Below are 56,852 nucleotides of genomic sequence, written 5' to 3'. Positions count from 1 at the left end.
CAACCAGTTGATGATTTTCACCGAACCCGCGAGCGCGGTGAGCCAGCCCAGACCGACGCCGGCCACGACGGAAATGACGCCGAATACCGCGACGCAGATCAAAAACGATGACAGTGCGGCGACTCCGAAGGCCTGGATGGGACGCCAACCACGGGCCTCGCGCAGGTGGCGCATCCATACCCAGATCAGGAACGGCAGCGCGAGCCCGGCGGTCGCCTTCACCGCGATCCCGATCGTCAGCAGCGTGACTCCGGCGACATGGCGGCGCTGCAGGGTCAACGCGGTTCCGGCAGCCATCAGGCCCACCATCAGCATTTCGTTGTGCACCCCACCCATCAGGTGGATGAGCACCAGTGGGTTGAGAACGCAGATCCACAGCGCCTTGGCCCCGTCGGCGCCGACATGATGAGCCAGCCGGGGAGCGGCCCAGATCAGCAGCGCCAACCCCGGCAGCATGCACAACCGCAGCAGGGCCGTTCCGGCCACGACGTTGTTGCCGACCAGGATCGTCACCAGCTTGGCGATCAGGATGAAGGCGGGACCGTAGGGCGCGGTGGTGATGGTCCAGATCGGGCTGACGTCGTCCAGCAACGAGTTCGCGTTGCCGACCGGGCCGACGGCGTAGGGGTCCAGACCGTCCCGCAACAGTGCGCCCTGGGCGAGATAGGAGTAGGTGTCTCTACTGAACACCGGCACTGACAGCAAAAGCGGGGCCAGCCAGAACGCGGTGGTGGCCCGCATGGTGAACTCGGTGGCCTGCCCGGCCATCACCTGTCGGCCCAGGCGTAGCCAGGCGATCAGCATCAGGCCGACGCCGAGCCACAGCAGAATTGACGACAACACCAGGCCGTGGCCGAACCGCAACCAGGACATGTGCACCGATTCCAACAGCGGATCGTGCTGGCGGGTGCTGCCAGCACCCAGGCCGCCGGTGGTGATCAGCGCCGCGGCCAGGAAGCCCAGCCGGGCCGGTCCGGCTTCCGGAGCGGTGGCGAACTCGCGGAAGCGCGAAAGGCGCTGGCGAACAGATTCTTTGGTCGCCGGTGGTTCCGGCGGGGCGGCGGTTGGGTTCGGCGTCGGCGCGGGCTCAGATTCAGTCATGGCTCAGGCGGACCGGTCGGTGGCGATCTGGGCCAGTTCGGACAGGCCGGCCTTGGCCGTCGCGTTGATCGGCGCGGCCGACAGTGTGGTCAAAGCGCGCTGAGTCAGGTGTGTGATCCGATCCTCCGCGGCCGCCAGCGCGCCGACACCTTCGATCACCGCGCGCAGCTCGCGCACCTGGCCATCGGTCACATCGGTGCCGACGGAGGTGCGCAGCAGGTCGGCCGCCCGCGGATCCGACTTCTCCGCCAACTGCGTGGCCTCTGCCAACAGCACGGTACGTTTCCCCGACCTCAAGTCATCCCCGGATGGCTTACCCGTCACCGACGGGTCACCGAACACGCCGAGGATATCGTCGCGCAGCTGGAACGCCACCCCGATGTCGGTACCGAAACTTCCGAACGCTTCAGCTACGTCGGGTCGGTCGGCGGCGGCCGCCACCCCTAGTTGCAGCGGTCGGGTCACCGTGTAGCAGGCGGTCTTATAGGTGGCGACGGTCATCGCCGACTCGACCGACTCGGCGCCGCGTACTTCGGCGATGATGTCGAGATACTGGCCCCCCAGCACCTCGGTGCGGATGTCGGACCAGACGCGCTCGACCCGTTGCCGGGCTTCGGGGGTCAGGCGGTCCTGGCAGACCGAGGAGACGATGTCGTTGGCCCAGGCGTGTGCGATGTCGCCGAGCAGGATCGCCGCCGATATGCCGAACTGGTTCGGCGCTCCCCGCCAGCTGTGCTCGCGGTGCAGAGCGGCGAAGTGTTCGTGGGCGGTCGGACTGCCGCGGCGGGTGGCGGAACCGTCGATGACATCGTCGTGGACGAGCGCGAAAGCATGAAGCAGCTCCAGCGCGGAAAACAGCAGCAGCACATCGGGATCGGGTTGCTGGGTGGTCACCGCGTCCCAGCCCCAGTAGGCGAAGACAGGTCGCAGTCGCTTGCCCCCGCTGAGCGTGAAATTCTCCAGCCAGGCGGTCAATGCGTCGTAGTCGGGGCCGAGGTAAGCGGACTGGCCGCGACGGCCGTTCAAATACCGTCGTAGCTGGTCGGTGACGGCGGTGGCCACCTCGGCGGTTGCCGATGCTGCCGATGCTTCTCTCGAGCTCAGCGAAATGCCCCTTCCATTCTGCTCGGCATACCTCTGGGCCGATAGTGTATGCCGCCCGGCCCAGTGCGTTCCTAACGCGGTAATCGCCGCACTTATGCTGTCGTGATGGCCCGCGACCGCCTGCCGGACGGGGCCGCTACCGGGAGTTGGCGCGACGCAGCGCAGTCGGAGGGAAACCCCGGGAGATTGATCTGTACAGGAAGAGGAACTGAGTGACGCTCAACACCATCGCGCTCGAGTTGGTGCCGCCGAATGTCGACGGGGGTCGGGACAAGGCGTTCGAAGACGCGCAAAAAGTGGTGCGGTACTCGGCGGAGTTCGGGCTGGACGGCAGGATCCGGCACGTGATGATCCCCGGCATGATCGACGAGGACGACGACCGGCCGATACCGATGAAGCCCAAGCTCGACGTGCTGGACTTCTGGTCGATCATCAAGCCGGAGCTGCCGGGGATCAACGGTTTGTGCACGCAGGTCACCGCGTTCATGGACGAACCGGCCCTGGAAAAGCGGTTGGACACGCTGACCGGCGCCGGGATGGAAGGTGTGGTCTTCGTCGGGGTGCCGCGCACCATGAAAGACGGCGAGGGCGCCGGCGTCGCACCCACCGACGCCCTGTCGATTTATCGGGATGCGGTGGCCAACCGCGGCGTGATTATGATCCCCACCCGAGAAGGCGAACCGGGCCGGTTCAACTTCAAGTGCAACCAGGGCGCCACGTACGGCATGACCCAGCTGTTGTATTCCGACGCCATCGTTGGCTTCCTGAGCGATTTCGCCAAGGAAACCGACCACCGACCGGAGATCCTGCTGTCGTTCGGCTTCGTCCCCAAGATGGAGACCCGCGTCGGCCTGATCACCTGGCTGATCCAGGACCCGGGCAATGCGGCGGTGGCTGATGAGCAGGAGTTCGTCAAGAAGTTGGCCGGCAGCGAGCCGGCGCACAAGCGCCAACTCCTGGTCGACCTGTACAAGCGGGTGGTGGACGGCGTTGCCGATCTCGGATTCCCGTTGAGCATTCACCTGGAAGCGACGTACGGCGTCTCCGCGCCGGCCTTCGAGACCTTCGCGGAGATGCTCGCCTACTGGGCGCCCGACCAGCAGTCGGTTTAGGCGTTAAGCGCGAATCAAACGCCGCGGAGCGACGATGCGGGCCGGTTCGGCCCGCTGAGGAGACCGCGAATCAAACGCCGCGGAGCGACGATGCGGGCCGGTTCGGCCCGCTGAGGAGACCGCGAATCAAACCGATGTCCGGTCGTTCGGCTCCGTGAAGCGGGGCGAACGATCCCGGCTGACCCAGGCCACCAGCGCCACCACACCCGCGGCGACGAATGACGCAACGCCCAGCCAGATGCCCGCCCCGGTGAACGAGCGGGTGTTGGGGTCGGTGTAGCGAGCCTGCGCCGTCATGGTGCTTACCACGCCCGGCTTCAGCTTCCACTGCACGACCTCGGACTCGATTCGGTCGCCGTTGGTGGATGTGACCGTCCCCGGAAACGCGACGGTCAATTCGACGTCGGCGTCGGCATCAGTCAGCGAGGTGAGGTCGGCTCGTCCTTCAAGAATCACCTGGTTGCCGTTGCGGCGGATTGAGAGATTCACTCCCGCGGCATCGGAGTTCATGTGCGCAAGCTGCGGTAATTCGGCGAAGGTCAGATCCGAGAAGACCGCCTGGGAACCCACGTATCCGTCGCTGTCGTAGTTGGAGACCGCGACCTTCTGACTGAACGGCAGGTTGGTGTCGAGCTGGGGACCGGTGTCCTTGTTGTTCTTCGGTTTGGCCGCGGCGATGATCTCGCCGGACACCGTGTCCTCGGGGGAGATGGTGAGCGACGCTCTGACCCGGAGGCATCCGGTGGCCAGCGGCACCACCATCAGCAGCATCAACATGGCCACGACGCGGCGCCCCCGGTATCTGCTGGCACCGCGGCCGTCAGATAATCGGGATCCTCGGCTTACGAGCGGGGGAAAGCTGGCGCGCACCAGGTCATCGTGCCAGACCCGGTCAGCCGCCTTGGCGAGCCATCCTCGTTACTACCAGGTGAGATTACAAAGTTGGTTGTTGCAGCGGCAGCCTGCGGCCCAGGATCGCGAACGCCCGCGGGTCGCCGGCGAAGTAATAGCTGCGGATGACGTCGGTGAATCCCATTCGCCGGTATAACCGCCACGCGCGGTTTGCGTCACCACTGGTTTCGGGGGTGGAGAGCAGGACGTTGTCCTCGCCTCGACCCGCGAGCAGCCGCCGGGCCAGTGCCTCGCCGAGGCCGCGGCCCTGCAGGCGGGGGAGTATGTGCAGCTCGGTCAGCTCGAAATAGCTGGTCATCAGCCGGTCGATCGCCTGCGGCGGGAAGCCGCTACGTTGCAGCCCCAGCACGACCTGCTGTTGCCACCACTGGCCGGGTGCTCCGGGGTAGCCGTAGGCGACGCCAACCACCGGTGCGTTGCTCAGCTCGTCCACCGAGGGCCTGGTGGCCTCGGCTGATTGGTCGGACGCGGCGATCTCGACGGCGGCAACCGCCTGCCAGCCGCGTCTGCGGGTGTGTTCCAGCCACATCGCTGCTCGCTGGCTTTCGGTGCCGCGCGGATAACCCATTGCGTCGACGTAGACCCGCAAGGCGTCGCCGAGGCGGCGTTCCATCTCTTTCGGTGGCAAATCGATGAGGAATGTCGCCAACTCGCGGTGTCCTCCTCATCCGTCGTGGTCCGTGATCCGGATCGTCGTCCATCGACCGGGTCTTACTCAACCTGATCCGAGCGTCAATCGTTCGGTCAGGTCCCCGGTTTTGTCCGTGATTCGAGTATCGGACGCGGCGTTTGCAGCCGGAAGGGCGACCAACACGATGGGTTGCACCGCATCATTTGCTCCGGCCCGTTCGTCGCTGCGGGGCGGTCGCGATAGAATCGCCTGCGAATCAGTGGTACCACGCAGATTGACCTCGTATCATTGGAGTTAATCGCCCAAGAATTGGGCATGCGTGTGTTACTGAAGCTACTTACAGTTGTTTCGGCAAGGAGGGACGGATGCCACTCTCCGATCATGAGCAGAGAATGCTCGATCAGATCGAGAGCGCTCTCTATGCCGAGGATCCCAAATTCGCGTCGAGTGTGCGGGGTGGCGGCTTCCGCGCGCCCACAGCGCGCCGTCGCCTCCAGGGCACGGCGTTGTTCGTCGTCGGACTGGGGATGCTGGTTTCCGGAGTCGCATTCAAGGCGACGATGATCGGCACCTTCCCGGTACTGAGCGTCATCGGATTTGTGGTGATGTTCGGTGGCGTGGTGTACGCCGTCACCGGTCGGCGATTGGCTGGCAAGACCGATCACGCGGGACCATCGAATGGAGCGTCGCGTCAGCGTCGTTCCAAAGGTGGCGGCGGCTCGTTCACCAGTCGTATGGAGGACCGGTTCCGCCGGCGGTTCGACGAGTAGGCCCGCACAGCGCGTAACGGGGTAGCCGATCAGGCTGCCCCGTTTTTTGTTGTCGAGGTTCCTGCCGATTTGTGGGCAGGCGCAGCGCCGCCGCAACCATTGCAGACTCGGCCGTCCCGAACAGGCCGCCGGGCCGTATGAAGCCGTCTCGTTCCCCACTTGTAGCGCAGTTGTGTCCATGGCGCCCCACTGCGCCCCACCGCCGCCCCACTCGCTGATTTTGGCCCTTTGACATGGATTTTTGTGCCTCGACGGCGACGCGTTCCAGCGGCTTAATCGGAGCTCCTGGTGGGTTTGGTGGGGGATGCGCCACGCCGACGCTCGCGTGGGGGGTCTTTCTGGGGTGAAGTGGGGAGTAGTGGGGTATGGTGGCCGAAGCGTTTGGGTGAGAAGCAAGTTGGAGGTGCCGAGTGTTTCTTGGCACCTACACGCCCAAGCTCGACGACAAGGGGCGGCTCACGCTGCCGGCCAAATTTCGCGACGCATTGGCAGGGGGGTTGATGGTCACCAAGAGCCAAGATCACAGCCTCGCGGTCTACCCGCGTGCCGAGTTCGAGCAGTTGGCACGCCGGGCGAGCAAGGCGCCACGAAGCAACCCCGAGGCGCGTGCGTTTCTGCGCAACCTCGCGGCCGGCACCGACGAGCAGCATCCCGACGCTCAAGGTCGGGTGACCCTGTCGGCCGACCACCGCCGCTATGCGGGCCTCTCCAAAGATTGCGTGGTGATCGGCGCGGTCGATTACCTCGAAATCTGGGATGCGCAGGCATGGCACAACTACCAGCAAATCCACGAAGAGAACTTCTCCGCGGCCAGCGATGAAGCACTCGGCGACATCTTCTGAGGTGCATGTCTGTGCACCGTGGTCTCTGCCCGAACCGACCCTGGCGTACTTCCCCAACGCCAGGTGCGTGCTTTCGGTCAGAGGCCTCGGTGCACGGCCACCACTTCAGATAGGGCGGTCTGGCCGCCGGTACAGCCACAGCCGGGGAGGTGTCGCAGTGGATCAAGAATCAACCTCCGGCTCAAGCGATTTCGGCCATGTGCCAGTAATGGCGCAACGCTGCTTCGAGTTGCTCGCCCCGGCGCTGACCCGCTATCACTCCGATGGCTCGGACGCGGTGCTGGTCGACGGCACACTCGGCGCGGGTGGGCACGCGGAGCGGTTCCTGACCGAGTTGCCTGGCCTGCGCTTGATCGGACTCGACCGTGACCCCAGCGCCCTGGACATCGCCCGGGACCGGCTGGCCCCGTTCGGCGATCGGGTCACCCTGGTCCACACCCGCTACGACGGCATCAGCGACGCGCTTGTCGAATCCGGTTACGGCACGGTGGAATCCGTTGACGGCGTGTTGTTCGATCTCGGTGTCTCGTCAATGCAACTCGACCGCGCCGAGCGAGGTTTTGCCTACGCCAAGGACGCGCCGCTGGACATGCGGATGGATCCATCGTCACCGCTGACGGCAGCCGACATCGTCAACACGTACGACGCCAGGGAACTGGCCAGCATTCTGCACCGCTACGGCGAGGAGAAGTTCGCGCGCCGCATCGCCGGGCACATCGTGCGTCGCCGCGCCCAGACCCCGTTCACCTCGACCGGTGAGCTCGTCGCCCTGCTCTATGAGGCGATTCCGGCTCCGGCGCGGCGCACCGGAGGACATCCGGCCAAGCGAACATTCCAGGCGTTGCGAATCGCGGTCAACGACGAGCTGGAGTCTCTGCGCGGCGCCGTTCCCGCGGCAATGGACGCACTCAACGTGGCCGGCCGAATCGTGGTGATGGCCTACCAGTCGCTGGAGGACCGGATCGTCAAGCGCCTGTTCGTTGAGGCGACCGCCTCGCGCACACCGCCGGGACTCCCGGTCGAACTGCCCGGTCATGGGCCACGCTTCCGGTCGTTGACGCATGGAGCAGAGCGAGCGGACGAGACCGAAATAGAGCGCAACCCGCGTAGCGCCCCCGTTCGAGTGCGGGCGTTGCAGCGGCTGGAACACGAGGTTGATCGGGCGAGCGGGAGAGGCCAGGCATGAGCACAAAGCGCGAGGCACCAGCACGCCGGGATGGTGATCGGCGCAGTCGTGGCACCGGCGCCCCCCGCAGCGGCGGGCGCGCCACGGCTGAGTCGTCGCGCCGCACCCGGCCGCGTGCGGGCAAGGCCACGGCGCCCAGTCGCGAGGCCCGGGTCCCACGGTCGGGACCGCAGACGTCGCCGATCACCCGGCCCGTCGACCGGCCGGCGCGGCCGAACAGCACCAGCCAGGCCAAAGCGCGCGCCAAGGCACGCAAAGCCAAAGCGCCCAAGGTCGTTCGGGCCAGGCTGTCGGAGCGGCTGGCCCTTCGGTTAGCCCAGATCGACCTGCGGCCGCGCACCCTGTTGAGCAAGGTGCCGTTCGTGGTGTTGATCATCGGTGCGCTCGGCCTAGGGCTGGGTTTGACGTTGTGGTTGTCCACTGACGCGGCCGAGCGTTCTTACAAGTTGAGCGACGCCCGCGAGCGGACCCGGATGCTGCAACAGCAGAAGGAAGCGCTCGAGCGCGACGTGCGCGAAGCCGCGTCGGCTCCGGCGCTGGCCGAGGCCGCGCGCAAGCAGGGCATGATCCCCACCCGGGATACCGCACATCTGGTCCAGGCTCCGGACGGGAACTGGGTGGTGGTTGGAAACCCCAAGCCGGCCGACGGCGTTCCGCCGCCGCCGCTCAATGCCATGCTGCCCGACGAGGGTCCCGCGGGCGCACCCAAGCCCGCGGTGACACCGCCGGAGGTGGCTGTCCGGGTGACGCCCGGCGCCCCGGGTGACCCGACGCTGCCCGCTCGGTCCGGCCCGCAGGTGTTGTTGCGGGGCCCGGACGGTACGACGACGGTGGGCGGTCCCCAGTTGCCAGGTCAACTACCGGGTCAACTGCCAGGTCAACTACCGGGTCAGCTGCCGACGGTTCCGGGTCAGACGCCCGGCTCGTTGTGGCCGGTTCCAGGCCAGCTGCCCGCAGTGCCGGGTCAGCTGCCCGCAGTGCCAGGCCAATTGACCCCGGTGCCGGGTCAGTTGCCAGGCAGCCCGGCGCAAGTTACTCCCATTCCGGGCCAACTGCCGGGGACGCCGCTGCCGCCGGGTCAGATGGCCGACATCCATGGTCCGGTGTCGGCGCTGGTGCCCGGCCAGTTGCCGGCTCAGGCGCCGCCAGCGCCGGTGGTACCGAACCCGATCCGCGACCAGTCGCCCGCCGCACCGGCACCGGCCAACCCCGAGCAAGTCGTCCCCGTGGCGCCCTTAGCGCCGACCGTGCCAGGACTGCCCCGATGAGTCGCGGCGACCCCCAGCGGGGAGGGGCGGAGCGTGGTTCCCGCAAGCCGCGCGAAGGCCAGGATGTCCGCAGCGCTGGAAGATCACGGCGGACCGAACGCGACGCCAGGGATATCCGCGAGCCCAAGCGGTTCCGGAAAGCCGCCACGACCAGGCCGGAGCCCAAGCCGCCAGGTCGCTCGGCCAAGGATCGACGCACCCGTCAGGCGGTCGAGGTCGCCAGTCGAGGTGCGTCATTCGTATTCCGGCATCGGGCCGGCAACGCAGTCATCGCCGTGTTGATGATCGTCGCCATATCGCAGCTGTTCTATCTGCAGGTGTCGAACGCCTCGAACCTGAACGCGCAGGCCGCCAGCCAGCTCAAAGTCACCGACGTCGAGCGAGCGATCCGTGGCGCCATCACCGACCGCCACAACGACCGGCTTGCGTTCACCATCGAGGCGCGCGCGTTGACCTTCCAACCCAAGCGTGTTCGCCAGCAGTTGGAAGACGCCCGGAAGAAGTCCCCACAGGCGCCCGATCCGCAGGAGCGACTCAAGGAACTCGCCAAGGATGTCGCGGGCAAGTTGAACAACAAGCCGGATGCGGCGACGCTGCTCAAGAAACTGCAGAGCAATGAGTCGTTCGTCTACCTGGCGCGTGCCGTCGATCCCGCGATCGCGCATGCCATCTCGGCCAAATTTCCCGAGGTCGGTTCAGAGCGCCAGGACCTGCGCCAGTACCCGGGTGGGTCGCTGGCGGCCAACATCGTCGGCGGTATCGACTGGGATGGGCACGGCTTGCTGGGCCTCGAGGACTCGCTGGACGCGATGCTGGCCGGCACCGACGGTTCGGTCACCTACGACCGCGGATCCGACGGTGTCGTCATTCCCGGTAGTTACCGCAACCGGCACAAGGCCGTCCACGGCTCCACCATCCAGCTCACCCTCGACGACGACATCCAGTTCTACGTCCAGCAGCAGGTGCAGCAGGCGAAGAACGTCTCCGGAGCGCACACCGTCTCGGCCGTCGTCCTCGACTCCAAGACGGGTGAGGTGCTGGCCATGGCCAACGACAACACCTTCGACCCGTCACAAGACATCGGACGGCAGGCCGAGCGGCAACTTGGCAACCTGCCGGTGACGTCGCCCTTCGAGCCGGGCTCGGTCAACAAGATCGTCACCGCGGCTTCGGTGATCGAGTACGGCCTGAGCAACCCGGATGAGGTGCTCCAGGTGCCCGGCACGATCCAAATGGGCGGTGTCTCCATTCACGACGCCTGGGACCACGGTGTGATGCCGTACACCACGACGGGAGTGTTCGGGAAGTCGTCCAACGTGGGCACGTTGATGCTGGCGCAGCGGGTCGGACCGGAGCGCTTCTACGACATGGTCCGCAAGTTCGGGTTGGGCCAGCGCACCGGTGTCGGGTTACCCGGTGAGAGCGCCGGCCTGGTGCCGCCCATCGACCAATGGTCGGGCAGTACCTTCTCCAACTTGCCCATCGGACAGGGTGTTTCGATGACACTGCTGCAGATGGCGGGCATGTACCAGGCAATCGCGAACGACGGAATACGGATTCCGCCACGGATTCTCAAGGCCACCGTCGGCGCCGACGGCTCGCGAACCGAAGAAGCTCGCCCCGAAGGCGTCCGGGTGGTCTCGGCGCAGACCGCTCAGACGGTTCGGCAGATGCTGCGCGCTGTCGTTCAGACCGACCCGATGGGTTACCAGCAGGGCACCGGGCCGGCGGCCGCGGTGCCGGGCTACCAGATGGCCGGCAAGACGGGTACCGCGCAGCAGATCAACCCGGGCTGTGGCTGCTATTTCGAGGACGTCTACTGGATCACCTTCGCCGGCATGGCCACGGTCGACAATCCCCGTTATGTCATCGGCATCATGATGGACAACCCGCAGCGCAACGCGGACGGCACACCGGGACACTCGGCGGCGCCACTATTCCACAACATCGCGGGTTGGTTGATGCAGCGCGAAAATGTGCCGCTCTCGCCGGATCCCGGACCGCCGCTCACCCTGCAGGCGATGTAGCCGAAGTCGTCGCAGATATCGTCGACACCGTCTTTCGTCTAGGTAGGGTGTCAGGCTGATCATGGCTACGGAGGTGGTGACTGGTGTCGGTGCCCACAGCGCTTCGGCCCAGCGCCGTCCCGGGTACGCCGCTACCGAAGCTGGCGGCAGAAGTCGGCGCGGTGCCGGCTGACCTATCCGGGGGTGTCCCGGATGTGCTTGTCACCGGCGTGACGCTGCGCGGCCAGGACGTGCGGCCCGGCGATCTGTTCGCTGCGCTGCCCGGCTTGACGACCCACGGTGCCCGTCATGCCGGTCAAGCTATCGAGCGCGGTGCCGTCGCGGTGCTCACCGACTCGGCGGGGGTCGCCGAAATGGGTCCGCACGCTGACGCCGTCCCGGTGCTGGTTCACCCCGAACCTCGCAATGTGCTCGGTGGTCTGGCGGCGACCGTCTACGGACGCCCTTCGGATCGGGTGACGGTGATCGGGATTACCGGTACATCCGGCAAGACCACCACGACGTACCTGGTCGAGGCAGGCCTTCGGGCCGCTGGCCGGGTCGCCGGCGTGGTGGGCACCATCGGAATCCGGATTGACGGTGTGGACATTCCCAGCGCGCTGACCACGCCTGAAGCGCCTGCACTGCAGGCGTTGTTCGCGGCGATGGCCGAACGCGGGGTGGACACCGTCGTGATGGAGGTGTCCAGTCACGCGCTGACCCTCGGCCGGGTGGACGGCACCGGATTCGCCGTCGGCGGCTTCACCAATCTGTCGCGCGATCATCTGGACTTCCATCCGACCATGGACGACTACTTCGAGGCCAAGGCATTGCTGTTCGACCCGGCTTCTGCGCTGCACGCAGCAAGAGCCGTGGTGTGCATCGACGACGACGCCGGTGTGGCGATGGCCGCGCGGGCGGACTCCGCGATCACCGTCAGCGTCACCGGTGCACCTGCGCACTGGCAGGCCATCGACATCGCACCCAGCGGCGCCGCCGGACAAGAATTCACCGCCATCGACCCGAGCGGGGTTCAGCACCGAGTCGGGATCAACTTACCCGGCCGCTACAACATTGCGAATTGTCTTGTCGCACTGGCGATTCTGGACGCAGTCGGAGTGTCGCCGGAGCAGGCGGCCCCCGGGTTGCGCGAGACCCGAGTGCCGGGTCGGCTCGAACAGATCGACCGGGGCCAGGATTTCGTCGCCCTGGTTGACTACGCGCACAAGCCGGAAGCGCTGCGAGCGGTGCTGACCACGCTGCGGCAGCCGGACCGCAGGCTGGCGGTGGTGTTCGGCGCGGGCGGCGATCGCGACGCCGGTAAGCGGGAACCCATGGGCTCCATTGCCGCCGAACTCGCCGATCTGGTGGTGGTCACCGACGACAATCCGCGCAGTGAAGAACCGGCGTCCATCCGTCGCCAGATCATGGCCGGTGCGACCGGCGGGAAAGCGGAGGTGGTCGAGATCGGCGATCGCCGGGCGGCGATTCGCCACGCGGTCGATTGGGCGACGCGGGGCGACGTGGTGGTAATCGCCGGCAAGGGCCATGAGAGCGGTCAGAGCGCGGGCGGCGAGGTCCGCCCGTTCGACGACCGGGTCGAGCTCGGCCTGGCGCTGGAGGCACGGGCGTGATCGACCTGACCATCGCCGAGATCGCCGAGATCGTCGGCGGCACCCTCACTGACATCTCGCCGGAGCAGGCCGCGAAGACCCGCGTGACCGGCACGGTCGAATTCGACTCGCGCGCCGTCGGCCACGGTGGATTGTTTCTGGCGTTGCCCGGTGCCCGCGCCGACGGGCACGACCACGCGGCGTCGGCGGTGGCTGCGGGCGCGGTCGTCGTGCTGGCGGCCCGCCCGGTCGGTGTGCCGGCGATCGTGGTTGCGCCGGCCGTACTGGCGGACGGTCGGGCCGGGGTACTCGAGCACGACCTCGACGGCTCCGGCGCTGCGGTGCTGGCGGCGCTCGCCAAGCTGGCCAAGGCGGTAGCCGCCGAACTGGTGGCGGGCGGGCTGACCATTATCGGGATCACCGGTTCGTCGGGGAAAACGTCGACCAAGGATCTGGTGGCGGCAGTGCTCAATCCGCTGGGTGCGGTGGTAGCCCCGCCCGGTTCGTTCAACAACGAGCTGGGTCATCCCTGGACGGTGTTGCGGGCGACCCGCGACACCGACTTCCTGATCCTGGAGATGTCCGCACGCCATCCCGGAAACATCGCGGCGCTGGCCGAAATCGCGCCGCCGTCGATCGGCGTGGTCCTCAACGTCGGCACCGCTCATCTCGGTGAGTTCGGCTCCCGGGAAATCATCGCCCAAACCAAATCTGAACTGCCGCAGTCTGTTCGGTCAACCGGTGTGGTCATTCTCAACGCGGATGACCCGGCCGTTGCGGCAATGGCTGAGGTGACGACCGCCAGGGTGGTCCGGGTCAGCCGCAATAGCGGCGGCGACATCTGGGCCGGCGCGGTGTCATTGGACGAGTTGGCCAGAGCGCAGTTCACCATGCACGCCGGTGACTCGTCCTGCGACGTCCGGCTCGGGGTGTTCGGCGATCATCAGGTCGGCAACGCGCTGAGTGCGGGCGCGGTGGCTCTGGAATGTGGCGCCAGCCTCGAGCAGGTAGCGACGGCACTCGGCTCGGCGGGACCGGTTTCTCGGCACCGGATGCATGTGAGTACTCGCGCCGATGGCGTGACCGTGATCGATGACGCCTACAACGCCAACCCCGATTCGATGCGGGCAGGCCTGCAGGCGCTGGCGTGGATCGCCCATAACGCGTCGAGCCCAACCGGCGAAACGCGGCGCAGTTGGGCGGTGTTGGGCGAGATGGCCGAACTCGGCGACGAGGCGATAACCGAGCATGACCGCATCGGCCGGCTCGCGGTGCGATTAGATGTGTCTCGACTTGTTGTCGTGGGATTTGGGAGGGCGATGAGCGCCATGCACCAGGGTGCGGTGATGGAGGGCTCGTGGGGATCAGAGGCCGTCCAGGTTCCGGATCGCGACGCTGCCCTGACGCTCCTGCGCGCCGAGGTGCAGCCGGGGGACGTGATCCTGGTCAAGGCGTCCAACTCGGCCGGCCTGGGGGCGCTGGCTGAAACCCTGATGGCAGACACCCTGGTCGCCGATGGTCCCGCTGACGGTGGAGACGGACGCCCGTGAGACAGATCCTTATCGCAGTCGCCATTGCGGTGACCGTGTCCATCTTGCTGACTCCGGCGCTGATCCGGCTGTTCACCAAACAGGGCTTCGGTCATCAGATCCGCGAGGACGGCCCGCCGAGTCATCACACCAAACGCGGAACGCCGTCGATGGGCGGCGTGGCGATCCTTGCCGGCATCTGGGTCGGTTACCTGGGCACGCACCTGGTGGGACTGGCCTTCGACGGCGAAGGCATCACCGCTTCCGGGCTGTTGGTGCTGGGTTTGGCGACCGCTTTGGGTGGCGTCGGCTTCATGGACGACCTGATCAAAATCCGCAGATCGCGCAACCTGGGGCTGAACAAGACCGCCAAGACGGTCGGCCAGATCACCGCCGCGGTGTTGTTCGGCGTGCTGGTGCTGCAGTTCCGCAATCCCGCGGGCCTGACACCGGGCAGCCCGGATCTGTCCTATGTGCGCGACATCGCCACCGTCACCCTGGTTCCGTGGCTCTTCATCTTGTTCAGCGTGGTCGTGGTCAGCGCCTGGTCCAACGCCGTCAACTTCACCGACGGTCTGGACGGGTTGGCAGCAGGCTGCATGGCGATGGTGACCGGCGCCTACGTGCTGATCACCTTCTGGCAGTACCGCAACGCATGCGTCACTTCGCCCGGCCTGGGCTGCTACAACGTGCGCGATCCGCTGGATCTGGCGCTGATAGCCGCTGCGACGGCCGGTGCCTGCATCGGATTTCTGTGGTGGAATGCCGCGCCGGCCAAGATCTTCATGGGAGACACCGGCTCCCTGGCGCTGGGCGGCATCATCGCCGGATTGTCGGTCACCAGCCGCACCGAGATCCTCGCGGTCGTGTTGGGGTCGTTGTTCGTCGCTGAAGTCACCTCCGTCGTGTTGCAGATCCTGGCCTTCCGAACTACCGGCCGACGAGTCTTCCGGATGGCGCCGTTCCACCATCACTTCGAGTTGGTCGGCTGGGCCGAAACGACGGTGATCATCCGGTTTTGGCTGCTCACCGCGATTACCTGCGGCCTGGGTGTAGCGCTGTTCTACGGTGAGTACCTGTCCACGATCGGTGCCTGACGTGCTCGACCCACTGGCGCCCGGCGCGCCGGTCCTGATTGCCGGTGCTCGCGTGACCGGCCGGGCGGTGCTGGCAGCCCTCACCCGGTTCGGCGCCGCGCCGACGCTGTGTGATGACGACCCCGCGATGCTGGCGCCGCACGCTGAAAATGGTGTGGCGACCGCGGATCCGTCGACGGCGATCGAGCAGATTGCCCGATACGCCCTGGTGGTCACCAGTCCCGGATTCCAGCCAACCACGCCGGTCCTGGCCGCCGCCGCGGCCGCGGGCGTGCCGATCTGGGGCGATGTCGAGCTGGCCTGGCGGCTGGATGCCGCGGGGCACTACGGCCCGCCGCGCCGGTGGCTGGTGGTCACCGGCACCAACGGCAAGACCACCACAACATCGATGCTGCACGACATGCTGGTCGCCGGCGGGTACCGAAGCCTGCTGTGCGGCAATATCGGCGACCCGGTGCTCGATGTGCTGGATCAGCCCGCCGACATGCTCGCTGTGGAGTTGTCCAGCTTCCAGCTGTTCTGGGCGCCGTCGTTGCGGCCCGAGGCGGGTGTGGTGCTCAATATCGCCGAAGACCATCTGGACTGGCACGGCACGATGGCCGACTACACCGCAGCCAAGGCCAGGGTGCTGACCGGCCGGGTCGCTGTCGTCGGGCTCGACGACAGCCGGGCGGCTGCCTTGCGCTACACCGCGCCGGCTCCGGTGCGCGCCGGTTTCCGGCTCGGTGCACCGGCGGCTGGCGAACTCGGCGTCCGTGACGGTCACCTGATCGACCGCGCTTTCGCCGACGACCTGCCGTTGCTCCCGGCGGCGTCGATACCGGTGCCGGGCCCCGTCGGGGTGCTCGACGCGCTGGCGGCAGCAGCGCTTGCGCGCTGCGTCGATGTTCCGGCGGCCGCGATCGCCGAAGCCCTCACGGCTTTTCAGCTTGGTCGGCACCGCTCAGAGGTGGTTGCCGTCGCGGACGGCATCACCTACGTCGACGACTCGAAGGCCACCAACCCGCATGCGGCGCAGGCGTCGGTGCTGGCCTATCCCCGGGTGGTGTGGTTGGCCGGTGGCCTGCTCAAAGGCGCATCAGTGGATGCCGAGGTGGCCCGCATCGCGTCTCACCTGGTCGGGGCGGTGCTGATCGGTCGAGATCGCGCCGAGGTTGCTGAGGCGTTATCGCGACACGCGCCCGATGTCCCCGTCGTACAGGTTGTGACAGGCGAGGATGTTGTGATGCGTGCGACTGATGTGACTCATGTTACTAATGTGACACAAATTGATAAACCCGGTGAGACCATCGGCACTCGCGTGATGACTGCGGCGGTGGCCGCCGCTCGGGACCTGGCCAAGCCCGGCGACACGGTGTTGCTGGCACCGGCCGGAGCCTCGTTTGACCAGTTCAGCGGGTACGCAGCACGCGGCGACGCGTTCGCGGCCGCCGTACGCGCCGCGGTTCGGTAGCTGGTGTGGGTAGGGGGCTGAACCGGCTGCTGCGCCGGGATAAGGCAGATCAAGACGCGGCGCCGGACGAGGCGCCCGATTCCGATGCGACCGCGGAGGCTGGGGAGGCCGAGCAGTCTGTTGAGGAGAAAGACAAGCAAAGTAAGCCGAAAGGCAGGCTGAGCCTTCCGGGCACCCGGTTCGGAACCTGGCTGGGTCGGCCGATGACCTCGTTTCACCTGATCATTGCGGTAGCTGCGCTGCTGACGTCGCTCGGTCTGATCATGGTGTTGTCGGCGTCGGGTGTGCAGTCCTACGGCAACGACGGGTCGGCCTGGTTGATCTTCGGCAAGCAGGTGCTGTGGACGATCGTCGGGCTGGTCGCTTTCTACGCGGGGTTGCGGCTGTCGACGCGGTTCATCCGGCGCATCGCGTTCAGTAGCTACGCATTCACCTGCATCTTGCTGGTACTCGTTCTGGTTCCCGGGATCGGCAACCTCGTCAATGGATCCCGCAAGTGGTTCGTGGTCGCGGGCTTCTCGATGCAGCCGTCTGAGCTGGCCAAGGTCGCGTTCGCCGTCTGGGGCGCCCACCTGCTGGCCGCTCGGCGCGCGGAACGGGCCGGGCTGCGCGAGATTCTGGTACCGCTGGTGCCGGGCGCGCTCATCTCACTGGGGCTCATCATGATTCAGCCTGACCTGGGGCAGACCGTGTCGCTCGGCATCATTCTGCTGGGCCTGCTGTGGTACGCCGGTCTAGATCTGAAGGTGTTCGTCTCCGGGGTGGCTTTGATTTTGGTGGCCGGCGTCTTCCTCGCGATGTCCGCCAGTTACCGCTCCGACCGGGTGAAGTCCTGGTTGGACCCGGAAAACGACCCGATGGACACCGGCTACCAGGCTCGGCAGGCGAAGTTCGCGCTGGCGCACGGCGGCATCTTCGGCGACGGACTCGGCCAGGGCGTGGCCAAGTGGAACTATCTGCCCAATGCGCACAACGACTTCATCTTCGCCATCATCGGCGAAGAGTTGGGCCTGATCGGTGCGGTCGGCCTGCTGGGGCTGTTCGGGTTGTTCGCCTACACGGGAATGCGCATCGCGCGCCGTTCGGCCGACCCGTTCCTGCGGCTGCTGACCGCCACGACCACGCTATGGGTGCTGGGGCAGGCGTTCATCAACATCGGCTACGTGATCGGCCTGCTGCCGGTCACCGGCATTCAGCTGCCGCTGATCTCGGCCGGTGGAACATCAACAGCCACTACGCTTTTCATGATCGGCATCATGGCCAACGCCGCTCGTAACGAACCCGAAGCGGTGGCCGCGCTGCGTGCCGGCAGCGATGACAAGGTGACCCGGCTGCTGCGACTGCCAGTACCCAAGCCATATGTGCCGACCCCGCTCGAGGCGTTCCGTGACCGCAAGCGTGCGAAGCCGGCCCAGCAACCGATCCGTAAGACACCCCGGGAGGCCGCGCGCCGGAGCGCCGGATCACCGCAACAGCCCATATCACGCCAGGCTGATCGGCCCGCGCGCCGATCTGGGGGTAACTCGCACTTGCAGAAGAGGCATCATGGATCTGGCCAGCAGTACGCCGGCCAGCGCCAATCACGGCGCGCACGCGCACTGGAAGGTCAGCGTTACGGGTGAACGACAAGGTCAGAGAGTCAGCCGGCGGGTCGGGGGCAGGTCCCCGGCCCGCCGGTAGCGCGTTGTCGGTCGTGCTGGCCGGCGGCGGCACCGCTGGACACGTGGAGCCCGCGATGGCCGTCGCCGACGCTTTGACCGCACTGGACCCGCAGATCAGAATCACGGCGCTGGGTACCGCGCGCGGGTTGGAAACCCGGTTGGTGCCCGACCGTGGCTACCACCTGGAACTGATCACACCGGTGCCGCTACCACGCAAACCCAGCGGCGACCTGGCCCGGCTGCCACCGCGGGTGTGGCGCGCCGTGCGGGAGACCCGGGCGATACTCGACGGCGTCGACGCCGATGTGGTCATCGGATTCGGCGGCTACGTGGCGCTGCCGGCCTACCTCGCCGCCCGCGGGCTCAACCGGCGGCGTCGTATCCCAGTGGTGATCCATGAAGCCAACGCCCGCGCCGGACTCGCCAATCGCGTCGGTGCGCGGTACGCCGACCGGATCCTTTCCGCAGTGCCGAATTCCGGCCTGCGGCGGGCCGAGGTGGTCGGGGTGCCGGTGCGGGCAACGATTACCTCGCTGAATCGCGCGGCGTTGCGTGCTGAGGCGCGGGCGCACTTCGGCTTCCCCGACGACGCCCGGGTGCTGCTGGTGTTCGGTGGTTCGCAAGGCGCCGTCTCACTCAACCGGGCCGTATCGGCGGCCGCCGCTGGACTGGCCGCCGCGGGTGTCTCGGTCCTGCATGCCCACGGCCCGAAGAACACGCTCGTGCTGCGCACGCCTGAGCCCGGTGATCCGCCGTACGTCGCGGTGTCCTATCTGGACCGGATGGACCTGGCCTACTCCGCCGCCGACGCGGTGATCTGCCGATCCGGTGCGATGACCGTGGCCGAGGTATCTGCCGTCGGGCTGCCCGCGATCTACGTGCCGCTGCCGATCGGCAACGGCGAGCAGCGACTCAACGCGCTACCCGTGGTCAATGCCGGCGGTGGCCTGATCGTTGCTGACGGCGACCTTAACCCAGACCTGGTGGTGTCGCAGGTAGGCGCACTGCTCAACGACCCGGACCGGTTGCGAACGATGACGGCGGCAGCCGCGCAGGTGGGCCACCCGAATGCGGCGCGCGACGTGGCCTTGGCCGCACTGGACATCGCCGCCGCTCGGAGGTCCCGGTGAGTACTGGGCAGCAGTTGCCGCCCGAACTGGCGCGGGTCCACATGGTCGGCATCGGCGGAGCGGGAATGTCGGGTATCGCCCGCATCCTGCTGGATCGCGGCGGACTGGTGTCGGGCTCCGACGCCAAGGAGTCACGGGGTCTGCACGCGCTGCGGGCCCGCGGTGCGCAGATCCGTATCGGGCACGACGCGTCGTCACTGGATCTGCTGCCCGGCGGCGTCACCGCCGTCATCACCACGCACGCCGCCATTCCGAAGACCAATCCCGAACTTGTGGAAGCCCGCCGCCGGGGGATTCCGGTGGTGTTGCGTCCGGTGGTCCTGGCCAAGCTGATGGCCGGCCGCACCACGCTGATGGTCACCGGCACCCACGGCAAGACCACGACGACATCGATGCTCATCGTCGCGCTGCAACACTGCGGCCTCGACCCGTCCTTCGCGGTCGGCGGTGAGTTGGGGGAGGCCGGGACCAACGCCCACCACGGCAGTGGCGGCTTTTTCGTCGCCGAAGCGGACGAGAGTGACGGCACGCTGCTGGAGTACACGCCGCACGTCGCGGTGGTCACCAACATCGAATCCGATCACCTGGACTTCTACGGCAGCACCGACGCCTACGTCGAGGTGTTCGACTCATTCGTGGAGCGGCTCGCCCCTGGGGGCGCGCTGGTGGTGTGCATCGATGACCCCGGCGCGGCAGCGCTGGCGCAGCGCAGCGCCGAACTCGGAATTCGCGTGCTGCGTTATGGGACGTCGGCGATCGCAAACGCCGCGGCAGAGCCGGGTGCAGCGGGTCGCCGCCATCCGGACCCTGTTGGTGACGATCTGGCCGCCCGGCTGCTGTCGTGGGAGCAACAGGGCACCGAGGCGGTCGCCAAGATCCAATTGGACGGCGAGCCGCAGTCGCGGGTAATGCGGCTTTCGGTGCCCGGGCACCACATGGCGCTCAACGCCCTGGGCGCGCTGCTGGCCGCGATCGAAGTCGGCGCGCCAATCGACGAGATCCTCGACGGCCTGGCCGGTTTCGAGGGGGTTCGTCGCCGCTTCGAATTGGTCGGCGCCCAGGGGGAAGGGGATGAGTCGATACGGGTGTTTGACGACTACGCCCACCATCCGACCGAGGTCGGCGCCACTCTGGCCGCGGTACGAGCGGTGGTGCAGCAAGCGGGGATCGGCCGTTCGCTCGTTGTATTTCAGCCCCATTTGTATTCGCGGACAAAGGCTTTCGCAAAAGAGTTCGGTAGCGCGCTGAGTGGGGCGGACGAGGTGTTCGTGCTCGACGTCTACGGCGCTCGTGAACAACCGCTCGCCGGGGTGAGTGGCGCGAGCGTCGCCGACAACGTCAGCGTGCCGGTCCGGTACCTGCCGGATTTCTCGGCGGTGGCCGAGGCCGTGGCGTCCGCGGCGGGTCCGGGCGACGTCATCGTCACCATGGGTGCAGGTGACGTGACGTTGTTGGGGCCGGAGATCGTTACTGCGCTGCGGCTTCGGGCCAGTCGGTATTTGCCCGATTGGCCGGGGACAGCGCAATGAGCGAGCCTGAAGTTGGTCGACCCGGGGGCCAATCCGAGGGCCAACCCATCGACCGGGGCGAACCCACCAACCTGGAACCGGCAGACGAGTCGGTGGCCGCCGAAGCGGCTACCGAACCGATATCCACTGCGAACAAAGAAGATCCGGACCCGGCCGAACAGGTCGAGGGCGCCCGCCGGCGCGAACGTCGGGAGCGGGCCGAACGACGCGCCGCCGAGGCCCGCGCCACCGCGATAGAGCAGGCCCGTCGGGAGGCCAAGCGCCGCTCCCGCGGACCGGTCGTAACCGAATCCAAACCCGCTGCACGCGGAGTGGTCCGGGGCTTGCGGATGCTGCTTGCGACGGTGGTGTTGATGGTGGTCGGAATCGGGTTGGGGCTGATCCTGTACTTCACGCCGGCAATGTCGGCCCGCAATATCGTTGTCACCGGCACCGGTGTCGTCACTCGCGAAGAAATTCTGGACGTGGCGCAGGTCTCGATCGGAACACCGCTGCTGCAGATCAACACCAATGCGGTCGCCGACCGGGTCGCGGCGATCCGGCGGGTGGCCAGCGCCCGGGTGCAACGGCAGTATCCGTCGGCACTGCGCATCACAGTCGTCGAACGGGTTCCGGTGGTGGTAAAGGACTTCGCGGATGGTCCGCACCTGTTCGACCGCGACGGCGTCGATTTCGCGACTGACCCGCCGCCACCGGCGATTCCCTACATAGACGTCGACACTCCCGGCCCGACCGACCCCGCCACGCTGGCCGCGCTCAAAGTGCTGACCGCCCTGCGCCCCGAGGTGGCCGGCGAGGTTGGCCGCATCGCTGCCCCGACGGTCTCGGCGATCACCCTCACGCTGTCTGACGGCCGAGTGGTGATCTGGGGGACCACAGATCGGGCAGATGAGAAGGCCGAGAAGTTGGCGGCGCTGCTGACGCAGCCCGGTCGCACCTACGACGTGTCCAGCCCAGACTTGCCCACGGTGAAATAGCGCAGCTATCAGCAATTCACGTGTTGGTGCACAAAAATTGCGCGACGCGTGTCGGCGCGCCTGCGCGGGTAGTGCCCGTCGTACCCATACGGTTCTGGTTACGCGGAACTACTTGACATAACTCTAACTCTATGGTTGAGGTTGAGACTTTTGCAAGTAGACACGCAGAGATTTTCAAGGAATTTGAAGCCCATCAGGGAGGAAGACGAATGATGACCCCCCCACATAACTATCTGGCTGTCATCAAGGTCGTGGGCATCGGCGGTGGCGGCGTGAACGCCGTCAACCGGATGATCGAGCAGGGCCTCAAAGGCGTGGAGTTCATCGCGATCAACACCGACGCGCAGGCGTTGTTGATGAGCGACGCGGACGTCAAGCTCGATGTCGGCCGCGAATCGACGCGCGGCCTCGGGGCCGGTGCTGACCCGGAGGTCGGCAAGAAGGCCGCCGAGGACGCCAAGGACGAGATCGAGGAGCTGCTGCGCGGCGCCGACATGGTGTTCGTCACCGCGGGTGAAGGTGGCGGCACCGGCACCGGCGGAGCGCCCGTCGTCGCCAGCATCGCCCGCAAACTTGGAGCGCTGACCGTTGGCGTCGTCACTCGGCCGTTCTCGTTCGAGGGCAAGCGACGCAGTAACCAGGCCGAGAACGGCATCGGGGCGTTGCGCGAGAGCTGCGACACCCTGATCGTGATTCCCAACGACCGCCTGCTGCAGATGGGCGACGCCGCAGTGTCGTTGATGGACGCGTTCCGCAGTGCTGACGAGGTGCTGCTCAACGGTGTGCAGGGCATTACCGACCTGATCACTACACCGGGTCTGATCAACGTCGACTTTGCCGACGTCAAGGGCATCATGTCCGGCGCGGGCACTGCCCTGATGGGCATCGGCTCCGCCCGCGGTGAGGGACGGTCGCTCAAAGCTGCCGAGATCGCCATCAACTCGCCGCTGCTGGAGGCCTCGATGGAGGGCGCGCAGGGTGTGCTGATGTCGATCGCCGGCGGAAGCGACCTGGGCCTGTTCGAGATCAACGAGGCGGCCTCGCTGGTGCAGGACGCCGCCCACCCCGAAGCGAACATCATCTTCGGCACCGTGATCGACGACTCGCTCGGCGACGAGGTGCGCGTCACCGTCATCGCCGCAGGCTTCGACGCCGGACCCGGCCGCAAGCCGGTCACCAACGGAACCGAATCCGCCGGCGCGCACCGGATCGAGTCGGCCAAGGCCGGCAAGCTCACCTCGACCTTGTTCGAGCCGGTCGACGCCGTGAGCGTGCCGATTCACACCAACGGGGCGACGCTGAGCATCGGTGGCGATGACGACGATGTCGACGTGCCGCCCTTCATGCGCCGCTGAGGTATCGGTTCGCTTGCCAGTGTGCGACAAACCGGCCACGAAACATGGTGGCCTGACATCGATGCGGTCTGGCGGGCAACAGATTCCGGATACTAGGACGGTGAACGTTCGTATCCGCCGGGTGTCCACCACCCGGGCGGGCGGGGTATCAAAACCGCCGTTCGACAGCTTCAATCTCGGCGACCACGTCGGCGACGATCCGGCCGCCGTGGCGGCCAACCGCGCCCGCCTGGCCAAGTCCATCGGTCTGCCCGATCGGCGTGTGCTGTGGATGAACCAGGTGCACAGTGACCGGGTCGAGTCGGTCAACGAGCCACGTGACTCGGTGGTCGACGCCACCGACGGCTTGGTGACCAGCACGCCGAGATTGGCGCTGGCCGTATTGACCGCCGACTGCGTGCCGGTCTTACTTGCCGACGCGCGGGCCGGCGTCATATCCGCGGTGCACGCTGGTCGCGTCGGTGCGCAGCACGGTGTGGTGGTCCACGCGGTCGAGGCGATGCTGGCGCAGGGCGCGCATGTCGGCGACATCTCGGCGCTGCTGGGCCCGGCGGTCAGCGGGCGCAATTACGAGGTGCCGGCCGCGATGGCCCAAGAAGTCGAGGCGGCGTTGCCGGGCAGTCGCACCACTACTGCCGCAGGGACTCCCGGGCTCGACTTGCGAGCCGGAATCGCTTCTCAATTAAGCAAATTGGGTGTGACGTCCATCGAAATCGATCCTCGTTGCACGGTTGCCGATCCGGCGCTGTTCAGCCATCGGCGCGGCGCGCCGACCGGCCGGCTGGCGTCGGTGGTGTGGATGGAATGACCGCGATGGCGGCTCAGAATTCAACACAAGTAGAACGCCAATCCGAATTGACGCGGGCACTGGCCGGGGTCCGATCGCGCCTCGCCGCGGCCGCGGCAGCGGCGCATCGAAATGTCGGCGAAATTGAACTTGTCCCTATTACGAAATTCTTTCCAGCAACCGATGTTGCGATTTTGTCCAGATTGGGTTGCCGGGCAGTTGGTGAATCACGAGACCAGGAAGCTTCGGCGAAGATCGCAGAGGTCGCCGCGCTGTCAGCGGCCTCACAACAGAGTGGGTCCAGGGATCTGCAGTGGCACATGGTGGGTCAGATCCAGCGCAAGAAGGCGCGGTCGCTGGCCCGCTGGGCGCACACCGCTCACTCGATCGACAGTCCGGAGCTGGTAACAGCACTGGATCGGGCAGTTTCAGGTGCGCTCGGCGAACATCGCCGCGACAAGCCGTTGCGGGTCTACATACAGGTGAGCCTTGACGGTGACGTGTCGCGCGGTGGCGTCGATGTCAACACACCCGGCGCGGTGGACCGGATCTGCGCGCAAGCAGAAGGCTCCGAGAGCCTGGATTTGGTCGGTTTGATGGGCATCCCGCCACTGGACTGGGAGCCCGAGCAGGCCTTTGACCGGCTGCAATCGGAGCACGACCGTGTGCAGTTGGAGTTCCCGGCTGCGGTCGGACTGTCGGCCGGCATGTCCAGCGACCTCGAAGTGGCTGTCAAACACGGTTCGACATGTGTGCGTGTCGGTACCGCGCTATTGGGTCAACGGCGGTTACGGTCACCGTGAATAGTCACTCGAGTCACACCTTCATCACAGACAACATATATCCCAGGCTAGAAGGGGTCGCACGATGAGCACACTTCACAAGGTCAAGGCCTACTTCGGTATGGCTCCGATGGAGGATTACGACGACGAGTATTACGACGACCGGACTCCCTCCCGCGGTTATTCACGGCCACGATTCGACGATGAATACGGCCGTTACGAAGGTCGCGAACGCGACCGCGAGCGCGAGTACGACGAGCCCCGCCCCCGCGATCCGCGTGGTGAGATGCGCGGCGAGGCTGCGGACTACCCGCCGCCCAGCAGTTACCGGGCCGCCTACCCTGACGAGTCTCGCTTCCCGGCGCGCGAGTTCGAGCATCCCGACATGGCCCGGCCTCGACTGGGATCTTGGTTGGGTGGTCGCGGCGCAACGCGCGGCGCGTTGGCGATGGACCCACGCCGGATGGCGATGATGTTCGAGGAGGGTCACCCCTTGTCGAAGATCACCACATTGCGGCCGAAGGACTACAGCGAGGCGCGCACCATCGGTGAGCGTTTCCGTGACGGCACGCCGGTGATCATGGACTTGGTGTCAATGGACAACGCCGACGCCAAGCGGTTGGTCGACTTCGCCGCCGGCCTGGCTTTCGCGCTGCGCGGTTCTTTCGACAAGGTGGCCACCAAGGTGTTCTTGCTCTCGCCCGCGGACGTCGACGTATCGCCCGAGGAGCGTCGCCGGATCGCCGAAACCGGCTTCTACGCTTACCAATAGGCGAAATATCTGCCGATCAGCCCGGTAGGTCACCCGGTGACCCGCCGGGCTGATCGCGTGTTGGGCCCGCTGGCAGACGCCCACAGGATGTGTGGGCTCAGCATGGGTCGGTAGGCTTGCCTTCGCCGCCTCGGTGGGGTGGCTCCAGACATCCTCATCAGTAAGGTCGGGCTTCTCGTTGGTGCTGTTCTTTCAGATCCTTGGGTTTGCGCTTTTCACGTTCTGGCTGCTGCTCATTGCGCGGGTCGTCATTGAGTGGATCCGCTCGTTCAGTCGTGACTGGCGTCCCACTGGCATCACCGTGGTGATCCTCGAGATCATCATGTCGATCACCGATCCACCGGTGAAGTTGTTGCGCCGACTGATCCCACAGATCACCATCGGCGCGGTCCGCTTGGACCTGTCCATCCTGGTGCTGTTGCTCGTTGCCTTCATCGGCATGCAACTGGCCTTCGGTGCGGCGACTTGAGCGTGCCGGCGGTAGGACGGGTGGCGCGCGCGCAGCGGGTCGCGACCATGGGATTTTTGCGACGTTTCGGCCACAGTTCGGCGACAAGTTTGGCGCGCATGATTATTGAAATCCACAGAATGTGATTTATTGGCTTGGTCGTTGAAATTCAGCCTTACTTAATGCTCAGTCGGCAACCGCCGAGTCTGGTGTGACAGGATGGACGGCAGTTGCGCTATGGCTACCGGTCCGTTCTACACTTTCCAGACCGTTTGACCGTCCAGTAACTCGAGGGGACAAGAATGCCGCTTACACCCGCTGACGTCCACAATGTGGCGTTCAGTAAGCCGCCTATCGGCAAACGTGGGTACAACGAGGACGAGGTTGACGCTTTCCTCGACCTGGTGGAAAACGAGCTGACGCGGCTGATCGAGGAGAACTCCGATCTGCGACAGCGAATCGCCGAGTTGGACCAGGAACTTGCGTCGGGTGGGGGATCTGTTGCGGCCGCTCCCACGGTTGCTCAGCCGATTCCGACCTACGAGCCCGAGCCAGAGCCCGTCAAGCCGCCGCCGGCGCCGGCCCCCGTTGCAGCTCCGTCAGGTAACAATGAGGAACAGGCGCTACGTGCGGCCCGCGTGCTCAGCCTGGCTCAGGACACCGCCGACCGGCTCACCAGCACCGCAAAGGCCGAGTCGGACAAGATGCTGTCCGACGCTCGTGCCAACGCCGACCAGATCCTCAGCGAGGCTCGGCACACCGCGGAGACCACGGTCGCCGAGGCGCGCCAGCGCTCCGACGCGATGCTTTCTGACGCCCAGTCCCGTTCCGAGACTCAGTTGCGTCAGGCGCAAGAGAAGGCCGACGCCCTGCAGGCCGACGCAGAACGCAAGCACTCCGAGATCATGGGGACCATCAACCAGCAGCGCACGGTGCTGGAGGGCCGCCTTGAGCAGTTGCGGACGTTCGAACGCGAATACCGCACCCGCCTCAAGACCTACCTGGAATCCCAGCTCGAGGAGCTCGGTCAGCGTGGGTCGGCGGCTCCGGTCGATTCCAGCGCCGACGCTGGCGGGTTTGAGCAGTTCAATCGCGGTCAAAACTAGCCGGACAGACGCCAACGGAGCTGCCGACTGGCTCCGGACACACGCCGAGCCCCAAGCTCGGCTCAGTCTGCCCTGATAGGTCTGGCAGTCGCGTCTCGCCTGGAGGATGACTGATGCTGATCATTGCCCTCGTTCTAGCCCTCATCGGGCTCGTGGCCTTGGTATTCGCGGTGGTGACCAGCAACGAGCTGGTCGCGTGGGTGTGTATCGGTGCCAGCGTGTTGGGCGTCATCCTGCTGATCGTGGATGCGGTACGCGAGCGCCAGCAGCGTGAGGCGGCCGGTGAAGACGAGGCCGACTCAGACGTTATGGAATCAGCCGCCCAGGGCGAGTCTGCCGACGCCGTCGACTATCCCGACGAGGCCGACTTGCCGCAAGACATTAGCGCTGAGACGGCCGACGAGAAATCCAAGTAGCGCCCCTCATCGCTGCTGGGCTTCGGCGCCTAGCAATTCGCGGACCTCATCGTCGCTGACCTGATGAAAGTCGGCGTACACCTGGCCGACGGCGTCGAAGTCGACCGGCATGGTTGCGCACACCACATCGTCGGCTTCGGCCGCCAGTTGCCGGCAGGCTGACCGCGGCCCGACGGGTACGGCTACGACGACAGATAGCGGGTCATCTCCACGCACGGCGCGTACCGCCGCCAGCATGCTGGCGCCGGTCGCGATGCCGTCGTCGACCAGAATCACGGTGCGCCCGCGTGTGTCGGCGACCGCACGGCCCGCTCGATAGGCGTGTTCGCGACGGCGAAGCTCGATCGTCTCACTGTCGATCACTTGACGGATCTGTTCTTCGGTGACGTGCAGGCCGGACAGCACGCTGTCGTTCATCACCACCCGGCCGCCGCTGGCGAGCGCACCCATCGCCAACTCCGGCCAGCGCGGGACTCCCAGCTTGCGCACCAGAAACACGTCCAAATCGGCTCCCAGCGCCGCGGCGACTTCCCACCCGACGGGTACACCACCCCTGGCCAGTCCGAGGACCAGCAGGCCCGGTGTGCCACGGTAAGCGGTCAGCGACTCGGCCAGGATGCGGCCGGCCTCATGACGATCGCGGAACTTGCGAGTCGGCGTCCGCCGGAGAAAGCCACTGGGTGGGGTCATGGTCACACTTCCGCTGCTGACCGTTCCCAGCCTACGACGACGGCGATCATGTCGGGCACCGGGCGGAGATCGATGCGCGGTCTGTGCTCGTTGGACGGCCATCAATGCCGTTGTGCGCAAATCAACTTGGCGTACACCATGTCGGTGGCGGCGAGTGTGCATCGGCGGCGTCGAGCGTGCGTTGGTGGCTCCGATTGTGCGCACAGACACCCCGGACGCTGAAAATCACGCTCTCACTGCACTTTCGGTGGCGCCACTGCACTTTCAGTGCTGCCACTGCAATTTCGGCGCCGGCACTGCAGCGTCATCCCTGCCCAAAGAAAACCCCGGCACCTGGCCGGGGTGTTCGATCATTGTGTGATCGCGGCTTCGCCGCTCAACACACTCCATCGGCTCGAGAATGAACGTGGCCGTTCATTCTGCTCGCCTCAGTCGTGTGTGATCGCGGCTTCGCCGCTCAACACACTCCATCGGCTCGAGAATGAACGTAGCCGTTCATTCTGCTCGCCTCAGTCGTGTGTCCGAGGGGGGACTTGAACCCCCACGCCCATTAGTAGGGCACTAGCACCTCAAGCTAGCGCGTCTGCCATTCCGCCACTCGGACTCAGCCAACCTCAGTTGGCAGCTAAGGCTATCGGATCGTCGCGCAGGCTCCCAATTGGGCTGGCCTAGGGGGAGCGGGAACGCCCGGCAGTGCCCGTCACTGCCCGTCAGTGGTAGGAAAGGTGACTGTGACCCCTGAGACCGAGGCCTCGAGTGATCCGAGTGATCCGAGTGATCCGAGTGATGATGTGGCCGAGTTGGTCAGCAGGCTGATCCGGTTCGACACCACCAATACGGGGGAACTCGAGACGACCAAGGGCGAGGCCGAGTGCGCCCAATGGGTCGCCGAACAGCTCGCTGAAGTCGGATACGAGACCGAGTATGTCGAGTCCGGCGCGCCTGGCCGGGGCAACGTTTTCGCGCGCCTCCCCGGGGCGGACCGGTCCCGCGGCGCCCTGATGATCCACGGGCATCTCGACGTGGTGCCGGCCGAGCCGGCGGACTGGAGCGTGCACCCGTTCTCCGGTGCAATCGAGGACGGCTACGTCTGGGGCCGCGGCGCGGTCGACATGAAGGACATGGTGGGCATGACCTTGGTGCTGGCCCGGCACTTCAAACGGGCCGGCATCGTGCCGCCGCGCGACCTGGTGTTCGCCTTCGTCGCCGACGAGGAACACGGCGGCAAGTACGGCGGGCAATGGCTGGTCGACAATCGGCCCGATCTGTTCGAGGGTGTCACCGAAGCGATCGGCGAGGTCGGTGGCTTCTCGCTGACGGTGCCGCGCCGCGACGGCGGTGAGCGTCGGCTGTACTTGATCGAGACGGCCGAGAAGGGCATCAACTGGATGCGGCTCTCCGCGCGCGGCGTCGCCGGACACGGGTCGATGGTGCACGACAACAATGCGGTTACCGCCGTCGCCGAGGCCGTCGCCAAGCTGGGCAGGCATCAGTTTCCGCTGGTCGTCACCGATACCGTCGCGCAGTTCCTGGAAGTCATCGGTGAAGAGACCGGCCTGGAGTTCGACGTCGATTCCCCCGATCTCGACGGGCTGATCGACAAACTGGGTCCGATGGCGCGGATGTTGAAGGCCGTGCTGCACGACACCGCGAACCCGACCATGCTCAAGGCGGGATACAAGGCCAACGTGGTGCCCGCGACGGCCGAAGCCGTGGTGGACTGCCGCGTGCTGCCCGGTCGGCGTGCAGCGTTCGAGGCCGAGGTCGACAAGCTGATCGGTCCCGACGTCACCCGCGAGTGGATCAGGGACCTGTCCTCCTACGAAACCACCTTCGACGGCGACCTGGTCGACGCGATGAACGCCGCGGTGCTGGCCTTCGACCCGGACGCCCGGACGGTGCCCTACATGCTCTCCGGCGGGACCGACGCAAAGGCGTTCATGCGCTTGGGAATTCGCTGCTTCGGCTTTAGCCCGCTGCGGCTGCCGCCGGATCTGGATTTCACGTCGCTGTTCCATGGCGTCGACGAACGGGTACCCATCGACGCGTTGCGGTTCGGCACCAAGGTGCTCGCGCACTTCCTGACCCATTGCTGATCACACGAGAGGACTGACTATGTCTGTGCCCAACCCCTACGACGCGCTGCCCGAGCTGCCGTCGTTCACCCTGACCTCGGCTTCGATCACCGACGGGCAGCCGCTGGCCAAGCCGCAGGTCAGCGGGATCATGGGTGCGGGTGGCGAGGACGTCAGCCCGCAGCTGAGCTGGTCGGGCTTCCCCGCGGAAACCCGCAGCTTCGCGGTCACCGTCTACGACCCCGACGCACCGACCGCATCCGGGTTCTGGCACTGGGCGGTGGCCAACCTGCCCGCCGACGTCACGGAGTTGGCTGCCGACGCCGGCGCCGGCAGTAACCTCCCGGGCGGCGCGGTCACGCTGGTCAACGACGCCGGCGCGCGCCGTTTCATCGGGGCCGCACCGCCGCCCGGACATGGCCCGCACCGGTACTACGTGGCCGTGCATGCCGTCGACGTCGACAAGCTGGATCTCGCCGAGGACGCCAGCCCGGCGTATCTGGGCTTCAACCTGTTCCAGCACGCGATCGCCCGCGCCGTCATCCACGCGACCTACGAACAGACGTAGATCGCGCAAACTGCGTCCAAACCGCCGTCAGCTCCGAATCAATCCTGTGGCAACGGAAAATCCGCGCGCGTGTGTGCTCGTCCTACCTGGCGGTCGGGTGCGCAGCGACGAGGCGTCGCGATGGTGGCAATTGGCCAATGTCCGAATGGTGTTCGTCACTCGCGCATTGCGGCGCAGGCTAGGGCCCGACGTCGCGGTGGTGCAGGTGCAATATCGGCTGCGCGGCTGGAATGGACCGCAGCGGGACGCGGTGCGCGACGCCGCTGAAGTGCTCAGCAAGGTTCAGCGGCGGCTGAACCCGGAGAACGTGAAGAATGTTGTGTTGGTTGGCCATTCGATGGGTGGGCGGGTGGCGGCGCAACTCGCTGCCCAGGGCGATATCGCGGCGGTCGTGGCGCTGGCTCCGTGGTGGGACGGCGACAAGGGTGACCTGATCCCGGTGGGAACGCGACTCCTGGTTCTGCACGGCACCGCCGATACGCGCACCGATCCACGACTCTCGCGTGCGCAGACTGCGCGTGCGCGGCAACGTGGATTGGACGCGCAATGGGTGGGTATCGAAGGGGTGGGCCATCCCATGATGCGAGGGTGGCGCGAATGGCACCGTCGCACAACAGATTTCGTTGCCGAATCACTCGGTACGCCGATTACTTCGGTGTGATTGCCGAAGCGATCGTTTGCGGAAGCTGGTTCAGCAGCACCGGAACGGCGCCGCCGATGGTGAAGTCAGCAAAAGACATGGTCACCGGGACGTCACCCAGCAATGCGGGCACGTTGATCGTCGCGGAGATCGGTTGCGGCGCAGTGAGAATGCCGGTGAATGGCAGGTGTACCACGACCGGTGCGCCGATGCCGATCGGGAACAGGTCGAGTCCGAGAATGCTCGCATCGAAGGTCGCAGACAGCGGGATGGTGATATCGACCACGGTGTTGCCGTTGAGGAAGCCGTTGAGCATGTATGCGGGCGTGTCGACGAGCGCGCCGAGCGCGGCCACACCGTTTCCGGTTTGAATGGCGTTGCTGAACACTGTCGCAGCCTGGGCCAAACCGTCCAACGTTGCGATCGGTGGACCGATCAACGTGAGGGCAACCGGGCTCACCACTGAGTTGGTGACGTTGACGAAGTTCTGCGCGATCTGCTGATGGATCGTGCCAGGGGGCATCAGCGAGACGAGATCCTGCAGGCCTCCTGTACCCGAGGCCAACGGCAGCAGATCTCCCGCTGGACCTTCGGTGTTGAGGGTGGACAGGTTGTTGAAATTGACCCCGCCCACGAGCAGGTCGGCGACGGCACGCGGGATGCCGTACACCGCGCCATGGAAATCGCCGGAGACGAGCGACCCCCCGATGCCCCCGACGTCGTTGAAGAACACCGGCAGCCGTTCCTGTAGGGACATGATCGCGTTCTGCAGCGACGTGCTGGTTACCTGACCGTTGGCGGCCTGTCTCGCTTGCAACGCCTCAAAGGTGCCCTTGTAGTCGAACGTCGATGCGCCCTGGTAGCCGATCGCGGCGTTGTGGTTCAGCCCGTTCGGGAAGTCTTGGAGCGACAGTGCGATGTTGGTGCTGATCGTGTTCGCGTATCGCGCTTGGTTGGCGGAGATCTGCTGCAGGACCGGGAACGGGTTGTTTGCCCAGTCGTTGCCGATAGTGGACAGGTTGGCATTGGTCATGGTGAAGAGGTCTTGATAGGGGTTAACGGCGTAGGCAGCGGTCTGGCCTGCGGAGGACATCGACTGCTGGAATGCGCCGAGGCTCCCGCCGAGCAGCAGACCCGATGCGACGGTGCCGAACTGTTTGGTCAGACTCCCGGAGATGCTGCCCAGCGGACCGGCATTGAGCAGCGAATTAAAACTGCCTTGGAGCGGACTCAAGAGCCCGCCCAGACTGCCGCCGGCGAGGATGGGGCCCAGCCCGCCCAGCGGATCCAAGGGCGCCGCCGGAGCGGCATTGGTGATGCTCAACCCGGTCAGCAGGCTCTGCTGCACGTTGGCGATCTCAGCGCTGACGTATGCCGCCGCTCCGCCGCGTAGCAGGCTGACGAAATCTGCTTGGAACGTCGCCGCCTGGGCGTTGAGCGTTTGGAAATCCCGACCGTAGCTGCCGAACAACTGCGCGATCGCGGTGGACACCTCGTCGGCGGCGGCGGACGCGAGGTTGGTCGTTGGACCTGCCACCGACCCCGTGGCAGTCGAAAGTTGCGAGCCTATGCCCGCCAAATTATCCGCGGCAGCAGCCACCGATTCGGTTGTAGCGATCAGAAAAGACATGACGTTGGACCCCCAAGACAACGAACGTTTTCATGTTCGCAGATTCCCAAGGGCCGTGTTGTACAAACGCATAATTGCGATTCGAGGCACCTGACTCGGCCGGGCCGGCCTCGGACGTCAGCGCTCCCGTTTTGCGACCGCTGAGCCTACGGCATCATGCAGGGAGGCGAAGCCGCCGTCGTGCAACCTGCGGGCAATGCCGTCGTGAACTTCTCTGGCCCACGCGCCGCCGCCGTAGATGAAGCCGGTGTAGCCCTGCAGTAGCGAGGCGCCCGCTTCGATGCGTGCCCAGGCGTCGTCGGCGGTTTCGATGCCGCCGACGCTGATCAGCACCAATCGATCGCCGACGCGGTCATAGAGCCTGGTGAGTACCTCCGCCGCCCGGCGGGCTACCGGCGGCCCGGAGATGCCACCGGCGCCCAGCTCGTCGACACCGGGCGTGCGCAACCCGTCGCGCGACACCGTGGTGTTCGTGGCAACGATGCCGGCCAGGCCCAGTTCCACGGCCAGATCGGCGATGTCGTCGATCTCGGAATCGGCGAGGTCCGGTGCGATCTTGACCAGTACCGGGGTCGAGGTGCCGGCAGCTTCGTTCTGGACGGCGAGAAGGATCGGCCGCAGCGACTCCACCGCCTGCAGATCCCGCAGTCCCGGGGTGTTCGGCGAGCTGACGTTGACGACGAGATACGACGCAAGGGGAGCCAGCAGCCTGGCGCTTGCGCGGTAGTCGTTGACGGCATCGGCGGCCGGCGTCGTCTTGGTCTTTCCGATATTGACCCCGAGCGGAACATCGGGCACGTGCTGGGCGAGTCGGGCCGCCAGCGCACCGGCGCCGTGGTTGTTGAAGCCCATTCGGTTCAGCAGGCCGCGGTCGTCAGCCAGTCGGAACAGGCGTGGTGCCGGATTGCCGGGCTGCGGGTGAGCGGTGACGGTGCCGATCTCGGCGAATCCGAAACCCATTGCGCCCCAAGTTGATAAGCCTGCCCCATCCTTATCGAAACCGGCTGCCAGCCCGAGCGGCCCGGGAAACCGCACCCCGAACACCGTGCTCGCCAACACCGGATCAGTCGGCCCTAATCGGCGGCGAAGCATCGTGCGCACCGGCGAAGTGGCGGTGATGGCCCGCAGTGCGGCGAAGACCAAGGTATGCACGCGCTCGGCCGGCACCAGGAAAAACAGACTTCGCAGTAGGCGATACATCCGGTGCGGGTTTTCGCGCTGTTCGGTCACCGTCCCGGTTCCGGTTGCTCGGAAATCTGGTTATCCGCGCGGGATTTCTTGCGGCGCAACAATATTCGTCTGCTTCCGTCGGTGTAAAGGCGTACCCGGGTGAGTTCCCAACCGCGGTACTCGGCCTCGATGGACAGTCGGGTTGAGGCGCTGATCCGGGTCACTTCCGGCGGGAGTCGCAGTGGCGCCCACTCGTACTCCTCGGACATCTCGGCTTCCCAACCCGCGGGCAGGCGGTTCCATCGCGGCCGGTTGGTCATGGCCTAGCCCCCGCATGGTCGATGACCTGCACGCCGGCCCCCGAACCGGACACCACGTACAAGGTGTCCGACGCTTCGTCGAAAGCAAGGGAGTCAGGTTGCTGCACGGTTGGGTAACGCACCTTTTCCACGGGGATTCCGGTGCTCAGATCGTAACCAATAACGGTGTTTGACGCCGTCTGGGACACCCAGGCCAGTTCGCGGGACCCGGCCAGTCCGTACGGGGCCTGCCGCACCGGGAACTCCTGGCGCAAGATCAGCGGGTCGACACCGTAGACCAGCAGTTGGCCGCCGCGGGTGTCGGCAACCAGTACTCGGCCCTGCGGATCGGCGACCATCGTGGTCGCGCCCTCACCGGCACGCAGCGCCTGTTCGGCGTGGCCGTCCGCGCCGATCGTCGTCACCGAAGTTTGACCGCGATCCAGTACAACGGTCGTATTACCTTGTGTTGCAAGAACATCGACGCGCGCGAAGATCTTGTTGCGGTTGACTGTCGTTGCGATCGCATTCTGATCGCCGGCTGCCAGTGTGTAGACGGCGCCATCGGCGCTGCCCAACACCAGTCGGCCGTCGGACCGGCGCGCGATGGCGGTGAACTCGGTGTCTTTGGCGTCGGCCACGGTCACTTTGGTGCTGCGGCGAGCGGACAGTTCGACCGCGAAGTAACCGCCTCGGGTCGCCGCGAAAACGGTGCCATGCCCGTCGCCGGTCAGAGCTGTCGCAGGTCCCGGAAGGACAACCGAATGAGCAGGATTGTCGGGCGCGACCTGGCCGCCGAACACCGAGACGCTGGCCGTTGCCGCTGGATCGGTTCCGGGGGACAGGACCACCAACTGGCGTGATTCACCGTCGAATAAGGCGGACAGCGGGGTCCCGCCCAGTGGCAGCACTATTCCGGCGGGGTTCTGCGCCGGCGGTGAGACGGCCGCCCGGGCTGGTTCGATCGTCGGAGGAGTGGCATCGAGCGGATTTGACGAACATCCGGCCACCGCGATCAGCAACACCGCCGTGAGGGCGACCCACGGATGGACCGCCTTCCGCAAGTCAGATAGCAACCGTTATCTCCCGGATTTCAGAACACAAAGCAAACCTTTAGGACGCAAATACGCACAAAATCACGATGTTGGGGTGTAAATCAGCCCTGCAGAGGTATTCTCACCGCATGACCGTCACCGCTGACCGGCATATCGCAAACCACGAGTTTGCTATCGAAGACATGAGTACAGGGATCTTCGCCAGCGGGTACGGACGGGTCGGAGACGGACGCAGTTTTTCCTTTCATATTGAGCATCGTCTGCTCGTCGTCGAAGTTTACCGACCCAGGTTGTCCGGACCTGTCCCGCAGGCTGAGGAAGTCGTCGCGCGAGCAGTGCGCAGCCTTGTTGAGATCGACCTGACCGATGACCGCAGCCTGGCTGCGGCTGTGCGCGACTCCGTGGCCCAAGCGGTACCTGTTTCCCACTAGGTCACGGTCCGCAGGGGCCGACACTTATCGGCACCCGGTACGGTCGTCGTCGTGTCTGCGGTTTCGGCGATGTCCTGGGGACAAGTAATCGTTTTGTCCGTGGTTCAGGGTCTGACCGAGTTTCTCCCGGTCTCCTCCTCGGGTCACTTGGCGATCGTGTCGCGAGTCTTCTTCAGCGCCGACGCGGGCGCTTCCTTCACCGCGGTGAGCCAATTGGGCACCGAGGCTGCGGTGCTCGTGTACTTCGGTCGCGACATCGTGCGCATTCTGCGGGCCTGGTTCAAGGGCCTGACGGCGAAGTCGCAGCGCCACGCCGACTATCGGCTCGGGTGGTACGTCATCATCGGCACCATCCCGATCTGCATCCTGGGGCTGCTGTTCAAAGACCTGATTCGCTCCGGCGTCCGTAATCTGTGGGTGATCGCGACGGCGCTGGTCGTCTTCTCGGCGGTGATTGCTTTCGCCGAATACATCGGTCGCCAGCGGCGCGATGTCGAGCAACTCAACTGGCGCGACGCCATCATCGTGGGTGCGGCGCAATGCCTGGCCCTGGTACCCGGTGTCTCGCGTTCCGGATCGACCATCAGCGCCGGGTTGTTCCTCGGCCTGGAACGCGAACTCGCTGCCCGGTTTGGTTTCCTGCTGGCCATTCCGGCGGTATTCGCCTCCGGGTTGTTCTCGCTACCGGACGCATTTCACCCGGTCACCGAGGGGATGAGCGCCACCGGTCCGCAGCTGCTGGTCTCCACCCTGATCGCCTTCGTCATCGGGTTGGCCGCGGTGTCCTGGTTCCTGCGTTTTCTGGTTCGGCACAACATGTACTGGTTCGTCGGCTACCGAGTGCTTGCCGGTGCTGCGGTGCTGATCCTGCTGGCGACGGGGACGGTCGCCGCCACATGACCGTCTTGCTGTTGCGCCACGGCCGGTCGACGTCCAACACCGCGGGCACCCTGGCGGGCCGATCCGAGGGCGTCGACCTCGACGACAAGGGGCGCGAGCAGGCCGCTGGACTGATCGATCGCATCGGCGACTTACGTATCCGGGCGATCGTGTCGTCGCCGCTGTTGCGTTGCCGTCGCACTGTCGAGCCACTGGCCGAGGCGCTGTGCCTGCAGCCACTGATCGAGGAACGGCTCGCCGAAGTCGACTACGGCGAGTGGACCGGCCGCAAGATCAGCGAATTGGTCAGCGAGCCGTTGTGGCGGGTGGTCCAAGCCCATCCCAGCGCGGCGGTGTTCCCCAACGGGGAGGGACTGGCGCAGGTTCAGGCGCGCGCGGTCGGTGCGGTGCGCGAGTTGGACAAGCGGTTCGCCGAGGAGCACGGCGGGGACGTGTTGTGGGTGGCCTGCACCCACGGCGATGTGATCAAGTCGTTGATCGCCGACGCGTACGGGATGCACCTCGACAGCTTTCAGCGCGTGAACGCCGACCCCGCGTCGGTGAGCGTCATCCGCTACACCCCGTTGCGGCCGTTTGTATTGCACGTCAATCACACCGGGGCTCGGCTGTCGGCGGGGCTGCGCGCCGCGCCCCCGCCTCAGCCTGAAGCGAAAGAGCAGTCGGGGGAGAAGTCGTCCGAGGGCGCGGTGCCCGCTGGTGATGCAGTGGTGGGCGGCTCCACCGAATAGGTGCCCGCCGGCGCCTCCGCGGTGGATCGCGAGGCACGCGATCGCGCGGCGAGCCCACTGCACGGTATTTTGGAAGAGCCATGGCCCGAGCAATTCACGTCTTCCGCACACCCGACCGTTTCGTGGCCGGGACTGTTGGTCAGCCCGGAAATCGCACCTTCTACATTCAAGCCGCCCACGACGCCCGGGTGGTGTCGGTGATCTTGGAGAAGCAGCAGGTGGCGGTGCTGGCTGAACGCATCGGTGCACTCCTGATCGAGGTCAACCGCCGGTTCGGCACCCCGGTGCCCCCGGAACCCGCGGAGGTCGATGACCTCAGCCCGTTGACCATGCCGGTGGACGCCGAGTTCCGGGTGGGGACGATGGGGCTGGGCTGGGATTCCGAGGCGCAGACGGTGGTGGTCGAACTGCTGGCCGTCACCGACGCGGAGTTCGATGCCTCGGTGGTGCTCGATGACACCGAGGAAGGACCCGATGCAGTGCGGGTGTTTCTGACTCCCGAATCGGCAAGACAATTCGCCACCAGGTCCACCCGCGTCATCTCGGCCGGCCGCCCGCCGTGTCCGCTGTGCGAGGAACCGTTGGACTCTGAAGGGCACATCTGCGCACGCACCAACGGCTACCGGCGCGACGCGCTCTTCGGGTCTAACGATGACGCCGAGGGATGACGAACATGAGGTGCTGCGCGACGGCGAGTTGACGGTTCTGGGAAGGATCCGCTCGGCCAGCAACGCCACCTTTCTCTGCGAGTCAGCGCTGGGATCGGACAGCGTGCACTGCGTCTACAAACCGATCTCCGGTGAGCAGCCGCTATGGGATTTCCCCGACGGCACGTTGGCCGGGCGCGAGGTCGGCGCCTATCTGGTGTCGACCTACCTGGGCTGGAATATCGTGCCGTACACCATCATTCGCGACGGGCCGGCTGGCCCGGGCATGCTGCAACGGTGGGTAGAGCAACCCGGCGACGAAGTCGACGCCGATCCACGCCCCGGACCCGATCTCGTCGATCTGTTTCCCACCGGCAAGCCGCGACCGGGTTATCTGCCGGTGCTGCGCGCCTACGACTACGCCGGTGACGAAGTCATCCTGATGCACGCCGACGACGTCCGATTGCGGCGCATGGCGGTGTTCGACATCCTCGTCAACAACGCCGACCGCAAGGGCGGTCACATCCTGAAAGGCATCGACGGCAACGTCTACGGGGTTGACCACGGGGTCAGCCTGCACGTCCAGGACAAACTGCGCACCGTGCTGTGGGGTTGGGCGGGCAAGCCCATCGACGGCGAAACGATGGCCGCGGTTGCCGGGCTGGCCGACGCGCTGCGTGGCCCGCTGGCTGAGGAGCTCGCGGACCGGATCACCAGCGCCGAAATCGCCGCATTGAAGAAGCGCGCGCACGCGTTGATGGACGATCCGCTGATGCCCGGACCGAACCGGCACCGCCCCATCCCGTGGCCGGCGTTCTGACCGGGTGCCCGCCGTCGGCGATACTGGGTCGGTGAACCCGGCCGCGAGTGACCAGACGGACGCAGCGTTGGCCGCCGATCTTGCCGCCGACGCAGGCGAACTCTTGCTCGCGGTGCGCGAGGAGGTCGGGTTCGACTACCCGTGGGAACTCGGCGATGCCGGTGACCGCCGGGCGAATGCCCTGATACTGGGCCGCTTACGGGTCGAGCGGCCCGGCGATGCGGTGCTCAGCGAGGAAGCCCACGACGATCTGGTCCGGCTCAGGTCTGACCGGGTGTGGATCATCGACCCACTGGACGGCACCCGCGAATTCTCGATGCCCGGCCGCAACGATTGGGCGGTGCACATCGCGCTGTGGCAGCGCGGCGACGGCGCCAACGGCACTAACGGCCGATCGCAGATCACCGACGCGGCGGTTTCGCTACCCGCCCGCGGCAACATCGTCTACCGCAGCGACACCGTCACCGCCGACGCGGCACGCGTCGGTATCCCGGACGTCATCCGGATCGCCGTCAGCGCCAACCGGCCACCAGCGATCCTGTACCGGATCAGGCAGATGCTGGACATCGAACTGGTGCGGATCGGATCGGCGGGCGCCAAGGCCATGGCGGTGATCGAAGGCGTGGCCGACGCCTACGTGCACGCGGGCGGGCAGTGGGAATGGGATTCGGCGGCGCCGGCCGGGGTGGTGCTGGCCGCTGGAATGCATGCGTCACGGCTGGACGGATCGCCGATGCTCTACAACCAGATGGACCCCTATCTACCGGACTTCGTAATGTGCCGATCCGAGGTAGCGCCCATCCTGCTCGACGCCATCCGGCAGGCGTGGCACTGAGCGATTTCAGCGTGTGCTCAGCGCGCGAAACTGCGCTTCTGGCGTCGAACCTGCACTCACGGGCTACAGAATCACGGATTCCGCGCCCTACATGAGGTTTCGAAGGCCTGCGCGCCGACTTGAAGCCGCAGGCGCAGACTCGTTTGCCTCAACGCCCCCCGCCCCGCTGCGTACGCGGCATCGTCGGCAGGCTTAAAGTCGACGCATGCGTTCGTGGTCCCCTCCGCCGCTCCCGGCGTTGCCCGGACGCGGCCCCGAATTGCGGCTCTTCGATACCGCAGATCGCCAGGTCCGCCCGGTAACCGCAGGTCGGCAGCCCGGTAGCAAGGCCACCATGTATGTCTGCGGTATCACGCCCTACGACGCGACGCATCTGGGCCACGCGGCGACCTATCTCACCTTCGATCTCATCCATCGGCTGTGGCTGGACCTCGGGCACGAGGTGCATTACGTGCAGAACGTCACCGACGTCGACGACCCGTTGTTCGAGCGCGCTGATCGGGACGGAATCGATTGGCGGGAGCTCGGCGACCGGGAGACCGAGTTGTTCCGCCAGGACATGGCGGCACTGCGAGTGCTGCCGCCGCGTGACTACGTCGGGGCAACCGAGGCCATTGCCGAGGTGGTGGAACTCGTCGAGAAGATGCTGGCCGCCGGGGCGGCCTACGTCGTGGATGACGAATACCCCGATGTCTACTACCGCGCCGACGCCACCCTGCAGTTCGGCTATGAGTCGGGCTACGACCGAGACACCATGCTGACACTGTTCGAGCAGCGCGGCGGCGACCCGGGCCGACCCGGCAAAACCGATCAACTCGACGCCCTGCTGTGGCGCGCCAACAGACCCGGAGAGCCGAGTTGGCCATCGCCGTTCGGGCCGGGCCGGCCGGGCTGGCACGTCGAATGTGCCGCGATCGCGCTGAGCCGCATCGGCACCGGACTGGACATCCAGGGTGGCGGCAGCGACTTGATCTTTCCGCACCACGAATTCACCGCCGCACACGCCGAATGTGTCAGCGGTGAGCGCAGATTCGCCCGGCACTACGTCCACGCCGGGATGATCGGCTGGGATGGGCACAAGATGTCCAAGAGTCGCGGCAACCTGGTCCTGGTTTCCGGTCTGCGCGCAGAAGGCGTCGATCCCTCGGCGGTGCGACTCGGTCTGCTCGTCGGGCACTACCGCGCCGACCGCTCCTGGAGCCAACAGGTGCTCGACGACGCACACGCGCGGCTACACCGCTGGCGCACCGCGACCGCGCTGCCTGCCGGTCCGGACACTGCCGACGTCCTCGCTCGCGTCCGGCAATACCTGGCCGACGACCTCGACACACCCAAAGCGATTGCTGCACTGGATGGTTGGACCACCGACGCGCTGGAATACGGTGGCCACGACGACGAGGCCCCCGCGGTCGTGGCAACCGCAATCGATGCATTACTCGGGGTTGGCCTGTAGTACCCGGTGGTACGTTCTCGACCATGACATCGGTGCAGGACAAAGTCGTTCTCATTACAGGTGCCGGGCGCGGAATCGGCGCCGAAGTGGCCCGCCGGTTGCACAACAAGGGCGCCAAGCTTGTCCTGACCGATCTGAGTGAAGCCGACCTGAGTTCGATTTCCGCCGAACTCGGCGGCGATGGCCGGTTGCTGACGGCGGTAGCCGACGTTCGTGACCTGCCCGCCATGCAGGCGACCGTCAAAGAGGCAGTAGAGAAGTTCGGCGGTATCGACGTTGTGATGGCCAATGCCGGCATCGCCAGTTACGGGTCGGTGCTCAACGTGGATCCCGAGGCCTTCAAGCGGGTGATCGACATCAACTTGCTGGGTGTCTTCCACACCGTGCGGGCCGCACTGCCGTCCATCATCGACCGTCGCGGCTATGTGCTGATCGTCTCGTCGCTGGCGGCCTTCGCCGCATCTCCCGGGATGGCGCCGTACGACATGTCGAAGGCGGGCAACGAGCACCTGGCCAACGCGCTGCGTCTTGAGTTGGCGCCGCTCGGGGTCGGTGTCGGGGTGGCTCATATGTCCTGGATCGATACCGCGCTGGTACGCGACACCAAAGCCGACCTGCCCGCCTTCACCAAGCTGCTGGACAACCTGCCCTGGCCGCTGAACCTCACCACGTCGGTGAACAAGTGCGCGGCGGCGTTCGTCAAGGGGATCGAGGGCCGCAAGCCGCGAATTTACTGCCCGAGGTGGGTGGCCGCGTTCCGCTGGCTCAAGCCGGTGCTGTCGACCAATCTGGGCGAGGCTCCGATCCGCAAGATCGTCACTGAAGTGATGCCCGAAATGGACGCCCAAGTCGCCGCATTGGGCCGCTTCAGCAGTGCCTACAACGAGGGCTTCGGTAAGAAGTAGTCGAGCACTCGAATACAGGTGACGAAGCCATGAAGGTGATTATTTGTGGTGCCGGGATCGCCGGCCTCACCCTGGCCGAGCGCATGTCGGCGCTGGGCGCAGAGGTGATTCTCTTGGAGCGCGCTGACGGCCCGCAGGAACACGGCTATCTGGTCGACTTCTTCGGCGGCGGCTATGACGCCGCCGAGGCGATCGGCGTCCTGCCCGCCATCGAAGAAGCCGCGCACTCCGTCGACGAAGCCACCTTGGTCGATGATCAAGGTCGCCTGCGGGGCGACCTGCCCTACGGACAGATCAGCAAGATGCTCGACGGGCGCATGTGCAGCGTTCTGCGTCCTGATCTGGAAAAGGCATTGCGGGAGAACCTGCCGAGCGCGGTGGACCTGCGGTTCGGGACGTCGGTGTCCGCGGTCAGCCACGAGGAGGACAGGGTGGTGGTGACCCTGGACACCGGAGACGAACTCGCGGCCGATGTCCTGGTCGGCGCCGACGGGATTCACTCGGAGGTGCGAAGTCTGGTGTTCGGGCCCGAGTCGCAATACCTGCGGTATCTCGGATTCCACACCGCCGCTTTCGTTTTCGACGCCTCCGACATCGCCCGTGAGGCGGACAGCGAGCGATTCGTGCTGACCGACACCCTCGATCGCCACATGGAGTTGTTCTTCCTTTCCGACGGCCGGGCCGCCGTGTCGGCGATGTTCGCCACGGCTGATCCGGAACTCCCAGCAGATCCGCGTGCCGCCCTCCGGGATCGGTTCGCGGACATGGGCTGGCTGATACCTGAGGTGCTCAAGCGGTGCCCGCCGCCGGAGCAGATGTACTACGAGCGGGTCGCTCAGGTCGAGATGCCGCAATGGAGCAAGAACCGGGTCGTGCTGATCGGGGACGCCTGTGCGGCACTTTCGCCACTTGCCGCACAGGGTGCGTCGGTGGCGGTCGCGAGCGCCTACGTGCTGGCCGAACAGTTCCGCACCAACTCATCGGTGGAGCGGGCGATGGATTTCTACGAGCGGCTCTGGCGCTGGGTGGTGGAGGAGAAGCAGGAACTCAGCCGCGAAACGGGAGGTTGGTCGCTGATCGGGGGCTCGCGCAGGCTGGCGTTGCGGTTCACCTGGCGCCCCTTGATCAACCGGTTCATCGCATGGACTCTGGCCGGCGAACCGACAACGGTCATCGCGATGCTGCGCCGGGGAACGACCGAGGCAGAAAGTTAGATTCCGAACCCAGGTCGGCGACGACGCAAATATCGTTCGAATTCGGCGGCCAGCGCGTCGCCGTCGATCTTGCCGAGCGCGTCGTTGACATCGACAGCGGCATCGCCATGTTGCTCCAGCGATTGCACGTACTCGGCCAGTTCCGCGTCATCCGACGTCATCTCGGTGATTTCCTGCTCCCACGCTTCGGCTTGCGAAGGCAGGTCGGCGAGCGGCACCTCGACGTCGAGCACTTCTTCGACACGATGCAGCAATGCCACCGTCGCCTTGGGGTTCGGCGGGTGCGACACGTAGTGCGGCACCGCCGCCCAGAACGTCACCGCCGGGATGCCGGCCGCGACGCACGCGTACTGGAACACTCCGGCGATGCCGGTCGGTCCCTCGTAGCGGGTTTCCTCGAGTCCGAACAACTTCGCCGACTCCGAGGAATAGGCAGCGCCCGAGACGGGCACCGGACGGGTGTGCGGCGTGTCGGCGAGCAGCGCCCCGAGAATCACCACAGTGTCCACATTGAGCTTGTCGATGACGGCCAGCAGTTCATCGCAGAACGTGCGCCACCGCATGTTCGGTTCGACCCCGGACATCAGCACCACGTCGCGATCACTGTCGGGTGGTCGGCAGTGCGAGATCCGCATGGCAGGCCACTCCAGCTCCCGGGTGACGCCGTCGACCTGGCGGATCACCGGGCGGTTGACCTGGTAGTCGTAATAAGCCTCGTCGTCGATCTCAACGATCGGCAGCGCGTCCCAGATGGTGGACAGATGTGCCACGGCGTCACTGGCCGCGTCGCCGGCGTCGTTCCAGCCCTCGAACGCCGCCACCACGACGGTGTTGTGCAGCTGGGGCAGCATGTTGTCGCCGCCCGGCTCGCCATCCGGCAATGTCACCTAGCCAGCGTACGGCGTGACAGTCCGCCGACGACGCGGACGTGCGGTTCTACGGAAAGGCGACTTCTGTGACTGCTGTGGCCAATGTGACCTAGTCAATCAATTAACGCCATATGCACATGCATAGGCCGACTATCCTTATTAAGTGACTGCCCCTGGGCGACGGTGCTACGGGGAGCCTGTCAAGACGAAATACGTTCGGCTGCAATTTGGTTGACCCTGTAACTACGACATTGCCGACAAGATCCGCGATTTGGCTCTTAAATGCGCCGCAATCGCTAAGCGGGTCGGGTCGAGGTGGGCGTCCAGACGTCGGGTGACGACGTAGACTTTTCTGGTCGAGAGGCGTTGCAACGGCTGTCCGGTCCCCGCCGGTAGCCGCCACGCTCGGCAGAGTTAAGGACGCCTTCCGCTATGGAAGGAACGTACGTGAACGCCTCTGCCTCAAGCACCTCTGAGTCGAGCACCTTTGCGCCGAACATCCGCCCCGACTGCACTGACGAACTGACGGCTGCACTCGGCAAGCGAATCATGGTGATCGATGGCGCGATGGGCACGGCGATCCAGCGGGACCGGCCAGACGAGGCCGGATACCGCGGCGATCGGTTCACGGAGTGGCCGAGTGCCCTTCAGGGCAACAACGACCTGCTCACTCTGACGCAGCCGCAGATCATCGAGGGGATCCACCGCGAGTACCTCGAGGCGGGCGCCGACATCCTGGAGACCAACACGTTCAACGCGAACGCGATCTCGCTCTCTGACTACGACATGGAGGAGTTCAGCTACGAGCTGAACTACGCCGGCGCTGCCCTGGCCCGCAAGGCCTGCGACGAATTCAGCACGCCGGACAAGCCCCGCTACGTCGCCGGCGCCCTCGGGCCGACCACGCGGACCGCGTCGATCTCCCCGGACGTCAACGACCCCGGAGCCCGCAATGTCTCCTACGACCAGCTGGTCGCCGCCTACCTAGAAGCTGCCAACGGCCTGGTCGACGGTGGTTCCGACATCATCATCATCGAGACGATCTTCGACTCGCTGAACTCCAAGGCCGCGGTGTTCGCCGTTGAGACCCTGTTCGAAGAGCGTGGACGCCGCTGGCCGGTGATCATCTCGGGCACCATCACCGATGCGTCTGGGCGGACACTGTCCGGTCAGGTCACCGAAGCATTCTGGAACGCGATCAGGCACGCGAAGCCGATCGCGGTCGGCCTCAACTGCGCCCTGGGCGCGCCGGAAATGAGGCCCTACATCGCCGAGATGGCGCGGATCGCGGACACCTTTGTCTCCTGCTACCCGAACGCCGGCCTGCCCAACGCCTTCGGCGAGTACGACGAGTCCCCGGAGCGTCAGGCCGGCTACATCGCCGAGTTCGCCGACGCCGGACTGGTCAACCTGGTCGGTGGTTGCTGCGGGACGGCACCGCCGCACATCGCCGAGATCGCGAAGGTCGTCGAGGGCAAATCACCGCGCGAGCTGCCGGAGATCGGGGTGGCCACCCGGCTCTCGGGCCTCGAGCCGCTCAACATCACCGACGACTCCCTGTTCGTGAACATCGGCGAGCGCACCAATATCACCGGCTCGGCTCGGTTCCGCAACCTGATCAAGGCCGAGGACTACGACACCGCGCTGTCGGTCGCCCTGCAGCAGGTCGAGGTCGGTGCGCAGGTCATCGACATCAACATGGACGAGGGCATGATCGACGGCGTCGCCGCGATGGACCGGTTCACCAAGCTGATCGCGGCAGAACCGGACATCAGCCGCGTTCCGGTGATGATCGACTCCTCCAAATGGGAGGTCATCGAAGCCGGCCTGAAGAACGTGCAGGGCAAGCCGATCGTGAACTCGATCTCCATGAAGGAGGGCGAGGAGAAGTTCATCCGCGAGGCACGGTTGTGCCGCAAGTACGGCGCCGCCGTCGTCGTGATGGCCTTCGACGAGCAGGGGCAGGCCGACAACCTGGAGCGCCGCAAGGAGATCTGCGGGCGCGCCTACCGGATCCTGACCGAGGAGGTCGGCTTCCCGGCCGAGGACATCATCTTCGACCCGAACTGTTTCGCGCTGGCGACAGGGATCGAGGAGCACGCGACGTACGGGATTGACTTCATCGAGGCCTGCGCCTGGATCAAGGAGAACCTTCCCGGGGTGCACATCTCCGGCGGTATCTCGAACGTGTCGTTCTCGTTCCGGGGCAACAACCCCGTCCGCGAGGCGATCCACGCGGTGTTCCTGTTCCACGCCATCAAGGCCGGCCTGGACATGGGCATCGTCAACGCCGGTGCGCTGGTGCCTTACGACTCGATCGACCCCGAGCTGCGGGACCGAATCGAGGACGTCGTCCTGAACCGTCGCGAGGATGCGGCCGAACGGCTGCTGGAGATCGCCGAACGGTTCAACAGCTCCGAGAAGGCCGACGACCCGGTGGCAGCCGAGTGGCGCAGCCTCCCCGTCCGCGAGCGCATCACTCACGCACTGGTCAAGGGCATCGACGCCCACGTCGACGCCGATACCGAGGAACTGCGCGCCGAGATCGACGGTGCAGGTGGCCGCCCGATCGAAGTGATCGAGGGCCCGCTGATGGACGGCATGAACGTCGTCGGCGACCTCTTCGGAGCGGGCAAGATGTTCCTGCCCCAGGTCGTGAAGTCGGCCCGGGTGATGAAGAAAGCCGTTGCCTACCTGCTGCCGTTCATTGAGGCGGAGAAGGAAGCCTCCGGTGCTGCCGCGAGCAAGGACACCAACGGCACGATCATCATGGCGACGGTGAAGGGTGACGTCCACGACATCGGCAAGAACATCGTCGGGGTCGTGCTGCAGTGCAACAACTACGAAGTGATCGACCTCGGCGTGATGGTGCCCGCGGAGAAGATCCTGGCTGCAGCCGAGGAGTACGACGCCGACATCATCGGGCTGTCCGGCTTGATCACCCCGTCCCTGGACGAGATGGTCAACTTCGCCGTCGAAATGGAACGAAAAGGGCTGGAGATCCCGCTGCTGATCGGTGGCGCGACGACCTCGCGCGCCCACACGGCCGTGAAGGTGTCGCCGCGTCGCAGCGGTCCGGTGGTCTGGGTCAAGGACGCGTCCCGCTCGGTGCCGGTCGCCGCTGCGCTCCTCGACGACAAGCAGCGCCCAGCCCTGTTGGAGGCGACCGAGAAGGATTACGCGGCCCTGCGCGAACGGCACGCCCAGAAGAGTGAGCGGCCGATGCTGACGCTGGAGAAGGCCCGCGCGAACCGGACGCCGATCGAGTGGGACGGCTACACGCCGCCGGTGCCCGCCCAAGGCCTCGGCGTGCGCGAGTTTCTCGACTACGATATCGCCGAGCTACGCGAGTACATCGACTGGCAGCCGTTCTTCAACGCCTGGGAGATGAAGGGAAGATTCCCCGACATCCTCAACAATCCGGTCTCGGGCGAGACCGCCCGCAAGCTGTATGACGACGCCCAGGAGATGCTCGACACCCTGATCAAGGAGAAGTGGCTGACTGCCAATGGGGTGATCGGATTCTTCCCCGCCAACGCGGTCGGCGACGACATCGAGGTGTACACCGACGACACGCGCACCGAGGTGCTGACCAAATTGTTCAACCTGCGCCAGCAGGGGGAGCACCGGGCCGGCATCCCGAACCGGTCGCTGGGCGATTACATCGCCCCCAAGGACACTGGTCTGGCTGACCACGTCGGCGCCTTCGCCGTCACGACAGGGCTCGGTAGCCACGACAAGATCGTCCAGTTCAAGGCAGACCACGACGACTACAACGCAATCCTGCTGGAGTCGCTTGCCGACCGACTGGCAGAGGCGTTCGCCGAACGGATGCACCAGCGGGTCCGCAAGGAGTTCTGGGGATTCCAGCCCGACGAGCAGCTAGACAACGAGGCGCTCATCGGGGAGAAGTACATGGGAATTCGCCCCGCCCCCGGCTACCCGGCCTGCCCGGAGCACACCGAAAAGGCGACGCTCTGGAAGCTGATGGATGTCCAGAAGCGGACCGGCATCGAGCTGACCGAGTCGATGGCGATGTGGCCCGGTGCCGCCGTCAGCGGCTGGTACTTCTCGCACCCGGAGTCGCAGTACTTCGTGGTGGGCCGGATGGCCCAGGATCAGGTGGCCGACTACGCGAAGCGCAAGGGCTGGACCCTGCAGGAGGCCGAGCGCTGGCTCGGCCCCAACCTCGGGTACAACCCCGAGGACTGACGCAGGATCTAGCCGGCGCCCGTCACGGCCAGAATTGTGCGGGCCACTAGGCCGGGATCGTCCATCATGGGGACGTGCCCGACGCCGGGCAGGATCGTAAACGACGCCTGGGGCACCCGTTGGCGGGCGATCTTGTCACAAGCCGGGACTGGGATGATCGCGTCATTCCCCGACCAGGCAATCGTGACCGGGCACGGCAGCGGATCCAGCGGCTCAAGCTGCTCGCCAGACCCGACAATGTCGTCGACGTCGAGGTTGCAGCCGATGATGCCATCGACGGCGTCGACGCCCTGCGCCGCACTGATTCGGTCCGCGTGGCGAGCGGCATCGCGAAAGCCGAGCCGACGCACCGTCGCCGACTTCATCGCGACTGCAACAGCAGGACGCAGGGGACGGGCGAGGCGCCCCATAACCACGAACTTGTGGATCTGCTTCTTCACGTGAGTCTGCGCGTTGTCTCCGTGCGACCAGAAACCCGCCGGCGCCAACGCACACACGGTCGCCGCGCGGCCGCGCCGGGCCAATTCGATGGCCATCCATCCACCCAATGAGAGACCGGCAATATGCGGTCGCTCGAGACGACGCTCGTCCAGATACTGCTCGAGTGCGTCGACCAAATCTCCGACGGTGGCTGGGGACTGATGCAGGACGGGCCCGCCGTGGTGACCGGCAGTGGTCGGCGTGTACACCTGATGGCTGTTGGACAGCAGCGGCACCACGTCCTGCCAGCCGTTTCCCGTCATGAGGATGCCGTGCAGCAACACCAGGGGAGAGTTGTCGGCCGCCATGCAGCCCAGTCTGGCACTCTTCTCGCAGCCAACGGAGGAGTTTTCGGCAGCTGCCGAACGAAACCAAAGTGACTTTGCCTGTCGGCGCATGGAACAATCGCTGGCCGTGAAGACGTTCGAGGATCTGTTCGCCGAACTCGGCGAGCGTGCCCGCACCAGACCGGCCGGCAGCGGCACGGTGGCAGCGCTGGACGCCGGCGTGCATGCGCTGGGCAAGAAGATTCTGGAGGAGGCCGGCGAAGTGTGGCTGGCCGCCGAACATGAACCCGACGAAGCGCTGGCCGAGGAGATCAGTCAGTTGCTGTATTGGACGCAGGTGTTGATGATCTCGCGTGGCCTGTCCCTCGACGATGTGTATCGGAAGCTATGAGAACGTTGCGAGTGGCGGTGCCCAACAAGGGCGCACTGAGTGAGCCGGCCACCGAGATCCTGTCCGAGGCCGGCTACCGACGTCGGACTGACCCCAAAGACCTCACGGTCATCGATCCGGCGAACAACGTCGAATTCTTCTTTTTACGTCCGAAGGACATCGCCATCTACGTCGGTTCGGGAGAACTCGATTTCGGCATCACCGGACGCGACCTGGCGCTGGATTCCGATGCGCCCGTGCGGGAACGCCTGGCGTTGGGTTTCGGGTCGTCGCGGTTCCGCTATGCCGGCCCGGCCGGGCGGGACTGGACTGTTGCCGACCTGGCCGGCAAGCGGATCGCCACCGCCTACGCCAATCTTGTTCGAAAAGACCTGGCCGCAAAGGGGATTGAAGCCACTGTCATCAGACTTGATGGTGCCGTGGAGATCTCGGTGCAACTCGGGGTCGCCGATGCGATCGCTGACGTGGTGGGCTCGGGTCGCACCCTGAGCCTGCACAATCTGGTGGCCTTCGGTGAGCCGCTGTGTGATTCGGAGGCGGTGCTCATCGAGCGCGCCGACCCGGATGCCCAATCCGCTGCGGGGCGCGATCAACTGGTCGCCCGCGTGCAAGGGGTGGTGTTCGGCCAGCAGTACTTGATGCTCGACTATGACTGCCCGCGATCGGCGTTGGACAAGGCCACTGCGATCACACCGGGACTCGAATCACCCACCATCGCACCGCTTGCCGATCCGGACTGGGTTGCAGTGCGCGCGCTGGTTCCCCGCCGCGACGTCAACGGCATCATGGACGAGCTCGCCGCCACCGGCGCCAAAGCAATCCTCGCCTCGGATATCAGGTTCTGCCGGTTCTGAGATTCTGCAGGGATCTAACGCTGTGCTAAGTGCTTAGCTGTGTTAGCGTCCCGCTGGGACCCGCGCATCCGCGGTTAAGTCCCGCCACCGTCGCCAGGCTGTACGTCTGTCCCAGGAGGGATCGCTGTGACGCAAGTGCTTGTTCTTCTTCTGGCTTTGTTGATCGGTGTCGTCGCAGGACTGCGGTCCTTGACGGCGCCCGCCGCGGTCGCTTGGGCCGTCTTCCTCACTTGGCTGAATATGCACGGAACCTGGGCTTCCTGGGTGGGCAACCTGGTGACCGTGGTGATCCTGAGCTTGCTGGCGATCGCCGAACTGGTGAACGACAAACTCCCCAAGACCCCGCCGCGCACCGCTCCGCCGGTGTTCGCCGTCCGGCTCATCATGGGCGGATTCGCCGGCGCGGTAATCGGAACCGCCTGGGGCTATCTGTGGGCCGCCCTCGGCGCTGGAGTCATCGGTGCTGTGCTCGGCACGTTGGGCGGCTACCAGGCACGCCGCGCATTGGTTGCCAAGATCGGTGGAAATGACCTGCCGATCGCCCTGCTGGAGGATGCGGTTGCCGTGTTGGGCGCTTTCGCCATCGTCGCCACCGCGGCTGCCTTGTGACCCAGGGCCCCGCCGAGGTACAAGCCTTCGACGCGATAGTTGTCGGAGCAGGGCAGGCCGGACCGCCCCTGGCGGGGCGCCTCACCAGCGCGGGCCAGCGAGTAGCGGTCATCGAGCGCCAACACGTCGGCGGCACCTGCGTCAACTACGGGTGTATCCCCACCAAGACGCTGGTGGCCAGTGCGCACGCCGCGCACCTGGCCCGCCGCGGTGCGGAATACGGCATCGGAACGGGACCGGTCAGCGTCGACATGGCGAAGGTCAAGGCCCGCAAGGACGAAATCATGCTCGGGGACCGCAACGGCCTTGAAGCGTGGCTGGACGGCATGGACGGGTGCACGGTCTTTCGCGGGCACGCCCGCTTCGAGGACCCGCACACCATTCGCGTCGGTGACGACCTCTTGCACGGCGACCGGATTTTCCTCAACGTCGGTGGCCGGGCGGTGGTGCCGAACATTCCGGGTCTTTCCGAGGTCGACTATCTCACCAATGTGTCTGTCCTCGAACTCGATACGGTGCCTAAGCATCTCGTCATCGTCGGCGGCAGTTACATCGCGTTGGAGTTCGCCCAGATGTATCGACGGTTCGGGGCCCGGGTGACCGTGGTCGAACGTGGATCCCGTCTGGCGTCACGTGAAGACGAAGACGTCTCGGCGACCATCAAGGAGATTTTGGAGGGCGAGGGGATCGACATCGTCCTCGGCGCCGACGATGTGCGGGTTGCCAAGAACGACAACGGTTTTGAACTGACACCGAGCGCAGGGGCCGACCCCGTCCAGGGCAGTCACCTGCTGCTGGCGGTGGGGCGCCTACCCAATACCGACGACCTCGGGTTGGACGCTGCCGGCGTGCAGACCGATGCCCGCGGCTTTGTCGTGGTCGACGATCAGCTCAAGACCAACGTCGAGCACATCTGGGCCATGGGTGACTGCAACGGCAAGGGCGCGTTCACGCACACCTCGTACAACGATTTCGAGATCGTCGCCGCCAACCTGCTCGATGACGATCCGCGCCGGGTGAGTGACCGCATCACCACGTATGCGCTCTACATCGATCCGCCCCTGGGCCGCGCTGGCATGTCCGTACACGAGGCCGTTGCCTCCGGTCGCAATGTGCTCGTCGGCAAGCGTCCGATGACCCGGGTCGGCAGGGCAGTGGAAAAGGGTGAGACGCAAGGGTTTATGAAGGTCGTCGTCGACGCCGACACGAAAGAGATTCTGGGCGCTGCCATTTTCGGCGTGGGCGGCGACGAGGCCGTTCATTGCGTGCTCGACGTGATGTCTGCCAAAGCGCCGTACACCACACTGTCGCGCACGATGCATATTCATCCGACGGTCAGCGAGCTGATTCCGACTGTGCTGCAAGAGATGTCGCCGCTCACCTAGATCATCTTTACAGCCGCTGAACCAGCAGCGTCTGCGCCGAGGTCCCCACGAATCCGGTTCGATCAAAGACCTCCGCAGTGGTCACGCCGACGCCGTCCGGGCCGATCGACGCGCGCGCCCGCACCCCGAAATCGTTTCCGGTGGGGAGTCGGTGCAGGTGTACGACCGTGTCGGTATTCATGAAGGTGAATCTTTCGAAGTCCAAAATGGCGCCGACACCATTGGCGCAATCCACCACAGCGGCCAAGCGCTGCAACGCCGATGTCGGCTCGTCGTCGACGATGTCTGCCAGCGGGCTGAACCACCACACCGCGACCGACTGTCCCTCGGTGCGTTGCGGTCGTGAGTCGAGCGCGTCGAAATAGCCGCGGGCAGCGGCGAATACAGCCGGCAGCGGCTCGGCCTGCCCCTCTACTAACGGCGGATACCGGTCGGACGCGGCGTCGGAAGTGTCGGTGATGGCTATCAGCCAAGCCGTCACCCGTGCCACAACGCGGTCGGCGACCATCTCCGCGACCATCATGCTGACGCGTGAACCTGGGCGTTCCACCCACGCCCGCGCCCGCACCGGGGACGCCACCGGAATCGCCCCGAGGATGTCGAGGCCGAGACGGCCGATCCGCAATCCGGAGTCCGCCGCCAACTCTTCGATCAGCTTGGTCAGCAACGCCAACGGTGGTGAGCCGTGCTGAATTTCGGGGTTCCAGTTGCTGCGCGTGTAGTCGGTCGGGCTGAACATCTGGTACTCACCGTCGTCAGCGAGTCGGCGGTAGTAGCAACCCGTCATGCCGCCGGCTCGGTCCGACGGTCCGCCACCTCGGCCCGCGGATCCTGCGGCCAGCCCGGATACGGCGGCGGCGTCCCCCCGAACGCGGGGCAGAGCTCATGGTGCGGGCACCAGGAACACATCCGGGAGGTGTTGGGACGGAAGTCTCCCGTCTGGCCGGCGGATTGGATCGCGTTCCAGATTGCTATCAAGGTCTTCTCGAAGCGCAACAGTTCGTCGTAATCAGGGGTGTAGTCCAGCACCTGACCGTCGGCGAGATAAATCAAACGCAGCCGGGCGGGCAACACACCGCGGGAGCGCAGCAGCGCCACCGCGTAGAACTTCATCTGGAACATCGCCTTGAACTCAGCCGCAGCCCACGCCTCGGAAGGTGCCCTGCCGGTCTTGTAGTCGACCACGCGCAGTTCGCCGGTGGCCGCGACATCGATCCGATCGATGAATCCGCGCAGCAGCGTGCCGTCGGCCAGTTCGACCTCCACCCGCTGTTCGCATCCTTGCGGGTCGAACCGCGTCGGATCCTCGAGCCGGTAGTAGCCGGAGAGCAGCGCACGCGCCTCGTCGAGCAGCGCGCCTCGCTGCTCAGGGGCCAGTTCACCGATGAGGTCGCGCTCGCGGGCGATCACCTCCTCGCACGCGGGCTCAACCAGCGAGTGCGCGGTGTCCGGGCTGCGCTGTACTGCGGGTAGGGCATAGAGCCGCTCCAACGCGACGTGCACCACTGACCCGCGCAGCTGGGCGGTGGACGGCGCTTCGGGCAACCGGTCGATCGCCCGGAAGCGGTACAGCAGCGGACACTGTTTGAAGTCCGCCGCACGCGACGGTGACAGCGCGGGCCTCGCGCTGTACGCACCCGGCGGGGGAGCCGTCGGTTCGTCCGTCATATTCGCAGCCTATGACTGCGCCCCGACAACCCCCGGGCACGGCGCGCGGCGCGTCGGCTGGCACGCTAGACGGCGTGTCAATAACTGGTCCGTTCACCATTGGCGAGCGTGTCCAGCTCACCGACGCCAAGGGGCGCCACTACACGATTTCGCTCACGCCGGGCGCCGAGTTTCACACCCATCGCGGCAGGATCGCGCACGACGCGCTGATCGGGCTAGACGAGGGCAGCGTCGTCAAATCAACCAACGGCGCCCTTTTCCTGGTGCTGCGCCCACTGCTCGTTGACTATGTGATGTCGATGCCGCGTGGGCCTCAGGTCATCTACCCCAAGGACGCGGCGCAGATCGTGCACGAAGGCGACATCTTCCCAGGAGCACGGGTCTTGGAGGCCGGTGCCGGATCGGGCGCGCTGACTCTCTCGCTGCTGCGCGCGGTCGGTCCGCAGGGGCGGGTGGTGTCCTACGAAGCTCGCGCCGACCACGCCGAACACGCCACTCGCAACGTCAACACCTTCTACGGCGGAGCGCCGGATAACTGGCAGCTGATCATCAGCGACGTGGCCGACTCTGACTTTCCCGACGGCTCCTTTGACCGCGCAGTGCTGGACATGCTGGCTCCGTGGGAGGTGCTGGACTCGGTATCGCGGCTGGTCGTCGCCGGCGGCGTGTTGTTGATCTACGTTGCGACTGTCACCCAATTGTCCAAGGTGGTGGAGGAAGTGCGGGCCCAGCAGTGCTGGACCGAGCCGAGGTCGTGGGAGACGCTGCAGCGGGGCTGGAACGTCGTCGGGCTTGCGGTGCGGCCACAGCACACGATGCGCGGGCACACCGCTTTCCTGGTGGCCAGCCGACGACTGGCGCCCGGCGCCGTCGCCCCTGCGCCATTGGGCCGCAAGCGCGTGGGCCGCGACGGCTAGGCGTCGCGATCGCAAGCGCGGCGGAGCCGGGCGTAGCGGGTCGCGACCATCGGGGCGGCTAGTCGTCGCTGCGGATCAATCCCCGGCGCGCCGACAACAACTCGAACTCGGGATGCGCGGCGACCAGCCGCTCGGCGGCGTCGAGCACATCGATCGCATGGCTGCGGTCAGCCGACACCAGAGCTACGCCGATGCCCGCCCGCCGATGCAGATCCTGGGAACCGCTTTCGGCGGCCGACACGCTGAACTTGCGCTGCAACTCCGCTATGACGGGTCGAATCAACGAGCGCTTCTGTTTGAGCGACCGCACGTCACCGAGCAGCACATCGAACTCAAGCCAACCGATCCACATCCCGCGGGATCCTAGGGCCCCGGAGTAGGAGGAGTCGACGGGACGGGTGGGGGACCGGGTTCCGGTGCGGGTGTCTGGGACGGCGGCGGGCCCAGATCCGGGACCTGATCCGCGCTGGGAGGAGGGCCCGGGGCCGGCGTCGGCGCCGGCGTCGACGTCGACGTGCGTGAGTTGCCCAACGCCAGCAGCACCTGAGCGGTCTTCTTCGATAGCTGCCAGCCGGGCGGCAACGCCGTGAACTCCATCGGGAAGGTGAACTCGCGATGCTGCGGATTGGCGGTCGAGACGACGACGGTGGCCGTCACGTTGGACGGATTCTGATCCGACCACGCGAGGTTGTTGGCCACGAAGGTCATGGGCAGGTAGCCGCCGTCGCGTACGGCGCTGGTGTACCTGTCGAGGGCGGCGGCAGTCTCCGGGTTAGAGCCTTCGACGAGGTTCAACTTTTCGCTGCCGGGCACTGCCGGATCGGTGAGCCGGGCCAGCACATCGGTGAGCGCCTCGGGTGCGGGTAGGGAAGCACCCGGTGGTTTCGTAGGCGCAGCCGAGGTGGCCGGCGCTACCGAGGTTTCAGTCGAATCGACGTTCGTGGCGGGGTCCGGAGAACAGCCCGTGAGAGCCGCCGTCGCCACGACGAAGGCGAAGGCCAGTGTTACGCAGACATTTCGAGGCATCCGGCGACACGCTTGGTTAGGCGCAACTGGGGTATCTGTACCGGTATGCAACGAAAGTCACACTCATGGCATCATCGTCTCGCACCGTGGCGGTGGGAACGCCTGTGGCTAGGGATTTCACCGTCACAGAAGTCCTTTCGCTCGGCCAGAGTAGAAGCCGAGATTAGCAGCGTGACCCAACTTGTAACTTTTCAAGGGCATTTGACTCCGCACATCAAACGCGGTTGGCCGGTAGCTTAGATGTATCCGCCACGCCATTCCTGGTGCGGGAAAGGAGCGCAACATGGGTGACTCAGAGCGTTCTGAAGCATTCAAGACCCCACGCGATATCCCCCTGTCCAGCGACGACGCTGCCGAACTCGAACAGCTGCGGCGTGAGGCTTCGGTCCTACGCGAGCAACTGGACAACGCCGTTGCACACCAGAGCCCCGCGCGTTCTGCTCGCGACGTGCACCAACTCGAAGCCCGAATCGACTCGCTTGCGGCTCGCAATTCCAAATTAATGGA

General features: G+C 65.9%; 54 protein-coding genes, 1 tRNA gene and 1 pseudogene (2 of these 56 only partly in view). 40 read left to right on the top strand and 16 right to left on the bottom strand.

The window, feature by feature from the left end; translation table 11 throughout:
* Positions 1-1,101: the 5' portion of an alpha-(1->6)-mannopyranosyltransferase A gene (locus ACZY1I_RS26170; RefSeq protein ID WP_463759246.1), read on the bottom strand. Its footprint begins 483 nt before the window's first position; the window shows 1,101 of its 1,584 coding nt (coding positions 1-1,101); it begins with the start codon at positions 1,099-1,101; its stop codon lies off the left edge, out of view.
* Positions 1,102-1,104: 3 nt separating this feature from the next.
* The gene (gene idsA2, locus ACZY1I_RS26165; RefSeq protein WP_463759244.1) at positions 1,105-2,163 is read right to left on the bottom strand and encodes a bifunctional (2E,6E)-farnesyl/geranyl diphosphate synthase; all 1,059 of its coding nucleotides are present in this window, start codon (positions 2,161-2,163) and stop codon (positions 1,105-1,107) included.
* Between the two features lie 254 nt (positions 2,164-2,417).
* Between idsA2 and ACZY1I_RS26160 the strand changes: the two genes are divergently transcribed.
* Complete coding sequence (locus ACZY1I_RS26160; protein ID WP_463759242.1) at positions 2,418-3,317, top strand: mycobacterial-type methylenetetrahydrofolate reductase; 900 nt, start codon at positions 2,418-2,420, stop codon at positions 3,315-3,317.
* 126 nt (positions 3,318-3,443) lie between these two features.
* Here the strand turns inward: ACZY1I_RS26160 and lppM are convergent, their stop codons facing one another.
* Positions 3,444-4,094 (bottom strand): lipoprotein LppM, encoded by a 651-nt coding sequence (lppM, locus tag ACZY1I_RS26155; RefSeq protein ID WP_463759332.1) that lies wholly within the window; start codon positions 4,092-4,094, stop codon positions 3,444-3,446.
* Positions 4,095-4,251: 157 nt separating this feature from the next.
* Positions 4,252-4,878, bottom strand: a complete 627-nt coding sequence (locus tag ACZY1I_RS26150; RefSeq protein WP_463759239.1) for a GNAT family N-acetyltransferase — start codon at positions 4,876-4,878, stop codon at positions 4,252-4,254.
* 347 nt (positions 4,879-5,225) lie between these two features.
* On the opposite strand from ACZY1I_RS26150, the gene ACZY1I_RS26145 reads away from it, so the two are divergent.
* From ACZY1I_RS26145 to ACZY1I_RS26050, 20 genes are all read left to right on the top strand, one after another.
* Positions 5,226-5,630: a DUF3040 domain-containing protein gene (locus ACZY1I_RS26145; protein WP_463759237.1), complete on the top strand. Its 405-nt coding sequence runs from the start codon at positions 5,226-5,228 to the stop codon at positions 5,628-5,630.
* Between the two features lie 410 nt (positions 5,631-6,040).
* Positions 6,041-6,472, top strand: coding sequence for a division/cell wall cluster transcriptional repressor MraZ (gene mraZ, locus ACZY1I_RS26140; protein WP_463759235.1), 432 nt, complete (start codon positions 6,041-6,043; stop codon positions 6,470-6,472).
* Position 6,473: 1 nt separating this feature from the next.
* Entirely contained in the window at positions 6,474-7,658 is a 1,185-nt protein-coding gene (gene rsmH, locus ACZY1I_RS26135; protein WP_463759329.1) for a 16S rRNA (cytosine(1402)-N(4))-methyltransferase RsmH, read from the top strand.
* A complete protein-coding gene (ftsL, locus tag ACZY1I_RS26130; RefSeq protein WP_463759233.1) occupies positions 7,655-8,926 on the top strand; it encodes a cell division protein FtsL in 1,272 nt (423 codons plus the stop codon). Before rsmH ends, ftsL begins: the two co-directional genes overlap by 4 nt.
* Positions 8,923-10,953: a peptidoglycan D,D-transpeptidase FtsI family protein gene (locus ACZY1I_RS26125; RefSeq protein ID WP_463759230.1), complete on the top strand. Its 2,031-nt coding sequence runs from the start codon at positions 8,923-8,925 to the stop codon at positions 10,951-10,953. The genes ftsL and ACZY1I_RS26125 overlap by 4 nt, the downstream gene beginning before the upstream one ends.
* An 80-nt stretch (positions 10,954-11,033) precedes the next feature.
* Positions 11,034-12,566, top strand: coding sequence for a UDP-N-acetylmuramoyl-L-alanyl-D-glutamate--2,6-diaminopimelate ligase (locus ACZY1I_RS26120; protein ID WP_463759325.1), 1,533 nt, complete (start codon positions 11,034-11,036; stop codon positions 12,564-12,566).
* Positions 12,563-14,095 (top strand): UDP-N-acetylmuramoyl-tripeptide--D-alanyl-D-alanine ligase, encoded by a 1,533-nt coding sequence (locus ACZY1I_RS26115; RefSeq protein WP_463759228.1) that lies wholly within the window; start codon positions 12,563-12,565, stop codon positions 14,093-14,095. The genes ACZY1I_RS26120 and ACZY1I_RS26115 overlap by 4 nt, the downstream gene beginning before the upstream one ends.
* Entirely contained in the window at positions 14,092-15,171 is a 1,080-nt protein-coding gene (gene mraY, locus ACZY1I_RS26110) for a phospho-N-acetylmuramoyl-pentapeptide-transferase (RefSeq protein WP_463759226.1), read from the top strand. The genes ACZY1I_RS26115 and mraY overlap by 4 nt, the downstream gene beginning before the upstream one ends.
* Before the next feature lies 1 nt (position 15,172).
* Complete coding sequence (gene murD, locus ACZY1I_RS26105; RefSeq protein WP_463759322.1) at positions 15,173-16,624, top strand: UDP-N-acetylmuramoyl-L-alanine--D-glutamate ligase; 1,452 nt, start codon at positions 15,173-15,175, stop codon at positions 16,622-16,624.
* Between the two features lie 5 nt (positions 16,625-16,629).
* Positions 16,630-18,246 (top strand): putative lipid II flippase FtsW, encoded by a 1,617-nt coding sequence (gene ftsW / locus ACZY1I_RS26100; protein WP_463759224.1) that lies wholly within the window; start codon positions 16,630-16,632, stop codon positions 18,244-18,246.
* Complete coding sequence (gene murG, locus ACZY1I_RS26095) at positions 18,243-19,415, top strand: undecaprenyldiphospho-muramoylpentapeptide beta-N-acetylglucosaminyltransferase (protein ID WP_463759219.1); 1,173 nt, start codon at positions 18,243-18,245, stop codon at positions 19,413-19,415. The genes ftsW and murG overlap by 4 nt, the downstream gene beginning before the upstream one ends.
* 41 nt (positions 19,416-19,456) lie before the next feature.
* Positions 19,457-20,944, top strand: a complete 1,488-nt coding sequence (gene murC, locus ACZY1I_RS26090; protein WP_463759320.1) for a UDP-N-acetylmuramate--L-alanine ligase — start codon at positions 19,457-19,459, stop codon at positions 20,942-20,944.
* Complete coding sequence (locus tag ACZY1I_RS26085) at positions 20,941-21,921, top strand: cell division protein FtsQ/DivIB (RefSeq protein WP_463759216.1); 981 nt, start codon at positions 20,941-20,943, stop codon at positions 21,919-21,921. The genes murC and ACZY1I_RS26085 overlap by 4 nt, the downstream gene beginning before the upstream one ends.
* Positions 21,922-22,133: 212 nt before the next feature.
* Positions 22,134-23,276, top strand: a complete 1,143-nt coding sequence (gene ftsZ / locus ACZY1I_RS26080) for a cell division protein FtsZ (protein WP_463759214.1) — start codon at positions 22,134-22,136, stop codon at positions 23,274-23,276.
* A gap of 100 nt (positions 23,277-23,376) precedes the next feature.
* Positions 23,377-24,084 (top strand): peptidoglycan editing factor PgeF, encoded by a 708-nt coding sequence (gene pgeF / locus ACZY1I_RS26075; RefSeq protein ID WP_463759211.1) that lies wholly within the window; start codon positions 23,377-23,379, stop codon positions 24,082-24,084.
* A gap of 5 nt (positions 24,085-24,089) precedes the next feature.
* Entirely contained in the window at positions 24,090-24,866 is a 777-nt protein-coding gene (locus ACZY1I_RS26070; protein WP_463759208.1) for a YggS family pyridoxal phosphate enzyme, read from the top strand.
* Between the two features lie 64 nt (positions 24,867-24,930).
* Positions 24,931-25,617, top strand: coding sequence for a cell division protein SepF (locus ACZY1I_RS26065; RefSeq protein ID WP_463759206.1), 687 nt, complete (start codon positions 24,931-24,933; stop codon positions 25,615-25,617).
* 178 nt (positions 25,618-25,795) lie between these two features.
* Positions 25,796-26,086, top strand: a complete 291-nt coding sequence (locus ACZY1I_RS26060) for a YggT family protein (protein WP_463759204.1) — start codon at positions 25,796-25,798, stop codon at positions 26,084-26,086.
* Positions 26,087-26,367: 281 nt separating this feature from the next.
* Positions 26,368-27,171: a DivIVA-like cell division protein Wag31 gene (gene wag31 / locus ACZY1I_RS26055; RefSeq protein ID WP_463759202.1), complete on the top strand. Its 804-nt coding sequence runs from the start codon at positions 26,368-26,370 to the stop codon at positions 27,169-27,171.
* Positions 27,172-27,284: 113 nt separating this feature from the next.
* A complete protein-coding gene (locus tag ACZY1I_RS26050) occupies positions 27,285-27,587 on the top strand; it encodes a hypothetical protein (RefSeq protein WP_463759200.1) in 303 nt (100 codons plus the stop codon).
* Positions 27,588-27,593: 6 nt separating this feature from the next.
* Here the strand turns inward: ACZY1I_RS26050 and ACZY1I_RS26045 are convergent.
* A pseudogene (locus ACZY1I_RS26045) lies at positions 27,594-28,277 on the bottom strand (phosphoribosyltransferase); the annotation flags it as partial.
* A 518-nt stretch (positions 28,278-28,795) separates the two neighbouring features.
* Positions 28,796-28,881: transfer RNA gene (locus ACZY1I_RS26040), tRNA-Leu, on the bottom strand.
* A gap of 127 nt (positions 28,882-29,008) precedes the next feature.
* Here ACZY1I_RS26040 and ACZY1I_RS26035 point away from each other — a divergent pair.
* From ACZY1I_RS26035 to ACZY1I_RS26025, 3 genes are read left to right on the top strand one after another with little or no spacing between them, the layout of a single operon-like run.
* A complete protein-coding gene (locus ACZY1I_RS26035; protein WP_463759198.1) occupies positions 29,009-30,373 on the top strand; it encodes a M20/M25/M40 family metallo-hydrolase in 1,365 nt (454 codons plus the stop codon).
* 19 nt (positions 30,374-30,392) lie between these two features.
* Positions 30,393-30,920: a YbhB/YbcL family Raf kinase inhibitor-like protein gene (locus ACZY1I_RS26030; protein WP_463759195.1), complete on the top strand. Its 528-nt coding sequence runs from the start codon at positions 30,393-30,395 to the stop codon at positions 30,918-30,920.
* 46 nt (positions 30,921-30,966) lie between these two features.
* Entirely contained in the window at positions 30,967-31,581 is a 615-nt protein-coding gene (locus ACZY1I_RS26025; protein WP_463759193.1) for an alpha/beta hydrolase, read from the top strand.
* On the opposite strand, the gene ACZY1I_RS26020 is transcribed toward ACZY1I_RS26025, so the two are convergent.
* The 4 genes from ACZY1I_RS26020 to ACZY1I_RS26005 form a co-directional block, all read right to left on the bottom strand.
* On the bottom strand, positions 31,568-33,190 hold the full coding sequence (locus ACZY1I_RS26020) for a PE family protein (RefSeq protein WP_463759191.1): 1,623 nt from the start codon (positions 33,188-33,190) through the stop codon (positions 31,568-31,570). The two genes, ACZY1I_RS26025 and ACZY1I_RS26020, sit on opposite strands and share 14 nt — an antisense overlap.
* Positions 33,191-33,307: 117 nt before the next feature.
* Positions 33,308-34,390: a quinone-dependent dihydroorotate dehydrogenase gene (locus tag ACZY1I_RS26015; protein WP_463759316.1), complete on the bottom strand. Its 1,083-nt coding sequence runs from the start codon at positions 34,388-34,390 to the stop codon at positions 33,308-33,310.
* A 26-nt stretch (positions 34,391-34,416) separates the two neighbouring features.
* Entirely contained in the window at positions 34,417-34,680 is a 264-nt protein-coding gene (locus ACZY1I_RS26010; protein WP_463759189.1) for a DUF5703 family protein, read from the bottom strand.
* Complete coding sequence (locus tag ACZY1I_RS26005; protein ID WP_463759187.1) at positions 34,677-35,735, bottom strand: YncE family protein; 1,059 nt, start codon at positions 35,733-35,735, stop codon at positions 34,677-34,679. Before ACZY1I_RS26005 ends, ACZY1I_RS26010 begins: the two co-directional genes overlap by 4 nt.
* A gap of 107 nt (positions 35,736-35,842) precedes the next feature.
* On the opposite strand from ACZY1I_RS26005, the gene ACZY1I_RS26000 reads away from it, so the two are divergent.
* The 9 genes from ACZY1I_RS26000 (at position 35,843) to ACZY1I_RS25960 (ending at position 43,647) form a co-directional block, all read left to right on the top strand.
* A complete protein-coding gene (locus ACZY1I_RS26000) occupies positions 35,843-36,145 on the top strand; it encodes a hypothetical protein (RefSeq protein ID WP_463759185.1) in 303 nt (100 codons plus the stop codon).
* Positions 36,146-36,214: 69 nt separating this feature from the next.
* Positions 36,215-37,045 (top strand): undecaprenyl-diphosphate phosphatase, encoded by an 831-nt coding sequence (locus ACZY1I_RS25995; RefSeq protein ID WP_463759314.1) that lies wholly within the window; start codon positions 36,215-36,217, stop codon positions 37,043-37,045.
* Positions 37,042-37,773 carry a histidine phosphatase family protein gene (locus ACZY1I_RS25990; protein WP_463759182.1) on the top strand — a complete coding sequence of 244 codons (732 nt, stop codon included), beginning with the start codon at positions 37,042-37,044 and terminating at the stop codon, positions 37,771-37,773. The genes ACZY1I_RS25995 and ACZY1I_RS25990 overlap by 4 nt, the downstream gene beginning before the upstream one ends.
* An 80-nt stretch (positions 37,774-37,853) precedes the next feature.
* Complete coding sequence (locus ACZY1I_RS25985; RefSeq protein WP_463759180.1) at positions 37,854-38,441, top strand: DUF3090 domain-containing protein; 588 nt, start codon at positions 37,854-37,856, stop codon at positions 38,439-38,441.
* Positions 38,425-39,240 (top strand): SCO1664 family protein, encoded by an 816-nt coding sequence (locus ACZY1I_RS25980; RefSeq protein ID WP_463759178.1) that lies wholly within the window; start codon positions 38,425-38,427, stop codon positions 39,238-39,240. The genes ACZY1I_RS25985 and ACZY1I_RS25980 overlap by 17 nt, the downstream gene beginning before the upstream one ends.
* A 31-nt stretch (positions 39,241-39,271) precedes the next feature.
* Positions 39,272-40,075 (top strand): 3'(2'),5'-bisphosphate nucleotidase CysQ, encoded by an 804-nt coding sequence (locus ACZY1I_RS25975; RefSeq protein WP_463759175.1) that lies wholly within the window; start codon positions 39,272-39,274, stop codon positions 40,073-40,075.
* A gap of 205 nt (positions 40,076-40,280) precedes the next feature.
* Positions 40,281-41,528 (top strand): cysteine--1-D-myo-inosityl 2-amino-2-deoxy-alpha-D-glucopyranoside ligase, encoded by a 1,248-nt coding sequence (gene mshC, locus ACZY1I_RS25970; protein WP_463759173.1) that lies wholly within the window; start codon positions 40,281-40,283, stop codon positions 41,526-41,528.
* Between the two features lie 23 nt (positions 41,529-41,551).
* Entirely contained in the window at positions 41,552-42,433 is an 882-nt protein-coding gene (locus ACZY1I_RS25965) for an SDR family oxidoreductase (protein WP_463759170.1), read from the top strand.
* Between the two features lie 29 nt (positions 42,434-42,462).
* Complete coding sequence (locus ACZY1I_RS25960; protein WP_463759168.1) at positions 42,463-43,647, top strand: FAD-dependent monooxygenase; 1,185 nt, start codon at positions 42,463-42,465, stop codon at positions 43,645-43,647.
* On the opposite strand, the gene ACZY1I_RS25955 is transcribed toward ACZY1I_RS25960, so the two are convergent.
* Positions 43,644-44,498, bottom strand: coding sequence for a PAC2 family protein (locus ACZY1I_RS25955; RefSeq protein ID WP_463759311.1), 855 nt, complete (start codon positions 44,496-44,498; stop codon positions 43,644-43,646). The genes ACZY1I_RS25960 and ACZY1I_RS25955 overlap by 4 nt on opposite strands.
* A gap of 450 nt (positions 44,499-44,948) precedes the next feature.
* Between ACZY1I_RS25955 and metH the strand changes: the two genes are divergently transcribed.
* Positions 44,949-48,728 (top strand): methionine synthase, encoded by a 3,780-nt coding sequence (gene metH, locus ACZY1I_RS25950; protein WP_463759166.1) that lies wholly within the window; start codon positions 44,949-44,951, stop codon positions 48,726-48,728.
* Between the two features lie 8 nt (positions 48,729-48,736).
* Here metH and ACZY1I_RS25945 read toward each other — a convergent pair whose 3' ends face one another.
* The gene (locus tag ACZY1I_RS25945) at positions 48,737-49,516 is read right to left on the bottom strand and encodes an alpha/beta fold hydrolase (protein ID WP_463759164.1); all 780 of its coding nucleotides are present in this window, start codon (positions 49,514-49,516) and stop codon (positions 48,737-48,739) included.
* Positions 49,517-49,604: 88 nt separating this feature from the next.
* Between ACZY1I_RS25945 and ACZY1I_RS25940 the strand changes: the two genes are divergently transcribed.
* The 4 genes from ACZY1I_RS25940 to ACZY1I_RS25925 all read left to right on the top strand — a co-directional run bounded on the left by ACZY1I_RS25940 (position 49,605) and on the right by ACZY1I_RS25925 (position 52,734).
* On the top strand, positions 49,605-49,886 hold the full coding sequence (locus ACZY1I_RS25940) for a phosphoribosyl-ATP diphosphatase (protein WP_463759162.1): 282 nt from the start codon (positions 49,605-49,607) through the stop codon (positions 49,884-49,886).
* Positions 49,883-50,740, top strand: a complete 858-nt coding sequence (hisG, locus tag ACZY1I_RS25935) for an ATP phosphoribosyltransferase (RefSeq protein ID WP_463759159.1) — start codon at positions 49,883-49,885, stop codon at positions 50,738-50,740. Before ACZY1I_RS25940 ends, hisG begins: the two co-directional genes overlap by 4 nt.
* 126 nt (positions 50,741-50,866) lie before the next feature.
* A complete protein-coding gene (locus ACZY1I_RS25930) occupies positions 50,867-51,349 on the top strand; it encodes a DUF4126 domain-containing protein (RefSeq protein WP_463759156.1) in 483 nt (160 codons plus the stop codon).
* Positions 51,346-52,734, top strand: coding sequence for an FAD-containing oxidoreductase (locus ACZY1I_RS25925; RefSeq protein ID WP_463759154.1), 1,389 nt, complete (start codon positions 51,346-51,348; stop codon positions 52,732-52,734). Before ACZY1I_RS25930 ends, ACZY1I_RS25925 begins: the two co-directional genes overlap by 4 nt.
* 7 nt (positions 52,735-52,741) lie before the next feature.
* Here ACZY1I_RS25925 and ACZY1I_RS25920 read toward each other — a convergent pair whose 3' ends face one another.
* Positions 52,742-53,521 (bottom strand): thioesterase family protein, encoded by a 780-nt coding sequence (locus tag ACZY1I_RS25920; RefSeq protein ID WP_463759152.1) that lies wholly within the window; start codon positions 53,519-53,521, stop codon positions 52,742-52,744.
* The gene (locus ACZY1I_RS25915; RefSeq protein ID WP_463759150.1) at positions 53,518-54,402 is read right to left on the bottom strand and encodes a RecB family exonuclease; all 885 of its coding nucleotides are present in this window, start codon (positions 54,400-54,402) and stop codon (positions 53,518-53,520) included. Before ACZY1I_RS25915 ends, ACZY1I_RS25920 begins: the two co-directional genes overlap by 4 nt.
* A 74-nt stretch (positions 54,403-54,476) precedes the next feature.
* On the opposite strand from ACZY1I_RS25915, the gene trmI reads away from it, so the two are divergent.
* Positions 54,477-55,319 (top strand): tRNA (adenine(58)-N(1))-methyltransferase TrmI, encoded by an 843-nt coding sequence (gene trmI, locus ACZY1I_RS25910; protein ID WP_463759148.1) that lies wholly within the window; start codon positions 54,477-54,479, stop codon positions 55,317-55,319.
* Positions 55,320-55,377: 58 nt separating this feature from the next.
* Here the strand turns inward: trmI and ACZY1I_RS25905 are convergent, their stop codons facing one another.
* Both ACZY1I_RS25905 and lppK read right to left on the bottom strand, forming a co-directional pair.
* On the bottom strand, positions 55,378-55,671 hold the full coding sequence (locus tag ACZY1I_RS25905; protein ID WP_463759144.1) for a DUF503 domain-containing protein: 294 nt from the start codon (positions 55,669-55,671) through the stop codon (positions 55,378-55,380).
* Between the two features lie 11 nt (positions 55,672-55,682).
* A complete protein-coding gene (gene lppK, locus ACZY1I_RS25900) occupies positions 55,683-56,345 on the bottom strand; it encodes a lipoprotein LppK (protein ID WP_463759142.1) in 663 nt (220 codons plus the stop codon).
* A gap of 283 nt (positions 56,346-56,628) precedes the next feature.
* On the opposite strand from lppK, the gene arc reads away from it, so the two are divergent.
* Positions 56,629-56,852: the start of a proteasome ATPase gene (gene arc / locus ACZY1I_RS25895; RefSeq protein WP_463759140.1), read on the top strand. 1,606 nt of this gene lie beyond the right edge of the window; the window shows 224 of its 1,830 coding nt (coding positions 1-224); it begins with the start codon at positions 56,629-56,631; the stop codon falls past the right edge of the window.

Source organism: Mycobacterium sp. IDUB_37, assembly GCF_055419245.1.
The sequence above is the reverse complement of the archived record's forward strand: the minus strand, read 5'-3'. Positions and strand labels throughout refer to the sequence as shown.

What these genes read in the sequence shown, in the direction of transcription:
- lppK (WP_463759142.1), bottom strand. Translation starts at nt 56,345, where the DNA reads ATGCCTCGAAATGTCTGCGTAACACTGGCCTTCGCCTTCGTCGTGGCG.
- ACZY1I_RS26010 (WP_463759189.1), bottom strand. Translation starts at nt 34,680, where the DNA reads ATGACCAACCGGCCGCGATGGAACCGCCTGCCCGCGGGTTGGGAAGCC.
- ACZY1I_RS25915 (WP_463759150.1), bottom strand. Translation starts at nt 54,402, where the DNA reads ATGACGGACGAACCGACGGCTCCCCCGCCGGGTGCGTACAGCGCGAGG.
- ACZY1I_RS26030 (WP_463759195.1), top strand. Translation starts at nt 30,393, where the DNA reads ATGTCTGTGCCCAACCCCTACGACGCGCTGCCCGAGCTGCCGTCGTTC.
- lppM (WP_463759332.1), bottom strand. Translation starts at nt 4,094, where the DNA reads ATGTTGATGCTGCTGATGGTGGTGCCGCTGGCCACCGGATGCCTCCGG.
- ACZY1I_RS26015 (WP_463759316.1), bottom strand. Translation starts at nt 34,390, where the DNA reads ATGTATCGCCTACTGCGAAGTCTGTTTTTCCTGGTGCCGGCCGAGCGC.
- ftsZ (WP_463759214.1), top strand. Translation starts at nt 22,134, where the DNA reads ATGACCCCCCCACATAACTATCTGGCTGTCATCAAGGTCGTGGGCATC.
- ACZY1I_RS26125 (WP_463759230.1), top strand. Translation starts at nt 8,923, where the DNA reads ATGAGTCGCGGCGACCCCCAGCGGGGAGGGGCGGAGCGTGGTTCCCGC.
- ACZY1I_RS25905 (WP_463759144.1), bottom strand. Translation starts at nt 55,671, where the DNA reads ATGTGGATCGGTTGGCTTGAGTTCGATGTGCTGCTCGGTGACGTGCGG.
- ACZY1I_RS25985 (WP_463759180.1), top strand. Translation starts at nt 37,854, where the DNA reads ATGGCCCGAGCAATTCACGTCTTCCGCACACCCGACCGTTTCGTGGCC.
- ACZY1I_RS25945 (WP_463759164.1), bottom strand. Translation starts at nt 49,516, where the DNA reads ATGGCGGCCGACAACTCTCCCCTGGTGTTGCTGCACGGCATCCTCATG.
- ACZY1I_RS25965 (WP_463759170.1), top strand. Translation starts at nt 41,552, where the DNA reads ATGACATCGGTGCAGGACAAAGTCGTTCTCATTACAGGTGCCGGGCGC.
- ACZY1I_RS25955 (WP_463759311.1), bottom strand. Translation starts at nt 44,498, where the DNA reads ATGCTGCCCCAGCTGCACAACACCGTCGTGGTGGCGGCGTTCGAGGGC.
- ACZY1I_RS26085 (WP_463759216.1), top strand. Translation starts at nt 20,941, where the DNA reads ATGAGCGAGCCTGAAGTTGGTCGACCCGGGGGCCAATCCGAGGGCCAA.
- ACZY1I_RS25980 (WP_463759178.1), top strand. Translation starts at nt 38,425, where the DNA reads ATGACGCCGAGGGATGACGAACATGAGGTGCTGCGCGACGGCGAGTTG.
- ACZY1I_RS26020 (WP_463759191.1), bottom strand. Translation starts at nt 33,190, where the DNA reads ATGTCTTTTCTGATCGCTACAACCGAATCGGTGGCTGCTGCCGCGGAT.
- ACZY1I_RS26065 (WP_463759206.1), top strand. Translation starts at nt 24,931, where the DNA reads ATGAGCACACTTCACAAGGTCAAGGCCTACTTCGGTATGGCTCCGATG.
- ACZY1I_RS25920 (WP_463759152.1), bottom strand. Translation starts at nt 53,521, where the DNA reads ATGACGGGTTGCTACTACCGCCGACTCGCTGACGACGGTGAGTACCAG.
- hisG (WP_463759159.1), top strand. Translation starts at nt 49,883, where the DNA reads ATGAGAACGTTGCGAGTGGCGGTGCCCAACAAGGGCGCACTGAGTGAG.
- ACZY1I_RS25960 (WP_463759168.1), top strand. Translation starts at nt 42,463, where the DNA reads ATGAAGGTGATTATTTGTGGTGCCGGGATCGCCGGCCTCACCCTGGCC.
- mshC (WP_463759173.1), top strand. Translation starts at nt 40,281, where the DNA reads ATGCGTTCGTGGTCCCCTCCGCCGCTCCCGGCGTTGCCCGGACGCGGC.
- ACZY1I_RS25995 (WP_463759314.1), top strand. Translation starts at nt 36,215, where the DNA reads ATGTCCTGGGGACAAGTAATCGTTTTGTCCGTGGTTCAGGGTCTGACC.
- ACZY1I_RS25990 (WP_463759182.1), top strand. Translation starts at nt 37,042, where the DNA reads ATGACCGTCTTGCTGTTGCGCCACGGCCGGTCGACGTCCAACACCGCG.
- ACZY1I_RS26000 (WP_463759185.1), top strand. Translation starts at nt 35,843, where the DNA reads ATGACCGTCACCGCTGACCGGCATATCGCAAACCACGAGTTTGCTATC.
- ACZY1I_RS25940 (WP_463759162.1), top strand. Translation starts at nt 49,605, where the DNA reads ATGGAACAATCGCTGGCCGTGAAGACGTTCGAGGATCTGTTCGCCGAA.
- ACZY1I_RS26050 (WP_463759200.1), top strand. Translation starts at nt 27,285, where the DNA reads ATGCTGATCATTGCCCTCGTTCTAGCCCTCATCGGGCTCGTGGCCTTG.
- ACZY1I_RS26070 (WP_463759208.1), top strand. Translation starts at nt 24,090, where the DNA reads ATGGCGGCTCAGAATTCAACACAAGTAGAACGCCAATCCGAATTGACG.
- ACZY1I_RS26145 (WP_463759237.1), top strand. Translation starts at nt 5,226, where the DNA reads ATGCCACTCTCCGATCATGAGCAGAGAATGCTCGATCAGATCGAGAGC.
- ftsL (WP_463759233.1), top strand. Translation starts at nt 7,655, where the DNA reads ATGAGCACAAAGCGCGAGGCACCAGCACGCCGGGATGGTGATCGGCGC.
- wag31 (WP_463759202.1), top strand. Translation starts at nt 26,368, where the DNA reads ATGCCGCTTACACCCGCTGACGTCCACAATGTGGCGTTCAGTAAGCCG.
- murC (WP_463759320.1), top strand. Translation starts at nt 19,457, where the DNA reads ATGGTCGGCATCGGCGGAGCGGGAATGTCGGGTATCGCCCGCATCCTG.
- metH (WP_463759166.1), top strand. Translation starts at nt 44,949, where the DNA reads ATGGAAGGAACGTACGTGAACGCCTCTGCCTCAAGCACCTCTGAGTCG.